The 56,384-nt window shown below is 71.3% G+C and carries 53 protein-coding genes (2 of these 53 only partly in view); 24 read left to right on the top strand and 29 right to left on the bottom strand.

Translation table 11 applies throughout. From position 1 onward, the window contains the following. Window positions 1-215, top strand: the 3' end of a protein-coding gene (locus ABD346_RS11825; protein WP_344374287.1) for a S26 family signal peptidase. Its footprint begins 271 nt before the window's first position; only the last 215 of its 486 coding nucleotides appear in the window; the start codon falls outside the window, past its left edge; it ends in the stop codon at window positions 213-215. Window position 216: 1 nt separating this feature from the next. Here ABD346_RS11825 and ABD346_RS11820 read toward each other — a convergent pair whose 3' ends face one another. Both ABD346_RS11820 and ABD346_RS11815 read right to left on the bottom strand, forming a co-directional pair. After that, entirely contained in the window at window positions 217-705 is a 489-nt protein-coding gene (locus tag ABD346_RS11820) for an SRPBCC family protein (protein WP_344374285.1), read from the bottom strand. A gap of 2 nt (window positions 706-707) precedes the next feature. Further along, window positions 708-1,592, bottom strand: a complete 885-nt coding sequence (locus tag ABD346_RS11815) for an RNA polymerase sigma-70 factor (RefSeq protein WP_344374284.1) — start codon at window positions 1,590-1,592, stop codon at window positions 708-710. Between the two features lie 250 nt (window positions 1,593-1,842). Between ABD346_RS11815 and ABD346_RS11810 the strand changes: the two genes are divergently transcribed. From ABD346_RS11810 to ABD346_RS11800, 3 genes are all read left to right on the top strand, one after another. Further along, window positions 1,843-2,223: a helix-turn-helix transcriptional regulator gene (locus tag ABD346_RS11810; protein ID WP_344374283.1), complete on the top strand. Its 381-nt coding sequence runs from the start codon at window positions 1,843-1,845 to the stop codon at window positions 2,221-2,223. A gap of 156 nt (window positions 2,224-2,379) precedes the next feature. After that, window positions 2,380-4,467, top strand: a complete 2,088-nt coding sequence (locus tag ABD346_RS11805) for a SpoIIE family protein phosphatase (RefSeq protein WP_344374282.1) — start codon at window positions 2,380-2,382, stop codon at window positions 4,465-4,467. An 85-nt stretch (window positions 4,468-4,552) separates the two neighbouring features. After that, window positions 4,553-4,870, top strand: coding sequence for a hypothetical protein (locus ABD346_RS11800; protein ID WP_344374281.1), 318 nt, complete (start codon window positions 4,553-4,555; stop codon window positions 4,868-4,870). A 74-nt stretch (window positions 4,871-4,944) separates the two neighbouring features. On the opposite strand, the gene ABD346_RS11795 is transcribed toward ABD346_RS11800, so the two are convergent. Continuing rightward, the gene (locus ABD346_RS11795; RefSeq protein WP_344374279.1) at window positions 4,945-5,550 is read right to left on the bottom strand and encodes a VanZ family protein; all 606 of its coding nucleotides are present in this window, start codon (window positions 5,548-5,550) and stop codon (window positions 4,945-4,947) included. 205 nt (window positions 5,551-5,755) lie between these two features. Here ABD346_RS11795 and ABD346_RS11790 point away from each other — a divergent pair, with 205 nt between their 5' ends. Next, window positions 5,756-6,595 carry a polysaccharide lyase family 7 protein gene (locus ABD346_RS11790; protein ID WP_344374278.1) on the top strand — a complete coding sequence of 280 codons (840 nt, stop codon included), beginning with the start codon at window positions 5,756-5,758 and terminating at the stop codon, window positions 6,593-6,595. 78 nt (window positions 6,596-6,673) lie between these two features. Here ABD346_RS11790 and ABD346_RS11785 read toward each other — a convergent pair whose 3' ends face one another. Further along, the gene (locus tag ABD346_RS11785) at window positions 6,674-7,144 is read right to left on the bottom strand and encodes a Dps family protein (protein ID WP_344374277.1); all 471 of its coding nucleotides are present in this window, start codon (window positions 7,142-7,144) and stop codon (window positions 6,674-6,676) included. Between the two features lie 458 nt (window positions 7,145-7,602). On the opposite strand from ABD346_RS11785, the gene ABD346_RS11780 reads away from it, so the two are divergent. Together ABD346_RS11780 and ABD346_RS11775 are read left to right on the top strand one after the other, a co-directional pair. Beyond that, complete coding sequence (locus tag ABD346_RS11780) at window positions 7,603-7,872, top strand: GlsB/YeaQ/YmgE family stress response membrane protein (RefSeq protein WP_344374275.1); 270 nt, start codon at window positions 7,603-7,605, stop codon at window positions 7,870-7,872. Between the two features lie 147 nt (window positions 7,873-8,019). Further along, the gene (locus tag ABD346_RS11775) at window positions 8,020-8,976 is read left to right on the top strand and encodes an SMP-30/gluconolactonase/LRE family protein (RefSeq protein ID WP_344374274.1); all 957 of its coding nucleotides are present in this window, start codon (window positions 8,020-8,022) and stop codon (window positions 8,974-8,976) included. Between the two features lie 42 nt (window positions 8,977-9,018). On the opposite strand, the gene ABD346_RS11770 is transcribed toward ABD346_RS11775, so the two are convergent. Continuing rightward, the gene (locus ABD346_RS11770; protein WP_344374273.1) at window positions 9,019-10,266 is read right to left on the bottom strand and encodes a serine hydrolase domain-containing protein; all 1,248 of its coding nucleotides are present in this window, start codon (window positions 10,264-10,266) and stop codon (window positions 9,019-9,021) included. A gap of 262 nt (window positions 10,267-10,528) precedes the next feature. Between ABD346_RS11770 and ABD346_RS11765 the strand changes: the two genes are divergently transcribed. Beyond that, complete coding sequence (locus tag ABD346_RS11765) at window positions 10,529-11,548, top strand: SDR family NAD(P)-dependent oxidoreductase (protein ID WP_344374271.1); 1,020 nt, start codon at window positions 10,529-10,531, stop codon at window positions 11,546-11,548. 24 nt (window positions 11,549-11,572) lie between these two features. Further along, a complete protein-coding gene (locus ABD346_RS11760) occupies window positions 11,573-11,737 on the top strand; it encodes a hypothetical protein (protein ID WP_344374270.1) in 165 nt (54 codons plus the stop codon). Between the two features lie 11 nt (window positions 11,738-11,748). Here the strand turns inward: ABD346_RS11760 and ABD346_RS11755 are convergent, their stop codons facing one another. Further along, entirely contained in the window at window positions 11,749-14,142 is a 2,394-nt protein-coding gene (locus ABD346_RS11755) for an ATP-binding cassette domain-containing protein (protein ID WP_381228943.1), read from the bottom strand. A gap of 198 nt (window positions 14,143-14,340) precedes the next feature. Beyond that, on the bottom strand, window positions 14,341-14,703 hold the full coding sequence (locus ABD346_RS11750) for a VOC family protein (RefSeq protein WP_344374267.1): 363 nt from the start codon (window positions 14,701-14,703) through the stop codon (window positions 14,341-14,343). Between the two features lie 184 nt (window positions 14,704-14,887). Between ABD346_RS11750 and ABD346_RS11745 the strand changes: the two genes are divergently transcribed. Next, window positions 14,888-15,202 carry a hypothetical protein gene (locus ABD346_RS11745; RefSeq protein WP_344374266.1) on the top strand — a complete coding sequence of 105 codons (315 nt, stop codon included), beginning with the start codon at window positions 14,888-14,890 and terminating at the stop codon, window positions 15,200-15,202. Window positions 15,203-15,248: 46 nt separating this feature from the next. On the opposite strand, the gene ABD346_RS11740 is transcribed toward ABD346_RS11745, so the two are convergent. Beyond that, window positions 15,249-16,826 (bottom strand): MFS transporter, encoded by a 1,578-nt coding sequence (locus ABD346_RS11740; protein ID WP_344374265.1) that lies wholly within the window; start codon window positions 16,824-16,826, stop codon window positions 15,249-15,251. 152 nt (window positions 16,827-16,978) lie between these two features. Between ABD346_RS11740 and ABD346_RS11735 the strand changes: the two genes are divergently transcribed. Further along, complete coding sequence (locus ABD346_RS11735; RefSeq protein WP_344374264.1) at window positions 16,979-17,998, top strand: Lrp/AsnC family transcriptional regulator; 1,020 nt, start codon at window positions 16,979-16,981, stop codon at window positions 17,996-17,998. Window positions 17,999-18,008: 10 nt separating this feature from the next. On the opposite strand, the gene ABD346_RS11730 is transcribed toward ABD346_RS11735, so the two are convergent. Then, window positions 18,009-18,257, bottom strand: a complete 249-nt coding sequence (locus ABD346_RS11730; RefSeq protein WP_344374262.1) for a DUF5133 domain-containing protein — start codon at window positions 18,255-18,257, stop codon at window positions 18,009-18,011. Window positions 18,258-18,513: 256 nt separating this feature from the next. On the opposite strand from ABD346_RS11730, the gene ABD346_RS11725 reads away from it, so the two are divergent. Beyond that, window positions 18,514-18,864 carry a PRC-barrel domain-containing protein gene (locus ABD346_RS11725; RefSeq protein ID WP_344374480.1) on the top strand — a complete coding sequence of 117 codons (351 nt, stop codon included), beginning with the start codon at window positions 18,514-18,516 and terminating at the stop codon, window positions 18,862-18,864. Window positions 18,865-19,041: 177 nt separating this feature from the next. Continuing rightward, window positions 19,042-20,364: an aldehyde dehydrogenase family protein gene (locus ABD346_RS11720; RefSeq protein ID WP_344374261.1), complete on the top strand. Its 1,323-nt coding sequence runs from the start codon at window positions 19,042-19,044 to the stop codon at window positions 20,362-20,364. Between the two features lie 82 nt (window positions 20,365-20,446). On the opposite strand, the gene ABD346_RS11715 is transcribed toward ABD346_RS11720, so the two are convergent. From ABD346_RS11715 to leuA, 3 genes are all read right to left on the bottom strand, one after another. After that, window positions 20,447-21,343, bottom strand: coding sequence for an aminoglycoside phosphotransferase family protein (locus ABD346_RS11715; RefSeq protein WP_344374260.1), 897 nt, complete (start codon window positions 21,341-21,343; stop codon window positions 20,447-20,449). 99 nt (window positions 21,344-21,442) lie between these two features. Further along, window positions 21,443-22,252, bottom strand: coding sequence for an ABC transporter ATP-binding protein (locus ABD346_RS11710; protein WP_344374258.1), 810 nt, complete (start codon window positions 22,250-22,252; stop codon window positions 21,443-21,445). A gap of 2 nt (window positions 22,253-22,254) precedes the next feature. Continuing rightward, complete coding sequence (gene leuA / locus ABD346_RS11705; protein WP_381228798.1) at window positions 22,255-24,057, bottom strand: 2-isopropylmalate synthase; 1,803 nt, start codon at window positions 24,055-24,057, stop codon at window positions 22,255-22,257. A 182-nt stretch (window positions 24,058-24,239) separates the two neighbouring features. Here leuA and ABD346_RS11700 point away from each other — a divergent pair, with 182 nt between their 5' ends. After that, window positions 24,240-24,929 (top strand): FadR/GntR family transcriptional regulator, encoded by a 690-nt coding sequence (locus ABD346_RS11700; protein ID WP_344374257.1) that lies wholly within the window; start codon window positions 24,240-24,242, stop codon window positions 24,927-24,929. Window positions 24,930-24,997: 68 nt separating this feature from the next. On the opposite strand, the gene ABD346_RS11695 is transcribed toward ABD346_RS11700, so the two are convergent. Together ABD346_RS11695 and ABD346_RS11690 are read right to left on the bottom strand one after the other, a co-directional pair. Further along, complete coding sequence (locus ABD346_RS11695; RefSeq protein ID WP_344374256.1) at window positions 24,998-25,996, bottom strand: hypothetical protein; 999 nt, start codon at window positions 25,994-25,996, stop codon at window positions 24,998-25,000. A 65-nt stretch (window positions 25,997-26,061) separates the two neighbouring features. Next, complete coding sequence (locus ABD346_RS11690) at window positions 26,062-26,205, bottom strand: hypothetical protein (protein ID WP_344374255.1); 144 nt, start codon at window positions 26,203-26,205, stop codon at window positions 26,062-26,064. A 72-nt stretch (window positions 26,206-26,277) separates the two neighbouring features. On the opposite strand from ABD346_RS11690, the gene ABD346_RS11685 reads away from it, so the two are divergent. The 3 genes from ABD346_RS11685 to proP all read left to right on the top strand — a co-directional run bounded on the left by ABD346_RS11685 (window position 26,278) and on the right by proP (window position 28,617). Next, window positions 26,278-26,535: a hypothetical protein gene (locus ABD346_RS11685; protein ID WP_344374254.1), complete on the top strand. Its 258-nt coding sequence runs from the start codon at window positions 26,278-26,280 to the stop codon at window positions 26,533-26,535. An 80-nt stretch (window positions 26,536-26,615) separates the two neighbouring features. Continuing rightward, a complete protein-coding gene (locus ABD346_RS11680) occupies window positions 26,616-26,789 on the top strand; it encodes a CsbD family protein (RefSeq protein WP_344374252.1) in 174 nt (57 codons plus the stop codon). A 376-nt stretch (window positions 26,790-27,165) separates the two neighbouring features. Next, window positions 27,166-28,617 carry a glycine betaine/L-proline transporter ProP gene (proP, locus tag ABD346_RS11675; RefSeq protein ID WP_344374251.1) on the top strand — a complete coding sequence of 484 codons (1,452 nt, stop codon included), beginning with the start codon at window positions 27,166-27,168 and terminating at the stop codon, window positions 28,615-28,617. A 67-nt stretch (window positions 28,618-28,684) separates the two neighbouring features. Here proP and ABD346_RS11670 read toward each other — a convergent pair whose 3' ends face one another. The 3 genes from ABD346_RS11670 to ABD346_RS11660 form a co-directional block, all read right to left on the bottom strand. Beyond that, entirely contained in the window at window positions 28,685-29,476 is a 792-nt protein-coding gene (locus ABD346_RS11670; RefSeq protein ID WP_344374250.1) for a maleylpyruvate isomerase family mycothiol-dependent enzyme, read from the bottom strand. Between the two features lie 55 nt (window positions 29,477-29,531). After that, on the bottom strand, window positions 29,532-30,431 hold the full coding sequence (locus ABD346_RS11665; protein WP_344374248.1) for a bifunctional helix-turn-helix transcriptional regulator/GNAT family N-acetyltransferase: 900 nt from the start codon (window positions 30,429-30,431) through the stop codon (window positions 29,532-29,534). Window positions 30,432-30,698: 267 nt separating this feature from the next. Beyond that, window positions 30,699-32,099: a cytochrome P450 gene (locus ABD346_RS11660; protein ID WP_344374247.1), complete on the bottom strand. Its 1,401-nt coding sequence runs from the start codon at window positions 32,097-32,099 to the stop codon at window positions 30,699-30,701. Between the two features lie 255 nt (window positions 32,100-32,354). Here ABD346_RS11660 and ABD346_RS11655 point away from each other — a divergent pair, with 255 nt between their 5' ends. Both ABD346_RS11655 and ABD346_RS11650 read left to right on the top strand, forming a co-directional pair. Then, the gene (locus ABD346_RS11655) at window positions 32,355-33,272 is read left to right on the top strand and encodes a glutaminase (protein WP_425582994.1); all 918 of its coding nucleotides are present in this window, start codon (window positions 32,355-32,357) and stop codon (window positions 33,270-33,272) included. Between the two features lie 135 nt (window positions 33,273-33,407). After that, entirely contained in the window at window positions 33,408-33,821 is a 414-nt protein-coding gene (locus ABD346_RS11650) for a tautomerase family protein (protein ID WP_344374244.1), read from the top strand. Here ABD346_RS11650 and ABD346_RS11645 read toward each other — a convergent pair. Beyond that, entirely contained in the window at window positions 33,811-34,656 is an 846-nt protein-coding gene (locus ABD346_RS11645) for a PhzF family phenazine biosynthesis protein (RefSeq protein WP_344374243.1), read from the bottom strand. The genes ABD346_RS11650 and ABD346_RS11645 overlap by 11 nt on opposite strands. A 180-nt stretch (window positions 34,657-34,836) precedes the next feature. On the opposite strand from ABD346_RS11645, the gene ABD346_RS11640 reads away from it, so the two are divergent. Further along, entirely contained in the window at window positions 34,837-35,667 is an 831-nt protein-coding gene (locus ABD346_RS11640; RefSeq protein ID WP_344374242.1) for an alpha/beta fold hydrolase, read from the top strand. A gap of 23 nt (window positions 35,668-35,690) precedes the next feature. Here the strand turns inward: ABD346_RS11640 and ABD346_RS11635 are convergent, their stop codons facing one another. Beyond that, window positions 35,691-36,947, bottom strand: coding sequence for an MFS transporter (locus ABD346_RS11635; protein WP_344374240.1), 1,257 nt, complete (start codon window positions 36,945-36,947; stop codon window positions 35,691-35,693). Window positions 36,948-37,085: 138 nt separating this feature from the next. Between ABD346_RS11635 and ABD346_RS11630 the strand changes: the two genes are divergently transcribed. From ABD346_RS11630 to ABD346_RS11620, 3 genes are all read left to right on the top strand, one after another. Further along, window positions 37,086-38,009: a LysR family transcriptional regulator gene (locus ABD346_RS11630; protein ID WP_344374239.1), complete on the top strand. Its 924-nt coding sequence runs from the start codon at window positions 37,086-37,088 to the stop codon at window positions 38,007-38,009. Between the two features lie 85 nt (window positions 38,010-38,094). Beyond that, on the top strand, window positions 38,095-39,477 hold the full coding sequence (locus ABD346_RS11625) for an amidase (protein WP_344374237.1): 1,383 nt from the start codon (window positions 38,095-38,097) through the stop codon (window positions 39,475-39,477). 130 nt (window positions 39,478-39,607) lie between these two features. Further along, complete coding sequence (locus ABD346_RS11620; protein ID WP_344374236.1) at window positions 39,608-41,038, top strand: hypothetical protein; 1,431 nt, start codon at window positions 39,608-39,610, stop codon at window positions 41,036-41,038. 81 nt (window positions 41,039-41,119) lie between these two features. On the opposite strand, the gene ABD346_RS11615 is transcribed toward ABD346_RS11620, so the two are convergent. After that, window positions 41,120-42,049, bottom strand: a complete 930-nt coding sequence (locus ABD346_RS11615) for a class I SAM-dependent methyltransferase (protein ID WP_344374235.1) — start codon at window positions 42,047-42,049, stop codon at window positions 41,120-41,122. 179 nt (window positions 42,050-42,228) lie between these two features. Between ABD346_RS11615 and ABD346_RS11610 the strand changes: the two genes are divergently transcribed. Beyond that, complete coding sequence (locus ABD346_RS11610; protein WP_344374233.1) at window positions 42,229-43,653, top strand: pyridoxal-phosphate dependent enzyme; 1,425 nt, start codon at window positions 42,229-42,231, stop codon at window positions 43,651-43,653. On the opposite strand, the gene ABD346_RS11605 is transcribed toward ABD346_RS11610, so the two are convergent. The 9 genes from ABD346_RS11605 to ABD346_RS11565 form a co-directional block, all read right to left on the bottom strand. Beyond that, complete coding sequence (locus tag ABD346_RS11605; RefSeq protein WP_344374232.1) at window positions 43,607-43,939, bottom strand: YkvA family protein; 333 nt, start codon at window positions 43,937-43,939, stop codon at window positions 43,607-43,609. The two genes, ABD346_RS11610 and ABD346_RS11605, sit on opposite strands and share 47 nt — an antisense overlap. A 155-nt stretch (window positions 43,940-44,094) precedes the next feature. Beyond that, entirely contained in the window at window positions 44,095-45,738 is a 1,644-nt protein-coding gene (locus ABD346_RS11600; RefSeq protein ID WP_344374231.1) for an ABC transporter substrate-binding protein, read from the bottom strand. Between the two features lie 55 nt (window positions 45,739-45,793). Beyond that, window positions 45,794-47,788: a hypothetical protein gene (locus tag ABD346_RS11595; protein ID WP_344374229.1), complete on the bottom strand. Its 1,995-nt coding sequence runs from the start codon at window positions 47,786-47,788 to the stop codon at window positions 45,794-45,796. 336 nt (window positions 47,789-48,124) lie between these two features. Continuing rightward, window positions 48,125-49,729: an APC family permease gene (locus tag ABD346_RS11590; protein ID WP_344374477.1), complete on the bottom strand. Its 1,605-nt coding sequence runs from the start codon at window positions 49,727-49,729 to the stop codon at window positions 48,125-48,127. Window positions 49,730-49,868: 139 nt separating this feature from the next. Next, entirely contained in the window at window positions 49,869-50,783 is a 915-nt protein-coding gene (locus tag ABD346_RS11585; protein ID WP_344374228.1) for a glycoside hydrolase family 25 protein, read from the bottom strand. Window positions 50,784-50,950: 167 nt separating this feature from the next. Then, window positions 50,951-52,849 carry a phospholipase C gene (locus tag ABD346_RS11580; RefSeq protein ID WP_344374226.1) on the bottom strand — a complete coding sequence of 633 codons (1,899 nt, stop codon included), beginning with the start codon at window positions 52,847-52,849 and terminating at the stop codon, window positions 50,951-50,953. 186 nt (window positions 52,850-53,035) lie between these two features. After that, window positions 53,036-54,268 carry an iron uptake transporter deferrochelatase/peroxidase subunit gene (gene efeB / locus ABD346_RS11575; protein ID WP_344374225.1) on the bottom strand — a complete coding sequence of 411 codons (1,233 nt, stop codon included), beginning with the start codon at window positions 54,266-54,268 and terminating at the stop codon, window positions 53,036-53,038. Continuing rightward, window positions 54,265-55,536 carry an imelysin family protein gene (locus ABD346_RS11570; RefSeq protein WP_344374223.1) on the bottom strand — a complete coding sequence of 424 codons (1,272 nt, stop codon included), beginning with the start codon at window positions 55,534-55,536 and terminating at the stop codon, window positions 54,265-54,267. Before ABD346_RS11570 ends, efeB begins: the two co-directional genes overlap by 4 nt. Window positions 55,537-55,873: 337 nt before the next feature. Continuing rightward, window positions 55,874-56,384, bottom strand: the 3' portion of a protein-coding gene (locus ABD346_RS11565; protein WP_344374476.1) for an NADP-dependent oxidoreductase. The gene runs 422 nt beyond the window's last position; the window shows 511 of its 933 coding nt (coding positions 423-933); its start codon lies beyond the right edge, outside the window — the gene reads right to left on this strand; the stop codon is at window positions 55,874-55,876.

Below are 56,384 nucleotides of genomic sequence, written 5' to 3'. Positions count from 1 at the left end.
ACCCCGTGCCGCCCGAGGTCCGCGCCGTCGTCGGTGCCCCGGACGGCTCACTGGTGCCGTCCGGGTCGCTGGTCGTCCGGGGCGACGCGGCCCGCACCCAGGATTCCCGTCACTTCGGCTACGTGCCCCGCTCCGCCCTGCTCGGCGTGGTGGTCACCCGACCGGCCGGCCGTGAGCGGAGGCCCGTCCGGCCGCATCTGGATCCGGCGCGCTGAATCACGCGGGCCGCTGATGCCTCGTCATGTTCCGCTTGGCGTCAGGCTGCCGGGTCAGTGCGGCGTCGGCCGCGTCGAGGATGCTGGCGAAGGAGCGGGTGATCATCGGCCGCACCATGAGCCGGGTCAGGACGGGGCCGAGCACCGGCAGGGCCATCTCGGCGCGCGTGGTCCATACGACCCGGGTGCCGCCGTCGACCTCGCTGAACGTCATGCTGCCGAACTCGTGCCGCGACGGCGGCACGCTCCGCTCGACGACGTACTCGGTGGTGTACGGCGCCTCGTAGCGGGTGATGCGCTCCCTGAGCCAGCCGATGGCCCAGAGGTGGCTGCGCACCGCGCCCACGCCGTAGGGCGCGGACTCGCCCCGCCGGGTCAGCCGGCAGCGCAGCACCACGGGTGAGCGCTCGTAGTTGGTGGTCGTCGTGAGCCAGGCGAAGACATCGTCGATGGGGGCGTCGATGACGCGCTCGACCGTCATGGTTTCCACAGTCAGTGCACTCCTCTGTCGAGTAGGCGCACCGCGTCGTCACGGTGCAGCTTGTCGGGGTTGCGGATGGCGTAGAGGCCCGTGATCCGTCCGTCGTGGATCTCGAAGGCGACCAGCCAGTCGAGCTCGCCGTCCGTGAGGAACCGGGCCGCCGGCATGCCGTTGTAGGTGGCGTGCTCGATCCGGGTGTCGGGCGTGACGCTGGTGCGGGTCACGCCGAGGACGAACCGCGCGACCTCCTCGCTGCCGGTGATCGGGCGGCGCGCGGCGGTCACCTTCCCGCCGCCGTCGGCGATTTGGACGACGTCGGGGGCCATGAGATCCATCAGCGCCTGGATCTCACCGGTCGACGTCGCGAGCAGGAACCGCTGGACGATCTCGCGCGTCGCTTCGGAGTCGGGCTCGAAGCGGCGGCGCCGCGCGTGGACGTGCTGCCGTGCGCGGTGCGCGATTTGACGGACCGTCACCTCTGTCTTGCCGACCGAGGCGGCGATCTCGCCGTGGCTGTAGCCGAACACGTCGTGCAGCACGAACACCGCGCGCTCGGTCGGGTTCAGGGTCTCCAGGACGAGCATCAGGGCCATTGACACCGATTCGGCGAGGATCGCGTCCTCGCTCACCGCGGGTCCGGTACGGATCGGCTCGGGCAGCCAGGTGCCGACGTACTCCTCGCGCCGCGCCTTGACCGCGCGCAGATGATTGAGGGACTGCCGGGTCACGATGCGCACCAGGTAGGCCCGCGGGTGCTCGACCTCGGCCCGGTCCACCGCGCTCCACCGCAGATAGCTCTCCTGGAGCACGTCCTCGGCATCCGCGGCGCTGCCCAGCATCTCGTAGGCGATGGTGAAAAGCAGCGGGCGGTGTTCGCTGAAGGCGCCCTCAGTCACGGCCCGCCTCCCCCGCCGACACGCACACGTACCCCGGCATCCCACCAGACCCCTCTCGACTGTTCATGCCTGTCCACCTGTCCACGCATGACCATCGAGACACTCCGACCCGGCGGAACGTGACACCCCGCCGATGTGATCCGCTTCACAGTGACGGGCCCCGCCGGCGCCGGGCGGAGATGTGACAGTCGCTTCGTGAAATGTGTTTCGCCTGATTGTTTGCGCGAATGCCTCGCCCTACCCTGAGGGGATGGGTGCCGTACCTGAACCGCATGCAGGCTGGACGTTCCTCACCAACCACGCCCGCGTGCTGGCCGCGATCGCCGACGACCCCTCGACCCGCATACGCGACATCGCCGCGCACTGCCGGCTCACCGAGCGGGCCGTCCAGCGGATCATCGCCGACCTGGAGGAAGCCGGATACCTCTCGCACACCCGGCACGGGCGCTCCAACACGTACCGCATCGAACCGGCCACGCCGCTGAGACACCCCGCCGAGGCGGGACTGACGGTGGCCACTCTCCTCGCGGTCCTGGCCCAGCACGACGAGCAGCGCGGAAAGCCTCGTCCACAGGAGTTGCGGACGGTGCCCGAGCGGGACCGGGAGGCGCAGCCCGGACGGTCGCGCTGACCGTCCGCCCGGGCGGCCGCGGCACCCGAGGTCACTCAGCGTGTGCGACCTGGCCCTTTTCCGGTATCTGCTCTGCCGATCTCCGTGTGCCGGGGGAAGATGGTGAAGGCGCTGAGACAGGAGTGGGGCGCCGGGCGGGCGGACGAAGGGCCGACGATGAACGCATCCGAGGTAACCGGGGACCGGCTCGGTCCCCTGCGCGTCGCCGCCTCCGAGCCGGGCGGCCTTCTCGACGTGCTGGGGGTTGCCGCCATCGTCCTGGACGAGACCGGCCGGATCGCCCTGTGGAGCCCGCAGGCCCACGAGCTGTTCGGCTGGGACGCACAGGAGGCCCTCGGCCATTCCGCGGCGAAGCTCCTGGTCTCCGAGGAGCACCGCCCGCAGGTCCTCGAACTGTTCGCCCGGGTGATGAGCGGCGGCGGGGCATGGGCGGGCGTCTTCCCGGTCCGGCACAAGGACGGCCGCACGCGGATGGTGGAGTTCCGCAACATGCGGCTCCAGGACGAGCACGGCGGCCTGTACGCCCTGGGGATCGCCACCGACGAGCCGACGCTGCGCGCCGTCGAGCGCGACCTGGCCCTTTCGGTACGCCTCGTGTCGCAGTCGCCGATCGGCCTCGCGGTGCTGGACACCGAGCTGCGCTACGTCCTGGTCAACCCGGCGCTGGCACGCATCAACGGCGTCACGTCCGCCGAGCACATGGGGCACACGGTCCATGACGCCCTGCCGTTCCTGGACACCGCGCACATCGAGTCCGCGATGCGCCGGGTCCTGGAGACGGGCGTGCCGCTGCTCGACCAGACGGCCATCGGCCGGACCCTCGCAGACTCGGCAGAGCACGCCTGGAACGTGTCGTACTACCGCCTGGAGGACCCGGCCGGCCGGGTCCTCGGCGTCGCGACCTCCGTCGTGGATGTCAGCGACCAGTACCGCGCGGCGAACGAGGCCGCCGAGGCCCGCAGGCGCCTCGACCTCATCGCGCGCGCGTCGGTGCGCGTGGGCACCACCCTCGACCTGAACCGCACCGCCCATGAGCTGGCCGACCTCGTGGTGACCGACCTCGCCGACATAGCGGCCGTCGACCTCCTCGACTCCGTCCTGGAGAGCCACGCCGCCGCCAAGGATCCTCCGACGGGGCCCGTGTCCATCCGCGCCCTGGCCGTCGCGGCCGCCTATCCCACCGACGCCCTGCGGGCCGCCGATCCGCCGGGCAACATCGCGAAATACAACGCGGAACGCCTGGTCACCCGGTGCGTCACGACGGCCAGACCGGTGCTGATCAGCCATGTCGGGCCGGGGGATCTGGCGAACATCGCCCGTGACGACGAGGCCGCCGCGCTGCTCGACCGCGCGGGCTTGCACTCCTATCTCGCGGTCCCGCTGATCGCGCGCGGTGAGGTGCTCGGCGCCCTCGACCTCAAGCGGGCCCGCAACCCGCAGCCGTTCACCCACGACGACGCCGTGCTCGCCCTCGAACTCGCCACCCGGGCCGCCGTCTCCATCGACAACGCGCGCTGGTACCAGCAGCAGCGCCACGCCGCCCTCTCGCTCCAGCGGCACCTCCTGCCGCGCCAGCCGCCCCAGCCCACTGGGCTCGACGTCGCCTACCGCTACCAGCCCGCGGCGGCCCTCGGCGAGGCCGGTGGCGACTGGTTCGACGCCATCCCCGTGGCCGGCGACAAGACCGCGCTCGTCGTCGGCGACGTGATGGGCCACGGCATCAACGCGGCTGCCACGATGGGCCAGTTGCGCACCGCCACCCGCACCCTGGCCGGCCTCGACCTCGACCCCGCCGATGTCCTGCACCACCTCGACCGCATCACCGCCGAGCTGGACGAGACGACCGCCACCTGCGTGTACGCCGTCTACGACCCACACAGCACGCGCTGCCGCATCGCCCTGGCGGGCCACCTGCCGCCCATCTGGGACCGGCCGGGCAGCGCCCCCCGCTTTCTGCGCCTTCCCACCGGCGCGCCGCTCGGCGTCGGCGGCGTCCCCTTCAAGGCCACCACGGTGGACTGCGCGCCCGGCGACCGGCTCGTCCTGTACACCGACGGCCTCGTCGAAACCCGCGACCAGCCCATCGACGACCGGCTGCGCGCCCTGCTCGATGCGCTCACCCACCACCGCCTGCCCCTGGAGGCGACCTGCGACCGCCTCCTGGCCGCGCTGCCTCCGCCGCAGGGCCACGACGACATCGCCCTGCTCATCGCCCAGGTCACCCCGTCCCGCCGACCGGCCTGAGGGCGGCCCCCTCATCGCAGTGCCGCACCCCGTTCGCTGTACGCCGGGGTGTACGAAGGGAGCCCGCGGGGCACCCCGTAGCTCTATGACCACCTATGTCGTAACGATCCCCGGAACCCTTCTCGCGGAGCGCACCGAGGCGACCACCGAGACCCTCGAACGCGCCCTGCGCCCCGCCGACCCGCGCGGCACCCGCGCCGGACAGGCGGAACACCTGGAGATGCTCACCTTCTACAGCGGATCGTCGGCCTTCAGCATCCGCCTCGAAGTGGAGGCCGACGACACCGGAGCCGCCGAGCGGGAGGCCCGCAGGACGGTCACCGCCGCACTGCGCACGGCCGGCTACGCGGAGGACGAGGCCCCGCTGGGCGACGCGGTCATCACCGGAATCACCACGGAGTGAGGGGTACGGGGTGAGCGCCGGCCGCCGATGGGAGACGCCCGGAAACCCGTACGACCGCACAGCCGGTCCGGCGCTCACCGGACCGGCTTCCGCATCGCCCGCAGAATCGCGGGCAGGCCCGGCTTCGGACCGCCGGGGCCGGGAGGGCTGTCGGCCCGGGCGCCGGAGTCGGAGTCGGCCGGGCGGCGTTGCCACCAATGGTGGCGCCGGGGGTGCAGGGCGCGGCCGAGCCGGCGGCCCAGGATCAGGTAACCGGCAAAGGAACCGAGCGAGTTGAGGATGACGTCGTCGATGTCGAAGGCCCGGCCCGTGACCAGCAGACCCTGGGCCGCCTCGACGGTGAGCATCACGAACGCGGTCATCAGCACCACGCGTACGAGACCGCGCGTCCGGGGAAACAGCACCGGCAGCAGCACCCCGAAGGGCATGCCGAGCAGCACGTTTCCGCCGACCTGCTTCACCGCGTCCCGCCAGTGGGGCTGCGCGAGATAGGCGCGTATCGAGTCACCCGGGTGCAGGTTGGTGTGCGTCAGCCGCACGGACGCGGGTGACGGGACGAGGGTGGCCCGGGCCAGTACCACCGCGAAGGCCACCATGCAGACGAACCCCACGATCAGCACGGCCGCACGGGCCACCGCCGCTCGCCAAGTACGCCGCTGGAGCCGGGGGCCTGATGCCATGTCACCCCGGGTACCCCGTCCGCCGTTCACCGAACAGCGGCCTCCCGGATCGATTGGCGCGCCTCTATTGACGCGCCCACGTCAGGGCTCTACGGTTTCCCCGTTCACATCCGGGCATGGCGTTCATTATACGGAACAGCACATGGAGAGGCCGCGCGGCCGTCGGCCGTCGAGTCACCAACACCCCCCACAAGAAGGTCCTTTGATGCGCATACGCCCCCTGCTCCTGCCCCTCGCCACCGCCACCCTCGGCACCCTGGCCTTCGTGGCCCCAGCATCCTCAACACCGATTTCCCTCAAGGGAGTTGACGCCCAGAGCGGCAGCAGTGTTTCCACCATCGACACCGGCGCTCTCACCAACGCGTCGGTCGCACCCGGCGGCACCTTCGACCTGTCGGTGTGGGAACTCCAGGAGCCGGTGGGCTCGCCCGGTTCGCCGACCACCATCCCGTCGTCCCGGCTCCAGGGCACCAACGGCTTCCAGGACGCGTACTTCTACAGCGACGCGCGCGACGGCGCGATGACGTTCTGGGCGCCGGAAAAGGGTGTCACCACACCGAACTCCCACTACGCCCGCTCCGAGCTGCGCGAGACGAACCGCGACGGCAGCCCTGCGAACTGGTCGCTCGGCGGAACCCACCGGCTGAACGCGACGCTGCGCGTGGTGTCGGTGACGTCCAACGTCTGCGTCGGACAGATCCACCTCGGCAAGGGCGGCCCCTCCACGAAACCGCTGGTGGAGCTCTACTACCGCGCCAACGGTGACATCGTCCTGGGGACGGAGAACTCGCCTTCGGGCGGGCAGACGACACACGCCGTGGGCCATGTACCGGTCGGCAAGACCTGGAGTTACACGATCGGCGTCTCCGGGGGCCACACCATCGACCTGACGGTCGACGGAAGCACCACCCACTACGCGATCCCGTCCGCCTTCAACAGCTACCAGCAGTACTTCAAGGCGGGCTCGTACAACCAGTCGTCCTCCAGCAGCACGACCAAGGGCGCCCGCGTCGCCTTCTACAGGCTCACCGTCGCGCACAGCTGAGTACGCGGGTGCCGGTCCACCCATGTGAACGCGGGCTGTGCGAACACGGGTGGGTCGGCGCCGAGGCGTGCGGGACCGTCAGTTGTCCTCCGCCTGGAACATCCACGCGTGCTTCTCCAGCTCGCCCGTCAGCGTGATGAGCATGTCCTGGGTCACCGGGTCGGGTTCGTCCGTCGCCCGGATCCGGTCGCGCATCCGCTCGATGATCCGGCCGAGGGCGACAACCATCACCTGGACGGCCTCGGAGTCCTTGATCCAGCCTTCCGGCACGGTGCCGATCGCACCGGCCCCGGCAACGGTGGCGGCCCGGCCGTCGGGGTTCACACCGAGCGCCGAGGCGCGCTCGGCGACCGTGTCGGAGTGCCGGCGTGCCGTGGTCACCACCTCGTCGAGTTGCAGATGGACGGAGCGGAAGCGCGGGCCGACCACGTTCCAGTGCACCTGCTTGGACACCAAGGCCAGATCGACCAGATCGACCAGCGCACCCTGCAACGCCGTGCCGACCACCTTCAGGTCCGCGTCGGACAAGGAACCCTTCACCACAGACACCGTTTCTCCCTTCGCGATTCCCTCCTGTGATCACCAGAGGGCTTGTGACCACCAGAGGGCTTGTGATTGCCAGAGGCGTGGGCCGCCGCAGCGACACATCGGCCTCACCGGTGCGCCTTCCTCGCAAGGCGCACGTCAAACACCGCGACGCCGTGTCCGGCCGTCCGCTGGCGGACGAATCCGTCGCTCGGACGCTGGTCGGCCCTGGTCGGCGGGAGGAACCGGCACGGGCAGCAGCCGGGTGCCGGATGCGGGCGCACTGGCCGGAGCGGCGCCGCTCGGCGGGCGCGACTGCTCCCCACGCACTCCCGACGGACCCCCAATGGCCGATACACCGGGCATAGCGATTCCCGGCCTGGGCACTCTTCCAGACAAGGCCCTCGGCCACCCGGAACAGCCCATCTCCCGCACCGCGCCCGCGTCGGCGCGGTCACCCCGACCTTGGGACGGAACTCACCATGAGCATCATCGCCTGGATCCTCATCGGCCTTCTCGCGGGCGCCATCGCCAAGGCCATCATGCCCGGCAGGGACCCGGGCGGCTGCCTCGTCACCATGGTCATCGGCATCGTGGGCGGGCTCCTCGGGGGGTGGCTCGGTAAGGTCATCTTCCACGTCCACTCCATCAACGGCTTCTTCCACCTCTCGACATGGATCGCCGCCATCGTCGGCTCCGTCATCGTGCTCATCGTCTACCGCCTCCTCATCGGCAACCGAAGCCGCCGCTGAGGCTCCCTCCTCGGCCACACTTCGGCAGCCCCTCAACCCCATCGTCGGAACTCCCCCACCCTGCACCCTGTTGACGCACACTCTTACAGTGCCGGAAGATCCCGGAGCCGAAGTGTTGCCCAACAGCCCGTGCAGGAAAGGGACTTGATGAGGTCTTCGACCACGCCCCGCACCGCGATACGAGCGCCGCGCGCCCTGCTCGCGGTCGCGCTGGCCGCAGCAGCGGCTCTGCTGTCACCGGCCCCCGCCCATGCGGCGCCCGCGTGCGAGGCCACCGCGGCCGCGCCCCCGGTCCAGGTCGCGCACGTGCCCGACTGGGCCGAGTCGATCATCGTCGACCAGCGGGGCCGCATGTTCGCCACCGCCTACTTCACGGGCCGCGTCTACCGCATCGACGCACCGGGCAGCACCCCCGTGGCCCTCACCGGGAACATCGGTGCCAACGGCGGCATCGTCGTCCGCGACGACGGCCAGCTCCTCGTCGGCACGGGGAACGACCTCGGCCACTCGCTCACCGGCGACCTCTTCCCGGTCTCCAAGCTCCTCCTGGTGGACCCGGACTCCGGCAAGGTCAGCACGTACGCCTCGGGACTCGGCGGCATCGACGGTGTCGCCCTGGCACCCGACGGCACCGTCTACACCACCACCGTGGGCGGCCGGAACATCGGCCGCGTCACCCCCGACGGCCGGGTCGACCCGGCGTGGGCCCACGTCCTGATGCCGAACGGCATCGCCGTCTCCCCCCAGGGCAACGAGGTGTACGTCATCCAGACGACCCCCTCCCCGGCGCTGTACCGCATCCCCGCCGACGACCCGGCGCACCCCGAGCGCTGGATCCCCGCCGGCCTGTCCGACACCCTCGGCCTCCCCGACGGCCTCACCCTCGACAGCCGGGGCCGCCCCCTGATCGCCACTCACGCGGCCGGCCAGATCTGGCGGGCCGAACAGGGAACGCTGTGCTCCGTGCAGTCGGGCCTCTACCTCTCCACCCAGATCACCTACGGACACGGCGACCACGGGTTTTCCGCGGGCAAGCTCTACCGGTCCGGCGTCGACGGAAAGATCTACGAGGTTCCCGCGGGAGCCGAGCCGGGGGTCCGGTAGACGGACAAGGTGGGCGCGCGTCTCGGATCCGCGCGCCCTCCCTCAGATCCGCGTGTCCTCCACAGCCGGGATCGTGTAGGCGTCGCCGGGATTGCCGACGCGTGAGTGGCGCGGACCAGCGGTCGGCGGCTTGCCGCAGAAAGCGGGTTCAAGGGCGTCCATCAACCCCTCCGTCACGGCACCGTTGTTGGAGGCATTGGCGAAGACGACGACCGTACGCTCCCCGCCCGGCAGCGCGAACGCCTGCGACTGGTAGCCCTGGACGATGCCGCCGTGGCCCAGCACTGTGCCGCAGGACAGGGAGATCTGCCGGATTCCGAGCCCGTAGGCGATCGTCGGGGTGCCCGTGGGCAGCACCGTGGTCATCTGCCGCAGCGAGTCGTCCGAGACAAGTCCCCCGGCGCTCCCGGCGAGCAGCGCGGTCAGGAAGCGGTCGAGGTCGCGGGCGGAGGAGACGATCCCGCCCGCGCTCCAGATCCAGGACGCGGTCTGCTCGGTCGCGTCGAGGAGCGGCGCGCGGCGGTCGTCGTGGGTCAGGTAGCCCGAGATGTGCCGCCCCTCGATTCCCATCCCCGGCACGGTGAAGGATGTCGTGCTCAGCCGGAGCGGCTCGAAGATCTGCCGGCGCAACAACTCGGCGTAGGGGTGCCCGGTGAGGTGTTCGGCGGCCAGCGCCAGCAGGACGAAGCCGGTGTTCGAGTACGCGTAGGCCGTCCCCGGCGTGTACTGCAGCCCGTGCTTCACCGAGAGGGCCACAAGATCCCGGGGCTCGTACAGGGTGTTGCGGATGCGCTGCTCGAAGGCGGCGGTGGTCTCCTCGCCGCTCCGCTCCAGAAGGTCGTTGATGTGGTCGTACACTCCGGCGCGGTGCTCCAGGACCTGGCGTGCGGTGATCGGCCAGCTCTCCGGCAGCGTCCCGGCCGGCAGGTAGTCGCGCAGCGGCTTGTCGAGGTCGATGAGGCCCTGCTCGGCGAGGCGCATCACGATGACCGCGGTGAACATCTTGGTGTTGCTGCCGACCCGGAAGCGGGCGTCGCCACTCATGGGTGTGCCGGCCAAGTCGGCGTCGCCGATGGACAGGGACCGGTCGACCCCTGGGGCACGGTGATCCCGGATCACGGCGAACGCGCCCGGCGCACCCGCCTCCGTCACACGTAGCAGCGCGGCACGCACCCCGGTCATGTCCGGCTCGGTCCACTTCTGTTCGCCGGCGGCACCGGCCGCGCTCCCGGCCATCAGCGCGACAGAGGCCGCGAGTGTGGTCGCCGAACGGGCGAGCCTTCGTCTCATCACTGAGCGTTCCTTCCGCATCCCGCTGCATCGCGGCGGCTCGTGCAGGGGCCCGGACTCGCGACACCCTGTGCGGCCGAGATCGTATAGGTATGCCGGGTTTCTCCCCTGCGAGCGCGGGCTGTTCGGCGTTTCGGCGCGCCCCGGGCGTCGCTGCGTATAGGCGAGCTGTCGGTGAGATGTCGGCCGGGAACGTGAGTCTGGGGGCTGCGGCTGCGGGGAAGCACCCCCGCGTCCGACCACCCAGGCTCAAGGAGCGTCCATGAGGCCCACCGCACCCCCGTCCCGGCCATGGGACGTGCGCCGACCGCCGCGCGCCGAGGGCAGGAACTTCCTGGTGACAGGGGGAAACGCCGGCATCGGATATTTCGTGGCGGAGCAGCTCGCCACAACCGGTGCCACCGTCGTGCTGGGCAGCCGGAACCCGGCGAAGGCCGAGGCCGCTGCGGTCTCGATCCGGTCCCGCGTTCCTGGTGCGCTCATCCGCCACGTACGCCTGGATCTGGCCGAGTTGACGTCCTTGCGATCCTCCGTGGAGGCGCTGGAGCTGGAGCGTCTCGACGCGGTGGTCCACAACGCGGGGGTGGCGCTCGACGATCCGCCGCGTCGCGAGACCCGGGACGGCCACGAGCTCATGTTCGCCACCAACCACCTCGGGCACCTCGCGCTGACCCAATGGCTCGCACCCCTGCTGTCGGCCGCGCCGGCCGCCCGCATCGTGACGGTGGGCAGCTTCGCGGCGAAGTCCGAACGGCTCGACCTGGACGACCTGCAATCCACCCGGGACTACCGGCCCAAGCGCACCTACGGACGGTCGAAGCTGGCCCAGATGCACTTCGGCCTCGAACTCGACCGCCGTCTGCGTGCGTCCGGCAGTCCCGTGACCAGTGTGGTGGTCCACCCCGGTGGCGCGCTGGACTCACTCACCCCCTCGCGGCCGCCCCTGCATGTGCGAACTACCGGCGAGCGGCTGCGTGGGCTGCCCGCCGGCCTCGTCCTCCAGGGCAAACACGCCGGGGCATGGCCCGCGGTGAGGGCCGTACTCGATCCGCAGGTTGCCGGCGGCCAGTTGTGGGGGCCGCGGGTCTTCGCCCTGCGCGGCACACCGCGACGCGAGCGACTGTGGAGCCACCTCACCGACACGGCCGCCGCGGCTCAACTATGGGAGGTCAGTTGCGAGTTGGCGGACGTCGACCCGAGCCTCGGAATCGTCGTACGGGAAGCATCGGGAACACAGGGGGCATGCTCCGGCGAGTCGGGGGCAGGCGCACCCTACAGGTGAGGGTGCGAAGGGGAGGTTGCTGCGATGTCGGTGCTTGGGCGTTTTCCTGCCGGTGGCCCGCGCGGCTCATGGCCGGCCGAGGAGTATGCGGCTCAGCTCAGGAGGCGTGGCCGCGCGGCCACGGTCGTGATGGACCTCGACAGTGACACCTTCCTGGTGGTCGAGCACCACCAGGACGAAACGGCGTAACCGGCTTCGGCTCACCCACCCACATACGCCGCCAGATGCTCCCCCGTCAGCGTCGAGCGGTCGGCGATCAGATCGGCCGGGGTGCCTTCGAAGACGATCCGGCCGCCGTCGTGGCCGGCGCCGGGGCCGAGGTCGATGATCCAGTCGGCGTGGGCCATGACCGCCTGGTGGTGCTCGACCACGATGACGGACTTGCCGGAGTCCACCAACCGGTCCAGCAGGCCGAGGAGTTGCTCGACGTCGGCGAGGTGTAGGCCGGTCGTCGGTTCGTCCAGGACGTACACACCTGCCTTGTCGCCCATGTGGGTCGCCAGCTTGAGCCGCTGCCGCTCGCCGCCGGACAGGGTGGTCAGCGGCTGGCCGATGGTGAGGTAGCCGAGCCCGACGTCCACGAGCCGTTCGAGGATGCGGTGCGCGGCCGGGGTGTGTGCCTCGCCCGCGCCGAAGAACTCCTCGGCCTCGGTCACCGACATCGCGAGGACCTCGCTGATGTCACGGCCGCCTAGGTGGTAGTCGAGCACGGAGGCGTCGAACCGCTTGCCCTCGCAGTCCTCGCACGTGGTGGCAGTGCCCGCCATCATGCCGAGGTCGGTGTAGATGACTCCGGCGCCGTTGCAGGTGGGGCAGGCGCCCTCGGAGTTGGCGCTGAACAGCGCCGGCTTCACGCCGTTGACCTTGGCGAACGCCTTGCGGATCGGGTCGAGCAGCCCGGTGTACGTTGCCGGGTTGCTGCGCCGCGAGCCCTTGATCGGGCTCTGGTCGACCGAGATCACGCCCTCGTCGGCCGGGATCGAACCGTGCACGAGCGAGCTCTTGCCGGAGCCCGCGACACCGGTGACGACCGTCAGCACACCGAGCGGGATGTCGATGTCGACGTCGCGCAGGTTGTTCGCCGTCGCACCGCGGATCTTCAGCGCCCGGCCGGACTCGCGCACCGTCTCCTTGACGGTGGTCCGGTCGTCCAGGTGCCGCCCGGTGATGGTGTCGCCTGCTCGCAACGCCTCCACGGTGCCTTCGAAGCAGACCGCGCCGCCCGCCGTACCGGCGCCGGGCCCGAGGTCCACGACATGGTCGGCGATGGCGATCATCTCGGGCTTGTGCTCCACGACCAGCACCGTGTTGCCCTTGTCCCGCAGGCGGAGCAGCAGCTCGTTCATCCGCTGGATGTCGTGCGGGTGCAGGCCCGCGGTGGGCTCGTCGAAGACGTAGGTGACATCGGTGAGCGAGGACCCGAGGTGGCGGATCATCTTGACGCGCTGCGCCTCACCGCCGGACAGGGTGCCGGCGGGCCGGTCGAGCGCTAGGTAGCCGAGGCCGATCTCGACGAACGAGTCGAGGGTCTGCTGGAGCGCGGTGAGCAGCGGCGCGACCGAAGGCTCCTTGAGGCCGCGTACCCACTCCGCCAGGTCGCGGATCTCCATCGCGCAGGCGTCCGCGATGCTGATCCGCTTGATCTTCGACGACCTGGCGCCCTCGCTGAGCCGGGTGCCGTCGCACTCGGGGCAGGTGGTGAAGGTGACGGCGCGCTCGACGAAGGCCCGGATGTGCGGCTGCAGCGCCTCCTTGTCCTTGGCCAGGAACGACTTCTGGATCTTGGGGATGAGGCCTTCGTAGGTGAGGTTCACCCCGTTGACCTTCACCTTGACCGGCTCCCCGTACAGGAAGTCCCGCAGCTCCTTCTTGGTGTACTCGCGGATCGGCTTGTCGGGGTCCACGAAGCCGGACTGGGCGTAGACCTGCACGGTCCACTGGCTGTCCGACTTCCAGCCGGGGATGGTGAACGCGCCCTCGGCGAGCGACTTCGAGTCGTCGTACAGCTGGGTGAGGTCGATGTCGGAGACCGCGCCCCGGCCCTCGCAGCGGACGCACATGCCGCCGGTGCGGCTGAAGGTCGCCTTCTGCGCCTTGGTCTTGTTGCCGCGCTCGACGGTGATCGCACCGCTCGCCTTCACCGACGCGGTGTTGAAGGAGTACGCGCTGGGCGGGCCGATGTGCGGCTTGCCGAGCCGGCTGAAGAGGATGCGCAGCATCGCGTTGGCGTCGGTGGCGGTGCCGACCGTGGAGCGCGGGTCGGCGCCCATCCGCTGCTGGTCGACGGTGATCACGGTGGTCAGGCCGTCGAGTACGTCGACCTCGGGCCGTGCCAGGCTCGGCATGAAGCCCTGCACGAAGGCGCTGTACGTCTCGTTGATCAGCCGTTGCGACTCGGCGGCGATCGTGTTGAACACCAGCGAGCTCTTGCCCGATCCGGAGACGCCCGTGAACACCGTGAGGCGGCGCTTGGGGATCTGGATGCTGACGTCCTTGAGGTTGTTCTCGCGCGCGCCGTGCACGCGGATCAGGTCGTGGCTGTCGGCAGCGTGCGGCGCGGGCGACTGCGGATCCGTCCTCTTGGCCATGCTTATCGTGTTCTCCATCTGTGGGACGGGCCGCCTGCGCGGTCCCCGCCGGTGTCGCCCGACTCGGTCCGTCCGGCGCTGCGAGCAGCTGCGGGCGGTACGTACGGTTCTACTTCGTCGCCGCGGCCGCGGCAATGGTCCGAGGTGATCCGCGGGACCGGCCGGTGCGGCGCGATGCCCCTCCGGCCGGCGTGCGGTCCGCGCTCATCGGTCCTGGATCACCCCGAGGACATTGCCGTCGGGGTCGGTGAAGGTGGCCACCAGGCGGCCGCCGCCCACGTCGCGCGGGGAGTCCTTCACCTTGGCGCCCGCGGCGGTGACCTCGGCGAGCTTGGCCTCGATGTCCGGCACGTGCCAGTACGCCACCGGCCCGGTCATGCCCTGCTCCGCGCCGCCCGGGACCAGCCCGATCTGCTGGCCCTCGGCCTCGTAGCCGACGTAGTACGGCTCGTCGCTCTGCGGCGCGACACCGAGCAGGGCGGTGTACACCGCCTTGGCCGCCGCCAGGTCGGTGACGGGGTGCAGCACGGTCTTGATGCCCTGAGTGGAAGAGCCGGTGGTGGTCATGATCGCTCCTGAATTCGTGGGTCACACCGCCCCGGTGTGCCTCATGACGACCACGCTAATTGCGGCCCGGTGGCCGCGCTTCTCCATTCCTGATCGGTNCCCGGGCCCCCGGGAGCCCCCGGCCGAGATCGGCCGGGGGCTCCGGGACACACTGTGCGGGCGGGCGACGCGCGATGATGACCCCATGAGCCTTCCCGACGCCATCACCTCCACCCTCGCCGCCCGCGACAAGGTCGACTTCGAGCAGGACTTCGCACGCATCCGTCAGATCATGACGTTCGTCCATACGACGGACAGCGCCGAGGCCGTCGAACTCGCCATGTTCGAGGGCCTGTTGCCGGTACCGGCCGTCGGGCAGACCGTCACCCTGTGGCGCACCGGCCATCCCCTCGTGGTCGAACGCGTGGAGACCCATTACGGTCTCGGCGGCGCGGACACCCACCCGAAGCGGGAGCAGGTCGCCTCCGTCATCGTGTTCGTCAGGCCTCGAACTCCCTGATGGTCAGGGCTTGTTGAACGACAGGCAACGACAAGGCCGGGACCGTTCACACCCCCGTCGACACCGAGTCCTGCCGGGGGCGGGGCGCCGACGCCGCCGAGGGGGCGGTCACCCCTGTGGTCGTTCGGCTCGGCGGTCGTACGAGCGCCAGGACGATCAGCCCGCCGAGGGCCGCCGCGATGGCCGACAGCAGGAAGACCCGGTCGAGGCCGGTGGCGAAGGCCTGGTGCACGAGGTGCTGTGCCGTGTCGTGGTGCGCCGCGGGCGCCGCGTCGACAAGGTGCTGGGCCTGGCCCGCGGCCAGTGCGGCCGCGCCCTTGGCGGCGTCCGGCACGGCGCCGGAGGTGTGGAGCAGGGTGGCCGCACGGCTGGTGAAGACCGCGCCGAGGACGGCGATGGCCAGCGTCATGCCCAGCTGGCGGAACGTGTTGACCGCGCCGCCCGCCATGCCCGCCCGCTGGGGCGGCACGGTCGAGGTGGCGGCCGAGACGAGTACAGGGGTGGCCAGACCCACGCCGACCCCGGTGGCCACGAGGCCCCACAGGAGCGAGGCCTGCCCCGCGTCGGCGGTCATCCCGGCCCTCAGCAGCAGCATGCCCGCCGCGACAAGAAGCAGCCCCGCACCGATCGGCACACGTGGGGCAAGGCGCTGGATGTGGCGCCCGGCGAAGACGGCGACGACGAAGGACGCAGCGGCGAGCGGGGTGAGCGCAAGACCGGCCGCGACCGGGCTGAGGCCCAGTACGGACTGCAGCCAGAGCGAGACCAAAACCAGGCAGCCGAACGCGCTGCCCTGGAGCAGCAGCGCGCCGCTCATCAGACCCGCGAAGGACGGGCGGCGCATCAGTGCCAGATCCAGCATCGGGGCGCCGCCACGTCGCGACGTACGGTGCTCGATCACCACGAACGCGACGAGCGCCAGCGCGGTGACGGCGAACGTCCCCAGGGTCTCGACCCCGGTCCAGCCCGCCTCCCCGCCACGGATGAGTCCATAGGTGAGGCTGCCCGCGGCAACGGTGAAGGCGGTCGCACCAGGGATGTCGATTCGGGTCTTCGTGGATGCCGTACGAGGCTGGTCGGGCCGGACCACGCGCAGGGTCATGGCGATGGCCGCGGCCGCGATGGGCAGGTTGACCCAGAAGATCGTCGGCCAGCTGATGTGCTCGGTGAGCAGGCCGCCGAGCAGCGGGCCCGCCGCGGCGGCGGCGCCGTTGGCCGCGCCCCACACCCCGAAGGCCGTACCCCGGTCCCTGCCCTGGTACGAGGTGAGCAGGAGGGCGGGGGCCGTGGCGAACATGGCGGCGCCGCCGATGCCCTGCACCACGCGGGCGGCGATCAGCACGTCCACGCCGGTCGCGAGGCCGCACACCAGGGAGGCTGCGGCGAACAGTGCCAGGCCGTAGACGTAGGACCGCCGGTGGCCGAATCGGTCCGCCAGGGAGCCGGAGGCCAGGAGAAGGGCGGCGAGGGCCAGGGCGTATCCGTCGATCACCCATTGCAGCGAGGTGAAGGAGGCGTCGAGGTCGTCAGCCATGCTGGGCAGTGCCACGTTCACGATGGTCACGTCCACCAGCAGGATGAAGGCGCCGAGGCAGACCGCCGTCAGGGGCCACCACTTGCGCATGTCAGGTTTCTCCGATCGGTCGAGCAGGTTTCGGGGGGGGCCGGAACGGCGGCCTCGACGGCGGCGTGGCCCCGTGGGCGAGTCTTGGACACGTCAGGCGATTCCCATGATCCAGGGCGATGAATTTGCGCGGATCCGACATCATGGGGCCCATGAAGACGTATCTCGACATCCTGAGCCGTGCGGACCGGGAACTGTCGGAGGAGGACCTGGCGCTAGCGCATGCCCTTCAGATCAACGGCCGGGCCTCGTTCCGGGAGATCGCCGACGCTCTCGGGGTGTCCGACCAGACGGCCGCCCGCCGCTGGTCGCGACTGCGCTCCGCGGGCAAGCTCCGGGTTCTGGGTCTGACCGACCCGCAGCGGCTCGGCGACTCGCCCTGGGTCGTGCGCGTACGGTGCACACCCGATGCGGCGGCTTCGATCGGCGAGGCGATGGCCCGGCGTACGGACACGACATGGGTCAACCTCAGCTCGGGCGGCACCGAGATCTCCTGCTCGGTGCGGACGCGCGGTCCCGGGACGGAGGAGTCTCCGCTCCTGCAGAAGCTGCCGCGCACACCTCAGGTGGTGGATGTCTCGGCGCACTGCCTGTTGCACGTCTTCTTCGGCCAGGACCTCGGCACCATCAACAAGAGCGGACCTCTGACGGCCGAGCAGGTCGCGCAGCTCACGCCTTCCGTCGCCCCGGCACAGGCCACGGCCGACACACCCCCGGTCATGCTGGACGCCGGCGACCGGCAGCTGCTCGATCTGCTGGCGCGGGACGGCCGGGCGGCGCCCGGTGAACTGGCCGCCGCGACCGGTCTGTCCCTCTCGACGGTGCGCCGCCGCATCACGGAACTCAGAGCGGCCGGGGTCCTCTACTTCGACGTCGAGTACCACCCGGACGTCCTGCAGCGGAACTTCCGGGCGGCCCTGTGGCTGGAGATCGACCCGTCCCGCCTGGCGGAGGCGGGTGAGGCGCTCGCCACGCACCCGGAGGTGTCCTTCGCCGCCGCAGTGACCGGCACGGCCAATCTGTACGCCAGCATCGATGTCGCGACGGCACAGCTCTTCTACCGCTACCTCACCGAGTCGGTGGCCGCCCTGCCGGGCCTGCGCCACACAGCGACCGTCCCCATCCACCGCACTCTGAAGGGCCCCGGCCCCTATCTCCCGACGAGGGCATGACCCGCCCGCGTCAGAGAGCCTGGTCCGGCGCCAGAGCGACGTTCGGCAGCACCACAGCGCGGCTGCGGGCGAGGTGGCGCTCGGCCGCTTCCACGGCGGCGGTCCTGGTCCGTTCCCCCATCAGGACGCACAGGGTGTACGCCGCGTCGTTCCGCGCCTGGAGGGCTCGGGCGTCCCACGGCGACTGGGCGGCCCTGCGTTCCCGGCTGCGCAGCAGAGCCAGGAGTTCATGGACGACGTACCAATGGGGCGACAGCATCATGTGCTCCGGGATCGGACGAAGGACGAGGGAGGTGTGGCGGCGTCGACGCCCCTCCGGGCGCCGGTGTCACCGTCGGACGGGACCGGCCCTGGAGCGCCTCCCATCGTGACCCCACATCCGCATGGTTCGCACCCCGGAGCGTCACACCGAGTAACCGGGCGGGAAGCGTGCCGAGGTGGCACCACTCGCGCCACCGACGTACCTTCACGGCAGTCGGCGACGGCCCGACCACCCGCACCGGAGAGGCACGATGGTGAGCGACGAGATCTGGAAGTTTCAGCCGACTGCTGGGTACCGTGCGGGAGTTGACCTCGTCGGCTACCGGGTGGAAGCCACCGACGGACACATCGGGAAGATCGACAAGCACTCCGAGTCGGCCGACGCCGCGCACCTCGTGGTCGACACCGGCGTGTGGATCTTCGGCAAACACGTACTCCTGCCCGTCGGGACCATCGAGCGCATCGATGCCACCACGGAGACGGTCTATGTGAACCGCACCAAGGAGCAGATCAAGCGTGCTCCCGAGTACGACGCGGCCAAGCACGCCGGCGAGCCCTCCTACCTGGAGCAGTTCGCGCGGTACTACGACCGGCCCCACATGTAGCCCCGCCGGCATGCGAGGAACCGCCCCGCACCCGGGCAGTCACGCAAAGTATTTCCCGCCGATGTCCATCGATCCGGAATTTATTGGCGAACCTCAATGGTTGTCATATGCATCGAACCAATCGGATCGACCTCATCGCCCTCCGGCGGTCAGGTCGGCACTGATCAGCGAGGCATCGTGAACGACCAGACCCCCGAGCAGCCCGCCGAGACCGTCGCCCGGCTGCGCGCCGCCTTCCGCTCCGGCCGCACCAAGCCCGTGGAGTGGCGCACCAGCCAGCTGCGCCGGCTCCGCGAGATGCTCACGACCCACGGTGCCGAGCTCGCCGAAGCCCTCCACGCCGACCTGGGCAAGAGCTCGACCGAAGCCTTCCGGACCGAGATCGACTTCACCCTTCGCGAGATCGACCACACCCTGGAGCACCTCACCGAGTGGCTGCGGCCGGAGTCCGCCCCGGTTCCGGCGCACCTCGGTGCGGACGCGACGGCCTGGACGCAGTACGACCCGCTGGGTGTGGTCCTCGTCATCGCTCCCTGGAACTATCCGGTCCAGCTGCTCCTGACGCCGATGCTCGGCGCGCTGGCGTCGGGCAACGCGGTCGTCGTCAAGCCCAGCGAGCTGGCCCCCGCCGCCTCCGCGGCCATCGCCCGTCTGCTGCCGCAGTACCTCGACACCACCGCGGTCGCCGTCGTCGAAGGCGCCGTGCCCGAGACCACCGCGCTGCTCGCCGAGCGCTTCGACCACATCTTCTACACCGGCAACGGCGTGGTCGGGCGCATCGTGATGCGAGCCGCCGCCGAGCACCTCACCCCGGTCACCCTCGAACTGGGCGGCAAGTCCCCGGCGTTCGTCGACCGCGGCGCCGACCTGTCCGTGGTCGCCGACCGGCTGGCCCGGGGCAAGTTCCTCAACGCCGGCCAGACCTGCGTCGCGCCCGACTACGTCCTGACCGACCCGGAGACCGCACGGGCTCTTGAGCCCCTGTTCGCCCGCGCCGTCGAGGCACTCTTCGGCGCCGATCCGCAGAGTTCGAAGGAGTACGGCCGGATCGTCAACGAGCGGCACTTCGACCGGCTCAGCTCGCTGCTCGACTCCGGCCGTGCCGTGACCGGCGGTGCCACCGACCGGGCCACCCAGTACATCGCGCCCACCGTCCTGGCCGACGTCGACCCCAAGTCACCGGTGATGCAGGAGGAGATCTTCGGACCGATCCTGCCGGTCGTCACCGTGCCGGGCCTCGACGAGGCCATCGAGTTCATCAACGACCGAGACAAGCCGCTGGCCCTGTACGCCTTCACCGACTCGGACACCACGCGCGAGCGCCTGGCCGCCGAGACGTCGTCCGGAGGGCTCGGGTTCGGCCTGCCGCTCGCCCATCTGACCGTCTCCGACCTGCCGTTCGGCGGGGTCGGCGAGAGCGGCATGGGCAGCTACCACGGCCGCTACTCGATCGAGACGTTCAGCCACCGCAAGTCCGTACTGGAGAAGCCGCTCGGCTGAGCAGCCGTGCCGTGCCCTGGACAGGTCGTCGACCGCCCAGGGCACGTCCGTATGCGTTCAACTCCCGTACAGGCACTGCGAGTTACCCACCCATCACCTCGCGAATCACATAACGGGCGTTGTGGGCCATCGCCGGGTTCGTCGTGCGGTAGTAGGGCAGTGCGATCAGCGCCTGGGAGAGGGTCCGCGCCCGGCCGCGGTTCCAGGTCGCGTCATCCACGTCGACGGCCGCGCGGAAGACGTCCCTCGCATCGGCCGGGAGCAGGTTCCACGCGGGGAACAGATCGCAGGCCGGGTCGCCCATCCCCAGGCACCCGAAGTCGATCACCGCGGTGAGCCTTCCCGCGTCCACCAGGAGGTTGCCCGGCATGAGATCGGCGTGCAGCCACACCGGCGGGCCGTCCCAGTCCGGGGCCCGCAGGGCGTCCTCCCATACGGCCGTCACGGCATCGCAGTCGATGCCCTCCTCCGGGACGGCACGCAGTCGCTGGATCGCGGCGCGGGTTTCGGTGTCGAGCGTGCCAAGTGGGCCTCCACGATGGGCAGTTGGGGCTCCCGGCAGATCGATGCTCCGCATCGCGGTCACGAACCCGGCGAGATCCTCGGCAAGGAGCGAGGGCTCGGCGAGCGCTCCGGCCTGGGGGATCATCCCATCGAGCCACCGATACACCGACCACGGCCACGGATACCCCTCGGCGGGCCGTCCGAAGCCGGCCACCTCGGGAATGGAGGTGGGCAGCAGGGGCGCGAGACGGGGCAGCCACTCCTGCTCCAGCGACACGTCCGAGGCCCCGCCCTCGACCAGCGGCAGCCGTACGACCATGTCGTCGCCCAGGCGATACATGGCGTTGACGGTCCCGCCGGACGGAACCCGCTCCACCGCGAGCCCGGCCCACCGCGGCAACTGCCCGGCGATCAGCGCCCGTACGAGATCGTCGTCCAGGGGGTGCTGGCCCGGGTGCATCTGCTCTGCGCTCATGGGTCGCCATCCCACCGTCGGACGCCGCCGCCCGTCAAACCGTTTTGCGACCGTGGCCCGCCGGTCCGGGCGGCTCCGGGCGCCCCTCGGCCGGCCCCGTCAACCCACCCGTTCCCGAGCCGCGCGCCCCGCCCGCACATTCCAGCGGCCGTCCGTGCGGGTGAGGTGGATCGGGTGGGCGAAGCACGTGCTCACCCGGTCGCTGGTCAGGACGTCCTCCGCCGGGCCGGAGGCCAGTGCGCGGCCCTCGCGCAGGAGCAGCACATGGGTCGTGCCCGGCGGGAGCTCCTCCAGGTGGTGGGTGACCAGGACCGACGACAGCTGCTGGTCCACGAGTTGGAGCGCGTCGATGCGCTCGATGAGCTGCTCCCGTCCGGCGACGTCGAGACCGGTCGCCGGTTCGTCGAGCAGGAGCAGCCGGGGCCCGGGCATGAGGGCTCGGGCGATCAGCGCCCGGCCCCTTTCCCCCTGGGACAGGGTCGGCCACCGCGCCTCGCGGCGTTCGCCGAGGCCGAGCAGGGCGATGAGTTCCTCGGCCCGCTCGGCCTGCTCCGCCGTGGGCGTCCAGCGCGGCACCCACTCACTCGTATTCGTCAGCCCGGTCAGCACGACGTCTCGGACCCTGAGCGGAGTGCGCAGCGCATGCCGTGGGTCGACATGGCCGATGTACGTGCGCAGGTGGCGCATGTCGACCCGGCCCAGTGCGTGCCCCAGGACCTCGACCGTGCCCCGGGTGGGATGCACGAGCGCCCCCAGCAGGCTGAGCAGTGTGCTCTTGCCCGCGCCGTTGGCGCCGAGCAGCGCCCAGCGTTCTCCTGGCCGCACGGTCAGCGACACGTCGCGCAGGATGGGATTGCCGTCGCGGACGATGTCGACGTTCCGTACCCGGATCACCGGAGTCGTGTCCATGATCAGCCCCGGCCGGCACGGTTCACGGCGGCCATGACCGCGTGGACCGACGCGGAGAGGATGGAGGTGTCCCAGCCCGCGCCCCAGCAGATCTCGTCGCCCACCCGGCATTCGGCATAGGTGACCGCGGGGCTGCCCGGTCCGGTGCCTGTGGAGTGCTCGGCGTAGGTGAGGATGTCGACCGTGATTCCGGCCGTCGCGAGGGCGTCGGTGAAGGCCGACAACGGCCCGTTGCCGGTGCCGTGCAGCGTGCGCTCCTCATCGCCCGTACGGAGGCGGCAGGTGAACTCGTGCCCGCCCGGGCGCACTTCGCCCGTCTCCCAGGACGCCAGGGTGAGGCGGCCGTCGACACCGGGTGTGATGTAGGTGGAACGGAACAGTTCCCACAGGTCCTCGTGGGAGAGTTCCCGGCCGCTGGCGTCGGTGGCCCTCTGCACGGTGCGCGAGAAGTCCGGACGCATGGCCTTGGGCAGGTCGAGGCCGTGGTGGGTGTGCAGCAGGTGGGCGATACCGCCCTTGCCCGACTGGGAGTTGATGCGGATGACTTCCTCGTACGTACGCCCGATGTCACTTGGGTCGATGGGCAGGTACGGGACCTCCCAGGGTGCCTCCTGCGCCGGCACGCCCAGCTCCGCCGCCCGCTTCGTGTGGTGGGCCATGCCCTTGGAGATGGCGTCCTGGTGTGTGCCGGAGAAGGCGGTGTGCACGAGGTCGCCGGCATAGGGATGGCGCGGGTGGACCGGCAGCCGGTTGCAGTGCTCGACCACCTCGCGCACCGCGTCGATGTCGGAGAAGTCGATCATCGGGTTCACACCCTGCGCGTACAGGTTGAGGGCCAGCGTGACCAGGTCCACGTTCCCGGTCCGCTCGCCGTTGCCGAAGAGGCAGCCCTCCACCCGCTGAGCCCCGGCCAGGACCGCGAGTTCGGCGCAGGCGACACCGGTCCCCCGGTCGTTGTGGGGGTGCACGGACAGGATGACCGAGTCGCGCCGGGCCAGGTGACGGTGCATGTACTCGATCTGGTCCGCATACACATTGGGCGTGGCGATCTCGACCGTGGCCGGCAGATTGTGCACCACGGGGCGGTCCGGGCTCGCCTCCCACAGCTCGGTCATGCTGTCGCAGACCTCCAGGACGAAGTCCGGCTCCGTGAGGTTGAAGACCTCGGGGGAGAACTCGAACCGGACGTCCGTGCCGCGCAGTTGCCCGGCGCGCCGCATCAGATGGGTCCCGGCGTCGAGGATGAGCTGGTGCACCTCCGTGCGGGAGCGCCCCAGAACCACATCCCGCCACACCGGCGCGGTGGCGGTGTAGAGGTGGACCAAGGTGCGCGGCAGCCCCTCGATGGAGTCGACGGTACGGTCGATGAGATCGCGGCGGGCCGGGGTGAAGACGGAGATGGTCACGTCCTCCGGCACGGCGCCGCTCGTCGCCAGATGGCGTACGAAATCGAAGTCGGTCCGGCTCGCCGAGGGGTAGCCGACCTCGATCTCCTTGAATCCCATGGAGACCAGGAGGTCGAACATCCGGCGCTTGCGCTCGGTGTCCATGGGTTCGGCGAGCGCCTGGTTGCCGTCGCGCAGGTCGACCGGCACCCACAGCGGGGCCCGCTTCAGCTGCCGCGACGGCCAGGTCCGGTCGGTCGGCGCAAGCGCGACCCGCTCGTGCGCGGGCCGGTACCGGTGGTGGGGCATCGCGCTCGGGCGCTGCGGATTCCAGGCGGGAGCGTCCTGCGGTACGGCGGCGGACGGGCGCGGAGCGCGGGAAACATCCTCGTGCCGGACGAAGCCGTGGTACGGAGTCATGAGACGGAGCTTCTTTCAGTCGGCCAGGCGGTGACCGGCGCAGCCCGACACCCGCTGCGGGGTGCCGGTCGTGTCAGACCCCGCAGCGGCGGCCGAGGAGAAGCTCGCGCAGCAACATGCCGGTACAGTAACCACAGTTGAACTCCTCAGACAACCTGAGAACTGAAAGAAGGTGACCCCGGATGCCGTTGAGTGCTCTGCGGCCAACTCCCCTGGTCGAGCAGGCGACCGACCGGCTGCGCGAACAGATCGTCGGGGAGGAGTGGCCCGTCGGGACGAAGCTCCCCGGTGAGACCTCCCTCGCGCAGATGCTCGGCGTGGGACGCTCGACGGTGCGCGAAGCCCTGCGCGCACTGGCCGGGGCAGGGTTCGTACAGGCGCGCCAAGGCTCCGGCGTCTTCGTCATCGCCACCAAGCCCAAGGAGGACTGGTCCACCCAGCTCCGCCGGGCGGCCGTGGCCGATGTCTACGAGGTCCGTATGGTCATGGAGGTCGAGGCGGCCCAACTGGCCGCCCTGCGCCGTACCGAAGAAGACCTCACCGCCATGAAGTCGGCGCTTGCCGGGCGCAGCAGCGCCCTGAGTGGCAGCAACGCGGAGTTCGTCGACGCCGACATCGCCCTGCACGCCGCCGTGGTCGCCGCAGCGCACAATCCCGTCCTCACCGCCCTGTTCACCGAATTCGTCCCCGCGCTGCGCCAGGGCCTGATCGACCTGGTGGAGCTCCTCGACCTGCGGACCAAAGAGCCGGACCACTCGGAGGCCGAGCATGCCGCCCTGGTGGACACCATCGCCGAGGGCGACGCCGAGGCGGCGGGACGCACCCTGCGCGAGGAACTGCGCCGGACGCTGGCCCAGCTCCAGGCGGTCTGATCGATGGACCGAGGGGCTCGACCAGCCCGCTTTTGCTGGGCGTTGGATGAGCGAACACGGTGGACCGGCTACCGGTGCCGACCAGGGCGAGCGCGGTCGATGACGGGACGCAGGCCCCCTTCGAGGTGGGCCCGGACCCGGGAGCGCAGGGGTGGTGGACGCCGGCCCGACGCGGCCAGCCCCACGAAGTGGGGCTCGCCCCCGGTCCCGTACCAGATCGCCCCCTTGAACACCGTCTCCTGGACGGGTTCGCCGGTGCGCTCCGGCGGCCAGTCGGGGAGTTCGAGGTACGGGGTGCCGTCCGGCCGCCCGGGCATCGCCGCACGGGCCCGGTCGCGAAACGTGTCGTACTCGCCCGGACCCATCGGCACCAGGACGACGAGACGTTCCGGCGGCAGCTTGCGGGCGGCCTCGCCGATCTCCCACAGGACCCCCGCGGTCAGCCCGGCCGTGAGCACCACGAGCCGGGCTCTGCCCATGAGTTGGCTGACGGTGCCCTGCCAGTCGTCCAGCGGCAGATAGAACCGGCGTGCCCCCGCCAGCGGGAGGCGTTCGCCCGGTTCACCGACGGCGACGACCGGGGCGACCGGCGCCAGCACCCGGGTCAGCTGCTCCTCCTCGGTCAGCCCGGAGACGTACAGGAACGAGAAGACGCTGCCGATGCCCCGCACGCGGGACTCCTCGAGTCCGGCCCGGCGCCGGTCGTCCTCGAAGGAACGCAGGTAGAGGACGAACGACCCCGCGGCCAGTTCAGCAGCGCGCACGGGAGCCGCGCGCCGGCGTCGGCCCTGCACCCCCGCCTGCTGGCCGAGCAGGAAGAGCAGGCCACCGCCGGCCAGGAGGAGCGGGAAGAGCACGTACGTCTGCCACCAGGCGGGATGCTCGACATAGGGGCCGGTCCGGAAAGCGGACTTCCAGCGGGCGAATCCGACGACCGCGCAGCCGAACCCCACCACGCGCAGCACCCAGCCACCGACCGTGAGCAGCGCGGCCGACAGTACGGATCGCCCCGCCCGGCCCGTATCGCGCACCACGGCCATCCCCTCCCCCGCCCTCACCACCAGCATGCGCCGCACCGGCCGCCTGCGACAGCGGTGCGATCCGGCCGAAGTGGCAGGCGGCGAGCGGCAGTTCAGGATCGGGGCGAGGAACGCCGGAGGCCCACGAGCTCGAACTCGGCGAAGACCGCGACGACCGCCGCTCCGATCACCATGAACCCGCGGCCCAGGCCGGTGAGCGGCACGACGTCCGTGAACGCCAGGAGGACGAGTGCCACACAGGACAAGGTGTTGCCCACAACGACGGTCGCGGCGAGGCGGAAGGGGATCTCCGGACGCTGTACGAGGAGGTGAGCGGCTACCCGGCGCTCCCGGGCGAGGACACGGCCGAGCCCCGGGAGCCGGAAGCGCGGCCGGGCCCGATCCAGGTGCCGCTGCGGGTCCGCACCCCGTTCGGCGAGCTGTCCCTGTTCGGCACCATGGCCACGTTCGGGGCCCCGGCCGACGTGACGCTGTCGGAACTGGCCATCGAGCTGTTCTATCCCCTCGACGACTTCACCACCCAGGCCCTGCGGGCCCTGGCCGAGACGCCGCCATCTTTTGTGTAGTCCGCCTGTTTAAGATCCGCCGGAACGGCGATGCGTACCTATGTCGGATTACGCGATCGACCGCATGTGGAGGTATTTCCATGTCGCGCGACGAGAAGGCCAAGGCAAAGGCCGAGCAGGCCAAGGGCAAGGCGAAGGAAGCGCTCGGGCGCATGGTCGGCAATGAGCGCCGGACCGCGGAAGGGCGTATCGACCAGGCCAAGGGTGATGCCCGCCAGGCCAAGGAGAAGGCCAAGGACGTCTTGAAGGACTGAGGCGTCGGCCGAGAGCCGAGTGTGGCGAGCGTGGCGCGGATGTGTCGCGTCACGCTCGTCTTTGTGTGCAGCGCGACTCGGGTTGTGCGTGGCCGGAAATACGTGCCCTCATTCGCAGGGCCGGACGTCGGGATATCCAGTGCCGGGAGTCGAGAACTCCACTGGAATTCCGCGGAGTTCGGCCCGCGTCCCACCCTTCGGCACCCCGGCTCCGGAAGTCCCCTTTTGCTGCGATTGGGGACCCCGGCCCCGGGACCGCCCCGGGGCTTTGGTCCGGCGAGTGGGGACTTTCGCCGCGCAACCGCGTCGCACCGAGGTAGTTCCATGTAGGGCGCACCCTTCTGTCGCCGAAACCACCGAATGAGAGAGACGCCGCGTGCTGAGCACCGAGGATCATCCGCCCGAGGCAGTAGCCAGGCACCGTTCGCTGTTCCGGGCGGTCCACCGCAGACGCAATCCGGTACTGCGCCGCTCGGACATCACCGTCACGGACGAGGCCGCCGTCAAGCGCGCGGTCAAGGCCACGGCGCTGGGCAACGCCATGGAGTGGTTCGACTTCGGGGTGTACTCCTACCTCGCCGTGATCATCGGCAAGGTCTTCTTCTCCGGCGCCGGCGACACCATGCAGGTCATCGCGTCACTGGCGACGTTCGCCGCGGCGTTCCTGGTGAGGCCGCTGGGCGGCATGTTCTTCGGGCCGCTCGGCGACCGGGTCGGCCGGAAGAAGATCCTGGCCCTCACCATGATCATGATGGCGGCGGCGACGCTGTCCATCGGCCTGATCCCGAGCTACGCGACCATCGGCGTCTGGGCGCCCGTCCTGCTGATCCTCTGCCGCATGGTGCAGGGTTTCTCGACCGGCGGCGAGTACGGCGGGGCCGCAACCTTCATCGCGGAGTACGCGCCGGACAAGCGCCGCGGGTTCTGGGGCTCGTTCCTGGAGTTCGGCACGCTGATCGGCTACACCGTGGCCGCCTCCCTCGTGACCGCTCTCACCCTGCTGCTCAGCGACGACGCGATGCAGCAGTGGGGCTGGCGGATCCCGTTCCTGGTGGCGGGTCCTCTCGGGATCGTCGGCCTCTACCTGCGTCTGAAGCTCGACGAGTCACCCGCGTTCAAGAAGCTGGAGGAGGCGGGCTCCCCCGCCGCCGAGCACGAGAAGGTGCCGTTCAAGCGCATCGTCTTCGGCAACGGGCGGGCGATGCTGCTGTGCCTGGCGCTGGTCGCCGCGTTCAACATCACCGACTACATGCTCCTGTCGTACATGCCGACGTACCTCTCGACGCTCGGCTTCGACGAGACCGGCGGGCTGATGTCCATCGTGATCGTGATGATCGTCCTGATGGCGCTCATCAACTCCGTCGGCCGGCTCTCCGACCGGGTGGGCCGCAGGCCGGTCCTCATCGGCGGCTCGCTGGGCTTCATCGTGCTCGCGGTGCCCAGCTTCCTGCTGATCAAGCAGGGCGGTACGGCCGCGGTCTTCGCCGGCCTCCTCGCCCTCGGCCTCGCCCTGGTCTGCTACCTGGGCACCATGTCCTCGGCGCTGCCCGCGCTCTTCCCGACGGCGATCCGTTACGGCTCCCTGTCCATCGGGTTCAACATCTCGGTGTCGCTGTTCGGCGGCACGACGCCGCTGGTGGTCCAGGGTCTGATCGGAGCCACCGGCAACGACCTGATGCCCGCGTTCTACACGATGCTGGCCGGTCTGGTCGGCCTGGTGGCCGCGCTCGCCATGAAGGAGACGGCCCGCAAGCCGCTGGAGGGCTCCCCGCCCTCGGTGGCCACGGACGAGGAGGCGGCGGAACTGGTCGCGGCGCAGCGCGGCTGAGGGCCCGGCCGTTCGGCCACGCGGCGACGCCGATGCCTCCAGCCCGTATCGGCGTCCGCCACCCGGCTTACCCGAAGCTGACGCGCTCCAGCCAGAAGTCGAGCAGCTTCGCATCGCCCAGCACATCGAGGCGCTCTCCAGGGACGGGGCGTCGCCTGTAGACGGCCAGGAGCAGCTCGGTCAGCGGGCCGCGCACCGTGACGGCGGCTTTCTCGTGCGCCCGACGCCAGCTGATGGTCTCGCCCGTGAGATCTACCAGCCATGCCGATCCGTTCTCCAACTGGCCGTCGCTTGCGATGAGTTGGATGGTCCGGCCCTCACCGAGCAGCTCGCGCATCCAGGGGTGCACCTCGAAGTGGAAGGGCAGGGAGCCGAGTTCCATCCACTCGTCCATGGCATCGGCGGCGACCGCCTCGTCGAGGGTGTACTCGGCGCCCAGGGCCAGCGTCGCGTCGGCGCGGTGGACGGCCGTTTCATGCGTGAAGCGGCGGGCGTAGAACGCGGGAGTGCCGTCGGGCACCGGCGTCCACAGCGGTGCGTCGGGCCCGGCCTCGCGCAGCGTCCGCGCCAGCCGTTCGGCGCCTTCGACGAGCCAGGGCCCGACCACGGCGGGGTCCTCGTGGGTGTAGGCGGACAGGTCACGGAAGTGCGCGTCCGGTACGGGCCCCGCCGCGCGGGTCCGCACCACCTCCTCGGCCCACCGCTGGGCACCCCCGAGATGCCGCAGCAACTGGCCGACGTTCCAACCGGGGCAGGACGGTACGTCCACCGTCAGGTCCGCCCCCTCGATGCGGGACCTCAACAGCTCGGTCTGTTCCACGATCGCGGCGCAGTACTGCTCATGACGGAAGCGACTCACGTCTCACACTCCAGGGCGTTCGATGGAACAGGGGCAGGACCGGCCCGGCGCGACCTCAGCGAGACGAGGGCCCGGGGATGTGCTTCTCGAACCAATGGTGGGCGTAGGGCTCGTCGTTGAAGGCGGGAACCTCCTCGAAGCCGCACGAGTGGTACAGGCCGATCGCCGCACTGAGCGCCTTGTTGGTGTCCAGGCGCAGTACGTCGCGGCCGTGCTCGACGGCCCGGGCCTCCAGCTCGGCCAGGAAGCGGCGGCCGAGGCCGAGGCCCCGGGCGGCGGGCGCCACCCACATGCGCTTGATCTCGGCCGGGGCGGCGGCCGGCAGCTTCAGACCGGCGCACCCGATGGGCTCGCCGTGCATCCGGGCCACGAGGAACAGGCCGTGCGGAGGCCGGAGTTCACCGGCGTCGGGCAGCAGGCTCATCGCCGGGTCGAAACCCGTGTCGAAGCGCTCCTGCAACTCGGTGAAGTACGCGCGCAGACAGTCCTTGGCGTCGGGACCGTCCGGGTCGACGGCGTCCACCATGACCGTCGCCGCGGTCAGCAACCGGTCGACCTCGGCCATGGCGGCGACCAGCCGGGCACGCTGGGCGGTGTTGAGCGGCTCGATGAGGGAGCCCGCCAGCTCGTCGCTGCGCCGGTCGAGCACGGCGCGCTCCGCGCGGCCCGCGTCGGTGAGTCTGACGGTGCGCACCCGCCGGTCCCGGGGCTGCGGCTCGACCGTCACGAGCCCGTCGCTCTCCAGGGAGCGCAGCAGCCGGCTGACGTACCCGGAGTCGAGCCCGAGGCGCTCGCGCAGCCCCCGTACGTCCTGCCCCTGCTCGCCGATCTCCCAGAGAAGCCGGGCCTCGCCGATGGGGCGGTCGCGGCCGAGGTAGCGGTCGTGGAGCACCCCCACGCGTTCGGTGACGGTGCGGTTGAAGCGGCGCACCTGCTCGATCTGCCCTGCGTCCATTGTCTGACCATAGTCAGAGAATGATGGGAGTGCCAGCGGTGCAAGGCACATCAGGGGCCCTCGGTCCACGCAGCACGAAGCCCCCGCCGCTGGTGAGCGAGGGGGCCGAGTTCGTGTCCAGAGATCAGGGCGGCGTGCGGTGTGCGGGGTTCGAACCCGGACGCCCGGAGGCGCTCAACCAAAGAAGTAACCGCTGCCTGCGCACCTGGACGGGATCACCCTAGCCGGGACGGGTCCGGTCCGGCATCCGAAATACGGTTCGCCGGGTCAACCGGATTGATCTGCTTGCCAGTTGACACCTCGCAGGGTCGCGTGGAGGGGGGTGGCGGGTTGCAGGAGCAGGCCCGCGCGCGGGGGTACCTCCGTGCCGGGCAGGTCGAGGTGGAAGCGCTGGGCGAGCGTGGCGAGCACCAGGGCCGCCTCGACCTGGGCGAAGCGGGCGCCGAGACAGGTGCGCGGGCCGCCGCCGAACGGGTACCAGGTGTGGTCGGGCACCACGTCGGGGGCGTCGGCGTCCCAGCGTTCCGGGCGGAACCGGTCGGGCTCCGGAAACCAGCGGGGGTCCCTGTGCGTGGTCCACGTGCTGCACCAGACGATGGTTCCGGCCGGGATGCGGGTGCCGCCCAGCGTGGCGCCTTCGCGGGCGACAGCGGGGATGAGCCACACCGGCGGGTAGAGCCGCATCGCCTCCTTGATGATCTGCTGGGTCCAGGTGAGGCGCTCGTAGTCGTCGATGGCGGGCGGGCGCCCGGCCAGCACCTCCCGGAGCTCGGCATCGAGGCGGGCGCGGGCCTCGGGCGCACGGGCGAGCAGGTGGAATGCCCAGGTCAGCGCCGTGGAGGTCGTTTCGTGTCCGGCGGCCCAGAGAGTGACGGCCTCGTTGCGCACCTCCTTGGGCGAGAGCGGGCGGCCCTCTTCGTCGCGGGCCGCGAGGAGCCGGGTGAGCAGGTCGTCGCGCTTTTCGGCGGCCCGAGCCTGGTCCCCTCCGGCGCCGGTCCGGTCTCGTCGCTCACTGATGAGCCGGTGCACTTCGCCGTCGATGGCGGCCACCGCCGCGAGCAGGCGCCGCCGGGACGGGGTGCGTACCCAGCCGGGCAGGAAGAGGCCGATGCCGCGCAGCTCGGCGCCCACCGCCTGCTCGGCTACGTCCATGGCACCGCCCAGGGCCTCGCTCTGCTGCCCGAGATCGCTGCCGAACAGGGTGCGCAGGACGATCCTCTGGGTGATCAGCGCCATCTCCTGGCGGACGTCGATCCGCGCGCCGTCACGCCATCCGTCGGCCGCCGTTCCGGCGCACTCGACCATGGCCCCGGCGTACGAACGGACCTGGCGCGGCCGGACGGTCGGCTGGACCAGATTGCGCTTGCGCCGCCAGTCGTCGCCCTTGCTGAGAAGGACGCTCTGCCCGGTGATCTGCCGGAACGCCCAGCCGATTTCGAGGATCTCGTACGTGTCCTCACGCGCCGCGAGCAGCTCACGGATGTGCCCGGGGTGCGAGATGAACAGGCTGCGCCTCGGCCCGAGGGACCATGTCACGGCATCCCCGAAGTCGTCGCGCAGCCGGGTCAGGAAACCCAGGGGATCCTTCCCGAAGGCGAGGAGATTGCCCAGCGGCGGAAGGCCGCGCGGGCCGCGGACGGGGTTGAGCGGCAGCGTGGATACGGGCATCGGAACTCCCCGGGTATGGCTGTTGGGCCCCAACGTAACGACTTCCTACCCGCCGCTCGCCCGCGACAGGCGACCGGGCCCGGACCGGGTATGCGGACGCTCGGGGCGCCCGGGGTTGTGCGGGTCCCTCTCCGCGATCCCCTGCGAGGCCGGGCCCCCGGCGGACGCCGCCCCGCCACCTGCGCACCGCCGCACGACCCCTGTCGTAGGGTGTTGCAGTCGTGCAGCGCCGCAGGAATCCGGAGCAAGTTGAGCGTGTCCTCGTCCTTCCAGTCGGTCCTGGACCGCATCGCCACCGAGATCGCGGCCACGCCGGGCCGCGGCCGCCCGGCCGACTACATCCCGGTCCTCGCCTCGGCCGACCCGCAGCGCTTCGGCATGGCCGTCGCCGAGGTCGACGGCACGGTGTACGGGGTGGGCGACTGGCAGCACCCCTTCTCCACGCAGTCCATCACCAAGGTCTTCACCCTCGCGCTGTGCCTCTCCCGCGAGGGTGAGGAGCTGTGGGAGCACGTCGGCCGCGAGCCCTCCGGCAACCCGTTCAACTCCCTGGTGCAGCTGGAGTACGAGGCCGGCATCCCGCGCAACCCGTTCATCAACGCGGGCGCCCTGGTCGTCACCGACCGCCTCCAGGCCCTGACCGGCACCGCGGCCGACACGCTGCGCACCTTCCTTCGTGCCGAGTCCGGCAACGCCGGCCTCGACTTCAACGAGCAGGTCGCCACGTCCGAGGCCTCCCACAGCGACCGCAACGCCGCCCTCGCCCACTTCATGGCGTCGTACGGCAACATCAGGACCCCGGTCCCGCTCCTCCTCGACCAGTACATCCGCCAGTGTTCCCTGGACGCGTCCTGCGCCGACCTGGCACGGGCCGCCGGGTTCCTGGCCCGGCACGGGATACTGGCCGACGGCTCGTCCCTGCTCACCCGCAGCCAGGCCAAGCAGATCAACGCGGTCATGCTGACCTGCGGCACCTACGACGCGGCCGGCGACTTCGCCCACCGTGTGGGCCTGCCCGGCAAGAGCGGCGTCGGCGGCGGCATCATCGCCGTCGTCCCCGGACGCTGCACGATCTGCGTCTGGAGCCCGGGCCTCGACGAACGCGGCAACTCGGTGGCGGGAGTCGCCGCCCTGGACCGCTTCACGACCCTGACGGGCCTCTCGGTCTTCTGACACTCCATCAGGGGCCTTGCCGCCGGGCGAGGCCCCCTTTCGATACCCGAGCTGTACCTACTAGTATGTACAGTCGATGTCGCCATCACGACGACACCCGGATCCAGGCCTCAATTTCCCAAGGGGGAGCCCGACATGCCGTTCGTCCGCATCGACGCGCTGGGGACCGACAGCGGTCGTCTCGACGCGCTCGGCCGTGCCGTGCACGACGCCCTGGTCGAGACGATCGGCATCCCGCCCGACGACCGGTTCCAGGTCCTGACCGGGCACGACGGGACCCGCAGCACCCTGCGCTACGACAACTACCTCGGCGTCCCCCGCGACCACGGCATCGTGTACGTCGCGATCACCCTGCGCGCCGGGCGGACGCCCGACCGGAAGCGGGCGCTCTACCGACGGATCGCCGAGCTGGCCCACGCGTACGCGGGCACCGAGCCCCGCAACGTATTCGTCACCCTCTGCGAGAACGAGTCGGTCGACTGGTCCCTCGGCAACGGCGCCGCGCAGTACGCCCCCTCCCCCGCGACTGACGACCCGCCTACCCCATGACCAACGGAGGGGTGTGCAAGGTGCCGTCGAGGACCGTGACCGCCTCGCCCGTGAGGTGGACGCGGTCGCCGTGCAGCGCGGTGCGGACGAGGCCCGTGCGGGCCGAGGCCTGCAGGCCGGTGAGGCGGTCGCGGCCGAGCCGCGCCGACCAGTACGGGGCGAGCACGGTGTGGGCGCTGCCCGTGACCGGGTCCTCGTCGATGCCCCTGGCCGGCGCGAAGAAGCGGGAGACGAAGTCGTACCCGAGTCCGGGCCCGGCCGCGGGGGCGGTGACGATGACGGCGCGCAGATCCTCGCGGCGCGTCAGTGCGGCCACAGCCTCCAGGTCGGGATTCACCGTGCGCACCACGTCCTCGGAGGGCAGCACCGTCAGCAGATCGCCGAGCGCGGCGCAATGGAACGTCGCCTCGGGCCCGACCCCCAAGGCCTCCAACAGGCCTGTGGGGACGGGCACTTGACTGCTCGGAGCGGCCGGGAAGTCCAGGGTGATGCCGCCTTGCGCGTCGGCGTGCGTGACGAGGGTCCCATACCGCAGGCTGCGGAACCGGACGGCGCCGAGCAGCCCCCGTTCCGTACGCAGCACGTGCGCCGTGGCCAGGGTGGCGTGGCCGCACAGCTTGGATTCGACGAGCGGGGTGAACCAGCGGATGGCCCAGTCGGCCTCGTCGGAGCCGGGCAGCGGCAGGGCGAACGCGGTCTCCGAGTGATTCATCTCGGCCGCGACGCGCTGCATCCACGCCTCGGGCGGCCACGGTCCGGCGGGCAGGAGACACACACCGGCGGGGTTCCCGGAGAACGGACGGTCGGTGAAGGCGTCGACCACGTGAAAGCGCATGCCGAGAACCTAGTGACAGCGGGCGGCGTCCCACCAAGGCCACCTCACGTTGAGTGGACTGGCAGCGGCTCGGCGAAAGCCATTACCCCGCACGTAATCGCGCACGGCCCCCACCCCGGGCCACAGTAGGAACACGCCGCACCGCAGCGGCCGGTCACATCACACGACGGGGAGATGCACATGCCGTACTTCACCACCGCCACCGACAACACCAAGCTCCACTTCATCGACTACGGACCGGCCGACGGACCCACCCTCGTCTTCGTCAACAGCGCCTATTTCGGTACCGAGATGTGGGAGTTCCAGATGCTCCCGCTCGCCGCCGAGGGCTACCGCTGCATAGGCCTCGACCGGCGCGGGCACGGCAAGTCGGAGGACGTCTGGGGCGGGTTCGACCTCGACACGCTCGCGGACGACCTCGGCTCGCTCCTGGACCACCTCGGCCTGCGCGACGTCACCCTGATCGGGCACTCGCTCGGCGCGACCGAGGCGGTGCGGTATCTGACCCGGCACGGCAGCGGGCGGGTGGCGCGGCTCGTTCTGGTGGCCGGCATGGCGCCGGGCATCGTGCGCGGCGACGACAACCCGGAGGGGCTGCCCGCCGAGGCGATCGCCGCGGCCAACGAGACGTTCCGCAGGGACCGCGCCGAGTTCTTCGCGACCGGCGGCGACGCCTACTTCGCCCTCGGCCTGCCCGGCAACGACGTCTCGGCCGCGTACGTCCAGAAGGTGATCCAGGACTGTCACGGCGCCACCGCCCGGGGCGCGACCGCCCTCGTGGCCAACCTGGAGACACTGGAGATGGCTCCCGAGGTCCGGAAGCTCGACGTCCCCACGCTGGTGATCCACGGCGACCAGGACGCCTCCGCCCCCATCGACCTCACCGGCCGCCGCGCCGCCGCCCTCATCCCCGGCAGCACCTTCAAGCTGTACGAGAACGGGGGCCACGGCCTGTACGTGACGCATGCCGAGCGACTCAACGCGGATCTGCGGGAGTTCAGCGGTCGCTGATGCCGACCGACGCGGGAGGGAGGTCAGGCGCCGCTCGGTGCGGGCTCCCCCTCCCGCATCGCCGTGCGGGCCCGGCGGGGAAGCAGGAGCGGGGTCGCGAGCATGAGGACACCTGCGGCGGCGATCGCGGTGCGCGGTCCGGTCAGGCCGGCCAGCACGCCCCACAGGGCGGTCATGGCGGCGATGGTGACCTTGGTGGTGACGGACCAGGCGGACAGGGTGCGGGCCACCCGGTCCGTCCCGGTCTGTTCGAGGCGGTACGTGGCGAGCAGCGGGTTGAAGATCCCGCAGCACGTGATCAGCCCGAGCTCGACGAGAACGACGAGCACGAGGCCGGCGGCGCCGGGGCCGACGAACGCGAGCCACAGCACCCAGCACGCGCGCAACGCCCCGGACGCGAACATGACCTTGTGCTGCCCGAACCGCGCGACGAGCCGGCGCACGAGCCGGGAGCCGATGAGCCCGCCGATGCACGGGACGCCGAACGCGAGCCCGTACTGCCAGGGCGCGAACCCGAGGGGGCCGAGCATCAGCGTGGCCATCAGCGGCGCGGTCGCCATGATCAGGCCGTTGTTCAGGGCCGCGTTGAAGAACAGCGGGCGCAGCGCCGGGTGCGCCAGGATGAACCGCCACCCTTCGAGCAGCTCGCCCCGCCCCGGCCCGCGCATCGACGATGCGGCGGCGCGCTGCGGCGGAGGCTCCTCCTTCCCGCCGATCGCCCGGATTCCCAGGGCCGAGAGCAGATAGCTCACCGCGTCGGCCGTCACCGTGGTGACCGGCCCGAACAGTCCGATCGCGGCCGTGCCGAGCGGCGGGCCGATCATGGTGGCGGTCCAGCTGGTGGACTCGAACCGGCCGTTCGCGACGAGCAGGTCCTCAGGCGGTACGAGCGCTTTGAGGCAGGCGCCGCTCGCCGCCCTGGAGGTGAGGTCGGCAGCGCCGACGACGACCGACACGACCACGAGCTGGACGAAACCGAGCAGGCCGAGCGCGAACGCGGCGGGGATGCTCAGCAGGGTCGCGAACCGGATCAGGTCCGTCGCGATCATCACGGGCCGCTTGCGGCGGAACTCCACCCACGGGCCGAGCGGCACCGCGAGCGCGGCCCCCACCGCGAGCCCGGTGGCGGCAAGCGCCGACACGGCGGCCGGCCCGGCGTGCAGCACGAGGATCGCGATGATCGGCAGCGCGTCGAACGCCAGCATCGTGCCGACCGTACTCACCCCGTACGCGGCCCACAGCCACCCGAACTGCCGCCCAAGGGACCGTCTGCCCGCCATGCCCCGCACACCCTTCGCCGCCCCTGCCGAACAACCTCGCGTTGACCAGCGAGATCAAAGCGGCCGGCCCGTGCACCGGTCAAACAACCATCCGGACGCCGAGCCACAACCAGAAATTGTGCACTAGGGTCGCCCACCGTGGATCTCAACGCCGTACGCACCTGTGTCGCCGTCGCGGACGCGGGCCAGTTCCAGCAGGCCGCCGCCGACCTCGCCATCACCCAGCAGGCCGTCTCCAAGCGCATCGCCTCGCTGGAGAAGGAGCTCGGTGTGCGGCTGTTCACACGTACCCCGCGCGGGGCCCGTCCCACCATGGACGGGCAGGCGTTCCTGCCCCACGCCCGGGCCCTGCTGCGGGCCGAGGAGCGGGCGGCCGCCTCGGTCCGGCCCGGCCGCCGCGCGCTGCGCGTCGACGTGATCGGGCGTCGTCTCGCGCCCGCCGACCTGCTGCGCGACTTCCACCGCGCGCGCCCCGGGACCGAGCTCGACGTGGTGACCCTCTTCGACGCGGACGCCGCCTTCGCCGCGGTCCTTTCCGGCACGATCGACGCATCCTTCCGCGCGGTCACCCTGCCCGAGCGGCAGCTGCCCGAGGGGATCGGGACCGCCCGGGTCCACGACGAGCCCGTACAGCTCCTGACCGGACCGGGCCACGCGTTCGCCACCGCCCGCTCGGTCACACCCGCCGAGCTCGCCGGACACCGGATCTGGATGCCCGGCCTGGTCTCCGGTACGGAGTGGGCGGCGTACTACGAAGACCTCGCCACCGCGTTCGGGCTCACCATCGAGGCGACCGGCCCCGACTTCGGCACCGAGCCGCTGCTCGACACGATCGCCGACTCCCCGGCCCTTGCGACCCTCGTCGGCGAACAGACCCGGTTCGCCTGGCCCGCCGATCAGGGCCTGCGGCGCATTCCGCTCGTCGACCCGACGCCGGTCTACCCGCACTCCCTGATCTGGCACCGCGACAACCCCCACCCCGCGCTCATGGCCCTGCGCGGCCATTTCGCACAGCGCCACCAAGCCAACCCCCTTTTCTGGACGCCCAGTTGGGCTGACTGAAGATCGCGGTATCGACAGAACCCGCACGGGACATACACAGTGACCTCCTCAGCCTTCGTGACCAAGCCAGCAGCGAGGAGCCACCGTGACCCAGTGGGCAGGCCGGACCGCCGTCGACATGGCCGAGGCGGTACGCCGCAAGGAGGCCACGCCCCGCGAGGTGGTCGCCGGCCATCTGGCCCGGATCGCCGCGGTGGACGGCCGCGTCGGCGCGTTCCGCGTGGTGCGTGCGGCCGCCGCCCTGGAGGAGGCGGACGCGGTCGGCGCGCGGGCGGATCTCGACCGACTGCCGCTCGCGGGCGTGCCCGTGGCCGTCAAGGACAATCTGCCGGTACGCGGCGAGAGCACCCGCAACGGTTCCGCGGCCACGCCTGCGACACCCGCCGCCGAGGACCATGTCACCGTCGCCCGGCTCCGCGCGGCGGGCGCGGTGGTGGTCGGCCTCACCCATGTACCGGAACTGTGCGTCTTCGGCACCACGGACGGGGTGCACGGCATCGCCCGCAACCCCTGGGACCCCTCCCGCACGGCGGGCGGCTCGTCCGGGGGCAGCGCGGCCGCGGTGGCGGCGGGCCTCGTGCCGATCGCGCTCGGCAACGACGGCATGGGCTCGCTGCGCATTCCCGCCGCGCACTGCGGCCTCATCGGTCTCAAGCCGGGCACCGGGCGGGTGCCCCTGGACCTCGGTGGCGGCTGGTTCGGCATGTCGGAGAACGGCCCGCTCGCGACGACGGCGGCGGACGCGCGGCTGATGTTCTCGGTGCTGGCGGGCGAACCGGCCAGGGACGTCGGCGAGGGCGCACCGACCGGGGAGAGCCCCGGCCTCGACATCGCCTTCTCAACCCGCAGCCCCATAGCGGGAGTCCGGGTCGGCGCGGACTACGCACGGCTCGCCCGCCAGGCCGCGCGGGCCCTCGCCGGGGCCGGCCACCGCCTGGCGACCGCCCACCCGCCCTACCCCCTCTCCTTCGGGACCACCATCCTGGCCCGCTGGACCGCCGGCACCGCGCAGGACGCCCGGGGGCTCGATGTGCGGCTGCTCGCGCCCCGCACCCGGCGCCACGCGGCGATCGGACGCCTCGCCGGACGGCTCGGCATGCTCGGCACCGACCACCGGGCAGCGCTGAATCAGCGGCTGGACCCGTTCTTCGAGAAGTACGACGTGCTGGTCACGCCCGCGCTCGCCCGACGCGGCCCGGCGGCCGATGCCTGGCACGAGCGCGGCTGGCTGGCCAACATGCTGGTGAACACCGCCTGCTCGCCGATGACCCCGCCGTGGAACCTCTCCGGCCGGCCCGCCCTCGCCGTGCCGTTCGGCTCGCTTCCCTCGGGCCTGCCGGGTTCCGTCCAGCTCGTCGGACGACCCGGTGCCGAGCATCAACTGCTCGACCTGGCCGCCCAGTTGGAGGAGCTCCACCCCTGGCGGCGTACCGCGCCCCTGGAGGCGTCCGGCGCCGCTCGTAGGTGAAGCTTCAACGTACCTGCCCAGCAGGCGAGTTGGCGGGCTCGAAGATGACCACAGCCGTGCACACATGGCATGATCACCTTCACGTTACCTGTCGGTAACGGCCACCCCCCAACCTGAAGGTCACACCTACGTGCGCATGCTCACCAGACGCCTCCTGCTCCCCGGCCTGACCGCCCTCGCGCTGGCCGGTACGGGCTGCTCCTCGCCCGGCCACGGCGCGGCGGCCGGGCCGGGAAGCGCCGCGACTCCCGCGGCGACGTCCGACGGCACCCAGCAGCTCGACGTGAACGCCGCCCCGCAGGGCTCGGCCGCGCCGACGCCGCTGGCCCGCACCCGTACCGGCAACGGCCAGCCCGAGAAGTCCTCACTGAAGGTCGCCTCGTACGACAAGGCGAGCGGGCGCGCCGTCATAGCCACGGCCCCGGCGGCTCCCACCGCGAAGCCGGGCCACTCCCCCACCCCCGGCAGGACAGCCGGCAAACCCACCGACAAGCCGGTCGACAAGCCGGTCGCCGTGGGCGACATCATCGCCAGCGCGCCGGCCCCCGGCGCCCCCAACGGCCTGCTCGCCAAGGTCACCGAGGTCGTCGGCAAGAACGACCGCGGAACCGAGGTGAAGACCGCCTCCACGACGCTCGCCTCGGTCCTCAAGGACGACAAGGCCGACGGCAAGGTCCCGGTCGACCCGGCCTCCGTCTCGGTCGTACCCCTGATGAAGGGCGTCACCTTCTCCTACGCCAAGAGCCAGGGCGTACGGTTCGGCCCGCAGGGCGCCAAGCTGCCCCTCGGCAACCTGCGCCTCGACGTGAACGCCGCGGTCGACACCGCCAAGGACGCCCCCGCCTCGGCCGCGGCATCGGTCTCCGGCTTCGTACAGCTCGCCCCCCAGGTGGAGTTCTCGTACGACGGCAGCAAGGACGGCGGGCTCGGGCTGAGCTCCGCGTTCCTCGGCATGAGCGGTGACTGGTCCTCGCAGTGGGCGCTCAAGGGCCGCGCCGCCGCCGGCACCGGCGCGCCGAAGCGCATCCCGTTCGCCAAGCTGCACAGCGCGCCGGTCATCCAGGTGGGCCCGGTGCCCGTCGTCGTCAACCTCGACCTGACCTGTTACGTACAGGTGGAGGCCGACGGCCACGTCACCCTCGACGTCCAGCAGGACGTCAAGGGCGACTTCCGGGTCGGTGGCAGCTATGCGGCGGGCAAGGGCTGGTCCCCGGTCAGCACGTCGGCCGTGCACAGCACCCCGGTGAACGCGAGCGTCACCGCCGCCGGGCAGGTCAAGGGCGCACTCGGCGCCGAAGCCTCCGTCGGCCTGTACGGGGCAGTCGGCGTCACCGCCGACTTCGCGCCCTATCTGCGCGGCGAGGTCGACGCCAAGGCGAACGCGTCGAGCGACGGCAAGGCATCGGCGTCCGCGTCCTGGGCGGTGTACGGCGGCTTCGACCTCAGCGGCCGGCTCAACCTCCAGCTCTCCCTGTTCGGCACGCCGGTCATCGAGCACCACATCCCGCTGGGCACGCTCCACCGCGAGTGGTCGCTGGCGAAGGGTCACGCCGAGCGGTAACCACCGCTGGTCGGCTCGACCGGTCAGCTCCTGGGGTGCGGCGGCCAGTTGACGATCCGGCCGCCGCGCCCACTACCGCCGTCAAGCGGGGCGTACGCCCGTATGGACCGTGGTGGCGGCAAGGAGGAACGCGTCGGGGCGGCGCAGGATGCCCTCCGGCGCGTCCGCATCGAGCAGCACGTCCAGGGTCTTGCGGTCCTCCGCGTCCAGGGACTCGCTCATCGTCTCCCGCAGCCGCGACAACTGGGCGTGCAGGAACGTGCGGGCCTGTTCGCCCAGGGGTGCCGGCAGGTCGAGCAGGAGCGTGAAGCTGCCGGCCCGGGTGAGCCCGGCGCGGCGGAGCATCGCCGGCCAGTCCTCGACCAGGGTGGTGCTGCCGGGCAGCTCGGCGCGCATGATCTCGAACCAGTGCTCCTGGGCGGCATCCAGCCGGGCCAGGAGACCCGGCCTGCCGATCCCGATGTCGCGCGGCAGGCAACGCAGGGGCAGACCGCCCTCCGCGACCGCGAGCAGGCCGCCGGGGTTCAGGGCACCGGCGAGTGCGTCCAACGCACCCTGCTGATCGCCGAGGTGGTGCACCGCCTTGCTGCTCCACACCAGATCCGCCGCGCCGAGGCCGCCGCCCTCCAGGCCCTCGGGCAACTCCGCGTGCCGGACGGCGACCCTCTCGCCCACGCCGAGCCGCTCGGCGCGGGCCAGGGTGTGGTCGAGGAGCGCGGGCGCGCCGTCGACGGCGACCACCTCGGCGTCCGCGAAGGTCTCGGCGAGCACGCAGGTCATCACGCCCGGCCCACTTCCGACGTCGAGCACCCGCCGGACCTCCTGCTCCGGGGCGAGCAGCTCGCTCAGGCGGGCCGCCGTCCGGCGCAGGACGGGAAGCTGGAGCTCACCGCTGTTCACCAGGACCGCAGCCATGGCCTCCCAGTCGACATCACCGCGGTCATGGCCGTTGCCGTGCGCATGCCCGTGTCCCTGTGCGTGTACGTGTGCGGAATCGCTGTGTGGGCTCATGCGCAGGAGCGTGCGCCCGTCGAGCGGCTGCGGCAACTTTCGTTGCCGATTCCGGGACGGCGATTCCGGCACGCAGGCATGGTCCGCGGGACGGCGTGCGCGCCCGTTCCCCTTCGTACGCTCCAACTCGCCGACCCAGCACGGAGTTTGGGCACATGCACATTGGCTAAGGTGCCGTAATGGACGCAATGGATGCATATGAGTCGGCGCTCGGTCTCGTCGGCGGCACCCCGCTGGTACGGCTCCGCACCGGAAGTGCCGCCGCTGTGTACGCGAAACTGGAGTACCTGAGCATCGGGGGCAGCACCAAGGACCGGATCGGTCTGCGCATGATCGAGCAGGCGGAGAAGGACGGGCTGCTGCGGCCCGGCGGGACCATCGTCGAGGCCACCTCAGGCAACACGGGTATCGGGCTCGCGCTGGTGGCGGCCGAGAAGGGGTACCGGATCGTGGTGGTCGTCTCCGACCGGGTCAGCGACGAGAAGGTCGACACCCTGCGGGCGTTCGGCGCCGAGGTGGTGGTCAAGCCGGCCGGGCTGCCGCGCCAGCACCCCGACCACCCGATGAGCTTCGCCGCCCACCTCGCCCGGGCGACGCCGGGGGGCTGGCTGGCCAACCAGTACGACAACCCGGCCAACCCCGAGGCGCACTACCTGACCACCGGGCCGGAGATCTGGCGCCAGACCCGGGGGCGTGTCACCCATCTGGTGTCCTGCATCGGGACCGGCGGCACGATCAGCGGCGCCGGGCGCTACCTCAAGGAGGTCAGCGAGCACAGCGTCGAGGTGATCGGGGCGGACCCTGCCTCGTCGGTCTACTCCGGGGGCGACGGCCGCCCGTACTTCATCGAGGCGGCCGGACACTTCCTGCATCCGGACACCGCCGAGGACGTCTGGCCCACGTCCTACCACCCCGAGGTCGTCGACCGGATCGTGCCCGTCGCCGACCGTGAGGCCCTCGACACCCTGCGCCGGCTCGCCCGCGAACAAGGGCTGTTGGTGGGTGGTTCCTCCGGTACGGCGCTGACCGCGGCGCATCGGGTCGCCGCGGATGCCGGGCCCGAAGCCGTCGTGGTGGTGATCCTGCCGGACTCGGGACGGCAGTACCTGTCCAAGTACTTCAACGACTCCTGGATGCTCCGCCTGGGCTTCCTCGACGGCGACGAGAGCGCCCCCAGGGTCGCCGACGCCGCACCCCTGGCCGACGACACCTCACCGCTGCCCTACCTCAACAGCCGCACCTCTGTCGGTGACGCGCTGGAGGTGCTCCGAGCCAGGAAGCAGGGCGGCGCGAACCCCGTCCTGCCGGCCGGCCCCTGCCCGGCGGGCCCCGACCGCCGGCCCACCGCGCCCGAGCTCACGGGATCGGTCACCCTGGCGGCACTCGAAGCGGCCCTCCGCAACGGCACGGCGGGCCCGGCCGGTCCGCTGTCGGACCATCTCGAACCGCCGCTCCCCCACTTCGGCTACGGCGAACCCGCCGCGGCGGCCCTCGTCACACTGACCGGGCACGCCCAGGACACCGCGGTCGTCCTGCGCGACGGCTGCGCCCGGGCCCTCATCCGGTCGGGCGATCTCCGTGCGCTCCTCCCCACCCCTCGGTGAGCCTGCCCGGGCCGCCCGACGCGGTGGCCGCCATGTGCAGGGTTCGCAGGGCCAGGAGGAGGACGCCGATGTCGTCCAGGTAGATCGGGTCCGGCAGGAGGTCGACGGGGCTGATGACATAGAGCAGTGCGCCCCAGAAGGCGGCCTTGTGGGTCAGCGGGATACCGGCGTCCTGGAGCACCTTGCGGGCGCGGATCAGACGTACCGTCAGGACGACCGCAAGCACGGCGGTCGCGAGGACGGCGAGGGCCACGAGGACCAGGGCCACTTTCACTTCGGTGCTCATCGCGCTGCCTTCCGTCGCACTGTGGCGGCGATGCTACTGAAGCCGGCTCCCGCGGACCCGTGGCGCGCTCATGCGGTGCCACCTCCTCGCAGCGGGCCCCGGCGGCCGCCTCGTCGCTCCGCGAGTACCGTGCCCCGGGCGGTTTCATGCGAGGTTCAGCAGCCGGGTGCCCCCTTGCCGCCGCGCTGCGGGAGGCTGAGGTTGGGGGTGCCGTCGGGCCAGGTCAGGGCGATCGTCCTGGTCGAGCCGTCGGAGCCGAGCTGGACCACCGGGGTGGGCTTGCCCGCCGGGGTGCCGTCCGTGCGGAACGACAGCCAGCCGCTCGCCCCCGGCAGCATCTGGGCGCAGTAGAACTGGTGCAGGATGCCGGTCTCCAGGCCCGGGTTCTTCAGCCCCACGGCGTCGCGCCGGCCCGCGCTGATCGCCGCCACCGCCGCGTCGTGCGTGAGCATCGCCTGCCCGCTCCCCAGGTCGGCGGGGTCGAAGGTGAGGGTCGCCACCTCCTTGTCGGCGGTCAGCGGCTGGCCGGTGCAGGGGTCGGGACGGCCGGTGAACGCGGCCCAGAACTGGTCGTAGTTGTGCTTGGCGTCGGAGCCGGGGCAGTCCTTGCCCCACTCGTCGGGGCTGGCAAGCGCGGTGTAGGCGACGGTGACCCGGCCGGATGCGATGCCGTTGAGGACGCCCTTGTCGCGGATGGACTCCGATGCGTCGTCACCGGCGAGGATGTGCAGCTGGGGAATCCCGCAGGGCGCGCCCTGCACCCAGTTCTCCACGAACGCCCCCAGGTCGCGGCCCCGGCCCGCGAAGTAGACGACGGACGGGGCGGCCTGGCACAGGTTGGCGTGCATGAGGTTGAACTGCTGGACCAGGTAGTCCTGGCGGCCCGATCCGGCGGGCAGATCGCTGGGCGAGGTGTACGGGAGTACGGTCACGGTGCGGTTCGGCGCCTTGAACTTGATCTTGGCCGCATCGGCGAGCGTCTGCGTGTAGTCGTCGCCCGTGACACTGTCCGCGACGACGGCGAGGGAGGTCACGGCCGGCTTCAGGGTGGACACGTACTGATTCGCTGCGATCACCGAGTCCGCGTTGGTCGGAGAGACCCGGAACATGTCGACGATCTGCTTCTTGCCGGTGGGGTCGGACGGGTCGAGGTTCATCGAATCGCCCGTCACCGTCGATCCGATGACGGGGATGTGCAGCTGTGTGGAGATCGCCGCGGCGGCGCGCCGGGTCTGCTCGGTGGACTGGCCGAGTCCGACGACCGCCGAGATGCGTTCGGCGCTCATCTGCTCCTTCAGCTCGGCCACGGTGTGGTCCCACGAGGCGTACTGGCTGCCCATGTTGGCGAGGTACAGCTTGATGGCGGGCGTACTGCCGTAGGCGGCGGTGTTGTTGGCCCGCCACACGGCGGTGAGCGCGCCCTCGATGTTGGGATAGAGCGAGTCGTAGGTGAGGGTGTCCACATCGGACACGGGCGAGAGGTCCAGCATCAGGACGATGCTGGTGTACGGGCCCTTCACCGCGTCGTTGGCCGACTTGACCATGTGCTCCAGCTCCCGCATCCGGGCGGGTTCGTGGTCGGTGAACGGCCCGCTGTCGATGTTCACGCCCGCGCAGGCGAGCGGGGTTCCGGTCGCGGTCATGCCGGTGCCGCAGGTCAGCGAGGGCGGGAAGAGCCTGTCGTAGCCCCAGCGGCCGCCGAACACGAGGCCGGTGAGGATCACGAGCGCCGCGAGGAGCGAGAGGACCGGGTGACGGCGCAGCCGGCCGAAGCGGGGGTTGCCTACAGCGGGTGGCATGGACACTCCTTGCGGTGCGGTCGGCGGGCGCGGGGGTGCCGCGTTGGTCGCGGGGCTAGGCGAAGGCGGCCGCCGCCTGCTGCAGGGGACTGACGTCCAGCAGACGGGAGTTGTGCGCGAGGCGGGTGAAGCATTCCTGTATCTCGCCGTCCCAGCGCCGGGTGTGCTCGGTCAGCGGGTCGCTGTACAGCCAGAGCAGGGCGAGCAGTTTGGCGGTGGCCACCGCGAGGACGGTCTGCCCGCCGTCCTCGACCCCGTCGAGCAGCAGCCCGTACGCCTCCTGGGGCGCGTGCTCGTACAGCAGTCGGCAGGGCGCCGAGGAGAGGTAGTCGAGCAGCCGGATCCAGGCGCGATGGTCCTCGTCGAAGCGGTCCGCGAGGGCCGCGGCGACCGGTGCGAAACGGCCGAGTGCCAGGTCGTGGAAGAGCCCTCGCTCGACGGCCGCGGCGTCCCCGCCGTGCACCGGCAGGGCGGCCAGGGCGACGGACTGCGCGGCGAACAGCTCGTGCCAGGGGGGTGTCCCGTCGGGTCGCACGGGCCGGGCGGTGTTCAGCGCGGTGAGTGCGGAGCGGGCCAGCCAGGGGTGGAGCGTGGCGGGCCCGTCGGAGTCGCCCCAGCCGATCTGGCGGATGCGCGAGGGGCGGTGGGTGAAGGTGCTCACCCACAGGTGCCGGCGCAGGAGTTCCAGGCTGCGCGGAAGCTCCGTCGAGGCGGCGGGAAGGCGCGGGTCCTGCGCGGTGCGGACGTCGGCGAGGTAGCCGGCCGCGAGGACGATCGCGGGGGCGGTGCTCCAGGTGGTGCCGGGGACGGGCAGCCCTTCGGGGAGGCTGGTCTCCAGGGCGTGGGACCACAGCGGTGTGCCGTCCTCGTCGGCCGGGGCGAGCAGCGACACGGCGGGTCCGTGCGGGCCGGGGTGCGCGCCGAAGGGGTCGTCGAGTACGGCGGAGACGGCGCCCCGGTGGCCGCCGGTGAGCCGGTGGACGACGGATGCGGGCAGCGGCCGGGCGGGCGACGGGTCGGAGCGGTCCATCGCGTAGCCGACCTGTTCCTCGGTCATCGGGTCGAGCCACACGGGGTACCACCAGGCGGCCGCGGGCCCGCGCTCGACAGCGACGGCCGCGTCGTTCTCGCGCGCCCACAGCGTCCGGGTGGCCCGGGAGAGGAGCGGGACGCGGCGCTGGGGCGTGGCGGCCAGCGGCGTCGAGCGCCAGGGCTCGCACCACCAGGACGTCCACTCGGACTGCCACTGCTCGCAGGCGGCCAGGACGAGCAGCGGGTCCGCCGCGCCCGAACCGTCCATGTCGGCCGCCTGGTTGCGGGACCGGGCGCCGGCGAGTTCGGTGAGGAAGCGGCGCCCGGACGGCGTCTGCGCGCCGTCGGCCAGGAGCACCCAGGCATGGTCGTGCCGGTCGCGGCGGGCGCCGTGGGCGGGCAGTGCGCAGGAGCAGGCGGAGCGCAGCGGCGGATGGCGTTCGGCCTGGTCCTTGACGTCGGCGAGGAAGGCGGCCATCAGGGGGCCGACCGCGGCGGAGCGCGAGGTGGAGCTCAGCCTGATGAGCGCGTCGATGGAGCGTGCCGACTCGGCCTCGGGAACGCTGATGTGCCATCTGAGCGCGTCCCGTACGCCCCACCGTGCGGCGCTCTGCAACAGGGATCCGATGACGGGCTTGGCCCGGTCGCGGACGGCGGAGACCACCTCCCGCGCGGGCCCCGAGACCAGGGGGCTCAACGCTCCCTGGGCGACGACGTCCATGGTGGCCGCCGCGGCGTGTTCCACCCCGGCGGCGAACCTGCCCGTCCGGCTGTTGCGCGTGTACTGCTGTATGAGCTCACGTATCTGGTCGGCGGCCCTGGCCCGGTCCGCGTCCAGGTTCTCGTTCAGGGCGAGCAGCCCGAGCCCGAAGCGGTGGAACACCGGGCCGCGGCGCAGGTTGTCCCAGCCGCGCATCATCTGGAACGCGACGAGCGCGGCCGCCGACACCGGGTCGACGGGGTTCTCCTCGAAGTCGAGCGCCGCGTGCACCACGGTCCCGCCGCACGCCCGCGACACGGCCCGCAGCAGATCGGTCTTACCGGACCCCCGAGGCCCCAACAGCGCGACGAACGGCTGCCGTTGCCCCGGATACCGCCACAACATGTGCCGCAGGAACGCATCGGCGCCCCCTGCCGCGTCAAGATCCCCCACCGCACTCACCGCCCCCGGAACCGACGCGCACAAGGCGCACCTTCCGCATCGATTGACACGGAAGGTAACACCGGGGGGACAGGCCGCGACGGGTGTTCCACCACATCCGGCGGTCGGAACGGCCCTCGTGCGGCAGTTGCGGGGATTTGGGAACGGGATGCACCAACCCGCTGATGGCTGTGGTGGGTCGACGCGCCGGCGTCAGGTGGTCGGCAACGCCGTGACCGGGGCCGTTCTGAGGTGGGCCGTGCCGGAGCGGACCGCCCAGGCGAAGACGGCGAGCGACACCGCTCCCACCACGACGGAGTCGTACGGCGCCGGCAGGTGGCCCGAGCCGCCAAAGGTGCCGAGCCACGACAGCAGGGTCAGCGCGGCCAGGTGGAAGACGATCCAGGCGCCGTGCCGCAGTTCCTGAAGCGTGGAGCGCCCCTGCTCGTCGCGGCGCAGCAGCAGGAACAGGGGGACGCCGGCGAGGACCAGGGGCAGGGCCAACCGCAGATGGTGCCAGCCCGACCAGAAGACGAACTCGCTGGCCACCAGGAAGCTGATGGGCGCGATCCAGTGCACACCGGGCACCTGGCCGTCGGCCGGCGGGAGTCCCCGGTCCTTGTCGTGGGCGCGGAACGCGGCGGCGGCGACCGCCGAGGCCGCGTACACGAGCAGGTACATGTCGCCCATCACGCTGACGATGTCCTGCCAGCCGCCGAACGGCAGCATGAAGACGATGATGACGAGCAGGTTCAGCACCAGGGCACGGCGGGCCGTCCCCGAGCGGGGGTCGATCCGCATGAAGAAGCGGGGCAGCAGGCCGTTCTTGGCCAGCGCGTAGGTGTGCCGGGCGTCGATCGCGACCCCGACGTAGGCCGAGCCGCCGGGCGACACCACCGCGTCCGCGTACAGCAGGGTGGCCAGCCAGTGCAGGTTGAGGACGAGGGCGAGCTGGCCGAAGGGCGAGTCGAAGTTCACGCCCTGCCAGCCGTGGCCGAGGAGGGAGTCGGGGACCGTGAAGAGGAAGGCCAGTTGCAGGCCGAGGTAGACGAGCACGGCGAGGCCGATGCCGGTGAGCACCGCGAGCGGCACGGTGCGGCGCGGGTTGCGGGCCTCGCCGGAGAAGTCGAGGGGCGCCTGGAACCCGTTGACGGAGTACACGATCCCGCCGCCTGCCAGCGCGGTCAGACAGGCCGCGTAGCCGTACGGTGCGAAGCCGCCGTGGTCGGTGAGGCGGCCGGAGTGCGTGCCGGAGAGGAACAGCGCGACCACCGTGAGGACGGGGATGAGCACCTTGAACAGCGAGACCAGGTTGTTGAGCTTCGCGAAGGTCCGCACCGCGAACCAGTTGAGCGCCGTCAGGAGCACGCTGAGCCCGGTGGCCACGGCGAGGCCGGAGCCGGTGAGGCGGCCGTTGTCGTAGAGGCCCGGCAGATAGTGCGCGGCGTACTGCATGATCGCGCTGATCTCCGCCGCCGTGCCGCCGACCGAGAGCAGCACGGACCAGCCGACCACGGTGCCGACGAGGCGGCCGCTCGCGTACAGCGGCCACCGCACGGTGCCGCCGCCTTCCGGGCGGGTGGCCCCGAGTTCCACCATGACCAGGGCCACCAGGGCGCACAGCACGCCCGCCCCGACCCAGGAGAGCAGGGCGGCGGGCCCCGCGGTCTGGGCGGCGAACATGGCGGCGAACAGCCACCCCGAGCCGAGGATGTTGGAGAACCCGATCGCGGTCAGGCTCCAGAATCCGAGTTCCTTGTGGAGCCGCCGCTCCTCGCCCAGTACGGTCAGGACCGAAGGGGTCTCCCCCGGCTGGATCGGCCGCACGCGCACCCGCCTCCTCGCATGACTCACGACACAGGAGTGCCCAGCGTGTCACGCCGTGGGCCGTGCGTCGCCGAGGAAGGCGGCCGAGTCCTGCCGGGTTCGACCGAGCCCTGACCGGTTTCGGCCGGGACTACCAGGTTTCGACCGCGAAGCTGACGCCCGCCGTGTCCGTCTGGAGGCTCAGCTTCACATCGCCGCTGGTGATGTCGACATCGACCGAGCCTCCCTCGGCCGCGAGCTGCACGGCCCGGACGCCGTGCCACACGTTGCCGTCGTGCAGGGCGACACGGACCGAGCCGGTCGCCGGGGTGTCGGTGATCTGGTCCATGCCGAGGTGCAGTCTTCGGTTGTAGGTGTCCCACGCGCTGCCGTGCGGCAGCAGGACGACGGTGGGCTGGGCGCCCGGGTCGACGCGGCCGATGATCCATTGGGGCATGTCGGTCTCCTCAGGCGGTGAGTGCTGGAACGAGAGCGTCCAGTCGCGCAGTTCATTCGTGCTGGCGAGGCGGCAGTAGTCGAGGTCGAGGCCGTTGGACTCGCCGTACTGGTGGAACATCCAGCTCGCCTGGATCCCGGGGTTCCCGGCGGCGCGGCCCGCCGTGGCGATCCACAGGAAGTCGGCGTAGAACCCGTTCTGGTCGACGTTCCACCAGTAGTCGAGGTTGGCGTACATGCCGACAGGATTGTGCGGCAGACGGCTCTTGACATATCTCAGCCAGGCGTCTTTATAGGCGCGCTGGGTCGACTTGGGGACGCCGGAGTTCGCCGGGTCGTAGCCCTCCCAGTCGAGGATCACCACGTCGCCGGGCCGCCAGTTGACCCGGTCGATGAAGTAGTCGGCCTCGGCCTGGGCACTGTTGCCCATGTGGGGGTAGTGGTACGCGCCCCACACCAGGCCGTTGGCCTTGGCGTGGTCGCGCTGGGTCACCCAGCGGGGGTTGATGTACGAGAGTCCTTCGGTGACCTTGACGAAGGCGAAGGACAGGCCACTCGTGTTCGGTGTCGACGACTGGTACGACGCCCAGTCCTGCCCGTAGATACCCATCAGCATTCCTCCGCGAGCGAGCCGGCCGGAACCACCCCTCCCCTCCTATTGCTTGCCCGCTGACGGGCGGGCCGACTCACCCCCGGCGTGTCCTGTGGCACGCGACGCGAAGGGGCGCCGACACATGTCGGCGGCCCTTCGGTCAACTGTCGTGCCCGCAGCGGGAGTTACTGAGCGGTGCCGGTGCGGTTCCTGCGGCGGTGCAGGGCGAAGGCGATGCCCGCGCCGCCCACCGCGAGCGCGCCCGCGGTGATCCCGGCCGGGACGAGCGCCGAGGAGGACCCGGTCTCGGCGAGGGTCTCGCCGGCCGTCTGGGTCGTCGGGTTGTTGCCCGAGCCGCCCGTGCCGGACGTGCTGCCCCCGGTCGAGGAGGCGGGCGGGGCCGGGTGCTTGGGGATGTCGGTGACCGACTTGACCGAACCGTCGGCGTTGAGCAGAACCTGCTTGTTGTTGGGGTGCTTGAAGTCGAACGCCGAGGTCAGCGCGTTCGCGCGGGCGTCGAAGGAGGCATCGCCGATCCGTCCGGTGTGCCAGTTGTCCTCGATGAAGCGGGTGATCGACGCCTGCTCGGTGCGGGTGTGGTCGACCGAGTTGACCTTGCTGTACGGCGAGATGACGAGCAGCGGCTGGCGCGTGCCGGGGCCGCAGCGGTCGGAGTAGCCGCCGGCCGCGGCCGGTCCCGCCTGGCAGGCGGGGCTGTCCGGGGCCCTGCCGTCGGAGCCGGGCTTGGTGTCCTTGGAGCCGTTCTGCGGCTTGGCGTAGGCGTGGTCGTACCAGCCGTCGGAGTCGTCGTAGGCGATGACGACCGCGGTGTCCTTCCACTGCGGCGACTGCTGGATCTTGTTGATCTGCGCGACGAGGTAGTGCTGCTCGTCGATCGGGTCGGAGTAGGCGGCGTGGCCGTCCTGGTACTCCGGAGCCTTGAGGAAGCTCACCGCGGGGAGGTTGCCCGACGTGAGGGCGGCGTCGAAGTCGGTGAGGTCGTAGTTGTGGTTGGCCTGGCCGTTGTGGCCGATCTCGGCGGTGTTCTTCGGCGGCAGGTGGTGCGGGTTGGCCGTCGACTTGTAGTACTGGAACGGCGAGTGGTGCGGGCTGTAGTCGATGGCCGCGGCGCCGCCCACGTTGGCGTGGGTGGTGCCGGAGCACTTCGCATAGGAACCCTGCTTGCCGTCCCAGGCGGTGCTCGGCCGGAAGCCGCCCTGGAACCAGCCCCAGGTCACCTTCCGCTCGTTGAGCAGGTCACCGATGTTGCGGCCCTGCATCGCGGCGAGCGGGCTGGTGCTGGTGTGGTCCTTGCCCGAGCAGTCGTCGTACGCCGGGTCGGGGTCGTTGACCAGCGTGCCGACGCCCTTGGCGTCGGGAGACACGACGGCGTACGGGTCGGGCTTTGCGGTCTGCTTGGGGTGCTCGGTGCCCGAGGTCGGGTCGGTGGAGATCACCCCGTGGGTCTGCGCGGAGACGAGGTTGAGCGCGCCGGGCGTCGAGGGACCGTAGGTGGTGCTGAACGAGTTGTCGCCGAGCGAGTAGTGCTGGGCGTAGTTCCACATCGCGGTCACGGTGTTGCCGTCGTAGTAGTCCATGACCAGGCCGGGCTCGCCGAACAGGTTGCCGGAGCACTTGCCGGAGTCCGTGTTCTGGACGTACAGGTCGGCCTTGCCGCCGTTGGCGGCGTACTGCTCGGGCCCGTAGCCGTGGTTCTGGTCGCAGGTCATGGCCTGCTCGGGGGTGAGCCGCTTGGGCAGGTACTGGTTCGGGTTCTTCGTCAGGAGCCCGGCGTTGCGCAGGGTGTTGATGTCCTTCGGGGTTCGCTTGTCGGCGGTGAACTTCGTGCCGTCGGTGTTCGCCGCCACCGGGTACGCCCCGAAGTAGTGGTCGAAGGACACGTTCTCCTGGAAGAGCACCACCAGGTGCTTGACCGGCGTGGCGGTCTGGCCGCCGTGCTGGTCCGCCGAGTCCGCCGCGGCCGGGACCGTACCGCTCAGGAGGCCGAGTGCCGCCGCTCCGGCGAACGCTCCCCACCGTCTGGCCCAGCGCCCCGGACCTGCCGCGCTGCCTTTGCTGCCCATGCTCCGCGTGCCTCCACTGGCGTCCGGCGACCGGCCGCCGTCTTGATGTCGTTGACGAGACGCGATGTTTCGCGCGGACCACTACACCGCGACAGCGACATCGTGTCCTCCTGGTGAACAGCCAGTCAGGAATATCAGGCCAAAACTTGACCCTCTGTTGGTGAAGTCCGGCCGGGCGGGCGACCGTCAGGAGAGCAGGGCCCGCCCGAACCAGTCGGTCCGGTCCCGCACCCCCGGCAGGGCGAAGAAGTAGCCGCCGCCGAATGGCTTGATGTAGTCCACCAGAGGCTCGCCCTTCAGCCGTTTCTGGACACTCTCGAACTGCCGGGCCAGGTCCTGCTGGTAGCAGCAGAACACGAGCCCCATGTCGAGGTCGCCGTTGGCGTCCATGCCGCGGTCGTAGTTGTAGCCGCGGCGCAGGATCCGCTGGTTCTCACTCGGCTGTCCGGAGCGCGGGTTGGCGAGCCGGATGTGGCTGTCGAGGGGGATCACATCGCCCTTGGGGTCCTCCGCGTACTTCGGGGTGTCGAATTCGGCGGAGCCGTCGAGCGGGGCGCCGGTGTCGCGGCTGCGGCCGAACATCCGCTCCTGCTCACTGATCGAGACCCGGTCCCAGAACTCCACCAGCATCCGGATCAGCCGCACGACCTGGTAACTGCCGCCGGCCGTCCAGGCCGGCTCGCCGCCCCCGGCACCCACCCACACCAGCCGGTCCATCGCGGCCGCGTCGGCGGTGTCGGGGTTGGCGGTGCCGTCCTTGAAACCCATGTGGTTGCGGGGAGTTCCGCTGGGCCTGGGCGGGCTGGTGTAGCCGTCCATGCGCCAGCGCACCTGCATCCCGCCGCGGGTGTGCCGGGTTATGTCGCGCAGGGCGTGCAGAACGACGTCCGGGCTGTCCGCGCACAGCTGCAAGCTGAGGTCGCCGTGGCACCAGGCCGCGTCGAGGTCGTCGTCGGGGAAGGCCGGCATCGCGGTGAGCCGGGCCGGCTTGCGGCTCTTCAGGCCGAATCGGTCGTCGAAGAGCGAGGCACCGACGCCCGTCGTCACCGTCACCCCGCCGGTGGGCCCCTGCGGGCCGAGCACACCCGAGTCGCTGGGCGGCCCGGTGATCCCCAACGGGGCCGGTGTGCCGCCGGTGGCCAGGAAGCGGGCCCGTTCCGTGAGCGTACGCAGCAGCTCGGTGAGCTCCCTGCGGTCCGCGGCGGTCACATCGAAGGACACCAACGCCGTTGACCGCTGCGGGAGTTGGAGGATTCCGGCCTGGTGCACGCCGTGGAAGTCCACGTGCGCGGAGGCCTTCCCCGCGTCGTCGGCCAGGGCCGGGCGGGGGATCGCGCCGCTCAGGGCGGCCCCCGTGACGGCGGTGCCGACCCCCGCGGCCGCGCCCCGCAGGAAACCGCGCCGTCGTACCTCGCTCATGCCGTCCTCCGCGCATCACAGATCGTCGCCACCGGGGCGAGGAGTTCCACCGCCTGGCCGATGTCGCTGTTGACCCGCTGCCGGTCCTGGCGGCCGAGCCGGTCGAGGGGCGTCCAGCGGCCGCCCGCGCCGAAGCCGTCCAGGGTGTGCTGGGTGCGGTCCAGCCAGGCGTCGAGGCGCGGCAGCTCCGGGTAGCGACTGGTGAGCAACGGGCGCAGCAGGCCGAGGAGTTCGCGGGTGCCGTCGAGGTTGGCGCGGGCGGTGGCCAGGCTGGTTCCGCTGCCGTAGTCGGTGCGGCCGGTGAGCTCCGACTGGGCCGTGGCCTCCAGGATCTCGTGGGCGCGCAGCCCCAGCTGGGCCGGGTCGAGCCGTTCCTGCGGCCAGCTGTCACGCAGGGCGTGCACGGCCTGGGACAGCCGGTCGGCAGGACCGCGCAGGGATGCGGCCGACTCGCCGTGCCACAGCCCGTACTCGACGCGGTGGAAGCCCTCGAAGTCCTTGGCCGACGCGGCGTCGGCGGGGGCGGGGCCGGCGCCGTTGATGGCTGCGTCCGCATCACCGAACGCGTCGTAAGCGGCGCCCATCCGCTCGTAGACCAGGTGCGCGGGCAGCCAGGCCTCGCGTGCTGCGGCGAGGTCGCCGTCGTCGACGGCGCGCTTCAACTCGTCGGCGCGGTCGGCGAGTTCAACGGTTTTCGCCGTGACCCACTGCTGGTAGGAAATGGCCACGGGGATGAGGTCGTGCTGGGTCACGGGGACCGCGGCGGGGCCGCTGCCCGTGCTCGCGCCCGCGATCTTCACGGTGGGTCCGGTGACCGCGTCGGCGTCGTCCGGCAGGCACTTGAAGGCGTACGAGCCGCCGCCGAGGACCACGCGCATCTCGCGGGTGGTGCCGGGGGCGAGGCCCTCGACCTCTCCGTAGACGGCGCCGGTCGCGGGGTCGGTGAGATCGACCTCGGCCGCCGAGGAGGACGTGTTGCTCAGCGCGAACACCTGGGGGCCCGGCGTCGCGCTGCTCCAGCCCTTGCCGCAGGCGCTGGACGACACCTCGACGGTGGTCGGGCCCTTCGCCGCCGCGGGCTTCGCGTCCGAGGAACCGCCGCCGGACGAGGCGAGGGCCCAGACGCCCGCGCCCACCGCCACGACGGCCACGGCGAGGGCCGCAGTGGTGCGCCGGCCGACGGGCGGACAGGCCTTGCGGGCCGCTGCGGCGGACCCCTCGTCGGGTTCGGCCGGTTCCTGACCAGAACCCGGATCGGGGTCGCGCATCACGCACTCCGTTCGTGTCAGCTGCGAGGGGACGACGCCGCTCATGCTAGGACCTGTCCGGCGGGTCCCGTCTGGGACGCGGGGGCTCACCAGCACCACAAGGCCGAGGCAACTCCATGGCGACCAGACCCGCCGGACAGATCCTAGGCACCCGGCCGGGCCCGAACGCTCATCCGGGTGGCCGGGTGTCCAGATTTACCCCTGAGTTCACCGACACGACACCGGGCCGGGCCACGAATGGCGGATTGCGCCGCCGCGTCGCCGACCGGATCTCGACCACGTCACGTGGATACCGACCGGCTCGGACTGCGCCGCGTCCTCACCGAGCGGATCCGGACTACGCCCCGTCCCCGCCGACCCGGATCACGATCTTGCCGTGGGCGTGGCCCGTCCGGCTGAGCTCGAACGCGTCCGCGAGCCGCTCCAGCGGGAACGACTCGGCGACCGGGACCTTGAGCTGCCCCGCGTCCGCGAGCGTGGCGAGGGCTTCGAGGCCGGGCCCGTCGGGCCGGACCCACATCCACTGGCCGCCCGCCTCCATGACGGACGGGTCGGCGATCGAGGCGTGCCGGCCCCCTTCGCGCAGCACCGCCAAGGTGGCGTCGAGCACCCCGCCGACGTAGTCGACGACGACGTCCACTCCCTCGGGGGCCAGCGCCCGGACGCGCTCGGCGACGCCGTCGCCGTACGTCACCGGCTCGGCCCCCAGCTCGCGCAGCCGGTCGTGGTTGCGCTCGGAGGCCGTGCCGATGACACGGGCGCCCATGGCCTTCGCGATCTGCACGCCGAACGTGCCCACGCCGCCCGCGGCCCCGTGCACGAGGACCGTGTCACCCCTGCCCGTGCCG

The sequence above is a fragment of the Streptomyces mauvecolor genome (assembly GCF_039532965.1).
Lineage (GTDB): Bacteria > Actinomycetota > Actinomycetes > Streptomycetales > Streptomycetaceae > Streptomyces > Streptomyces violascens.
The sequence above is the reverse complement of the archived record's forward strand: the minus strand, read 5'-3'. Positions and strand labels throughout refer to the sequence as shown.

Bases quoted from the DNA above. Each gene is read 5' to 3' on its own strand.
- ABD346_RS11610 (WP_344374233.1), top strand. From the start codon at position 42,229: ATGGACGCAATGGATGCATATGAGTCGGCGCTCGGTCTCGTCGGCGGC.
- ABD346_RS11585 (WP_344374228.1), bottom strand. From the start codon at position 50,783: ATGGGTATCTACGGGCAGGACTGGGCGTCGTACCAGTCGTCGACACCG.
- ABD346_RS11645 (WP_344374243.1), bottom strand. From the start codon at position 34,656: ATGCGCTTTCACGTGGTCGACGCCTTCACCGACCGTCCGTTCTCCGGG.
- ABD346_RS11765 (WP_344374271.1), top strand. From the start codon at position 10,529: ATGAGGCCCACCGCACCCCCGTCCCGGCCATGGGACGTGCGCCGACCG.
- ABD346_RS11800 (WP_344374281.1), top strand. From the start codon at position 4,553: ATGACCACCTATGTCGTAACGATCCCCGGAACCCTTCTCGCGGAGCGC.
- ABD346_RS11605 (WP_344374232.1), bottom strand. From the start codon at position 43,939: ATGAGCACCGAAGTGAAAGTGGCCCTGGTCCTCGTGGCCCTCGCCGTC.
- ABD346_RS11570 (WP_344374223.1), bottom strand. From the start codon at position 55,536: ATGCGCGACCCCGATCCGGGTTCTGGTCAGGAACCGGCCGAACCCGAC.
- ABD346_RS11710 (WP_344374258.1), bottom strand. From the start codon at position 22,252: ATGGACACGACTCCGGTGATCCGGGTACGGAACGTCGACATCGTCCGC.
- ABD346_RS11780 (WP_344374275.1), top strand. From the start codon at position 7,603: ATGAGCATCATCGCCTGGATCCTCATCGGCCTTCTCGCGGGCGCCATC.
- efeB (WP_344374225.1), bottom strand. From the start codon at position 54,268: ATGAGCGAGGTACGACGGCGCGGTTTCCTGCGGGGCGCGGCCGCGGGG.
- ABD346_RS11715 (WP_344374260.1), bottom strand. From the start codon at position 21,343: ATGAGCGCAGAGCAGATGCACCCGGGCCAGCACCCCCTGGACGACGAT.
- ABD346_RS11750 (WP_344374267.1), bottom strand. From the start codon at position 14,703: ATGACCACCACCGGCTCTTCCACTCAGGGCATCAAGACCGTGCTGCAC.
- ABD346_RS11615 (WP_344374235.1), bottom strand. From the start codon at position 42,049: ATGAGCCCACACAGCGATTCCGCACACGTACACGCACAGGGACACGGG.
- ABD346_RS11660 (WP_344374247.1), bottom strand. From the start codon at position 32,099: ATGCCCGTATCCACGCTGCCGCTCAACCCCGTCCGCGGCCCGCGCGGC.
- ABD346_RS11700 (WP_344374257.1), top strand. From the start codon at position 24,240: ATGCCGTTGAGTGCTCTGCGGCCAACTCCCCTGGTCGAGCAGGCGACC.
- leuA (WP_381228798.1), bottom strand. From the start codon at position 24,057: ATGACTCCGTACCACGGCTTCGTCCGGCACGAGGATGTTTCCCGCGCT.
- ABD346_RS11770 (WP_344374273.1), bottom strand. From the start codon at position 10,266: ATGAGACGAAGGCTCGCCCGTTCGGCGACCACACTCGCGGCCTCTGTC.
- ABD346_RS11580 (WP_344374226.1), bottom strand. From the start codon at position 52,849: ATGGGCAGCAAAGGCAGCGCGGCAGGTCCGGGGCGCTGGGCCAGACGG.
- ABD346_RS11740 (WP_344374265.1), bottom strand. From the start codon at position 16,826: ATGCGCAAGTGGTGGCCCCTGACGGCGGTCTGCCTCGGCGCCTTCATC.
- ABD346_RS11600 (WP_344374231.1), bottom strand. From the start codon at position 45,738: ATGCCACCCGCTGTAGGCAACCCCCGCTTCGGCCGGCTGCGCCGTCAC.
- ABD346_RS11735 (WP_344374264.1), top strand. From the start codon at position 16,979: ATGAAGACGTATCTCGACATCCTGAGCCGTGCGGACCGGGAACTGTCG.
- ABD346_RS11650 (WP_344374244.1), top strand. From the start codon at position 33,408: ATGCCGTTCGTCCGCATCGACGCGCTGGGGACCGACAGCGGTCGTCTC.
- ABD346_RS11805 (WP_344374282.1), top strand. From the start codon at position 2,380: ATGAACGCATCCGAGGTAACCGGGGACCGGCTCGGTCCCCTGCGCGTC.
- ABD346_RS11775 (WP_344374274.1), top strand. From the start codon at position 8,020: ATGAGGTCTTCGACCACGCCCCGCACCGCGATACGAGCGCCGCGCGCC.
- ABD346_RS11695 (WP_344374256.1), bottom strand. From the start codon at position 25,996: ATGCTGGTGGTGAGGGCGGGGGAGGGGATGGCCGTGGTGCGCGATACG.
- ABD346_RS11790 (WP_344374278.1), top strand. From the start codon at position 5,756: ATGCGCATACGCCCCCTGCTCCTGCCCCTCGCCACCGCCACCCTCGGC.
- ABD346_RS11810 (WP_344374283.1), top strand. From the start codon at position 1,843: ATGGGTGCCGTACCTGAACCGCATGCAGGCTGGACGTTCCTCACCAAC.
- ABD346_RS11795 (WP_344374279.1), bottom strand. From the start codon at position 5,550: ATGGCATCAGGCCCCCGGCTCCAGCGGCGTACTTGGCGAGCGGCGGTG.
- ABD346_RS11640 (WP_344374242.1), top strand. From the start codon at position 34,837: ATGCCGTACTTCACCACCGCCACCGACAACACCAAGCTCCACTTCATC.
- ABD346_RS11730 (WP_344374262.1), bottom strand. From the start codon at position 18,257: ATGCTGTCGCCCCATTGGTACGTCGTCCATGAACTCCTGGCTCTGCTG.
- ABD346_RS11665 (WP_344374248.1), bottom strand. From the start codon at position 30,431: ATGGACGCAGGGCAGATCGAGCAGGTGCGCCGCTTCAACCGCACCGTC.
- ABD346_RS11680 (WP_344374252.1), top strand. From the start codon at position 26,616: ATGTCGCGCGACGAGAAGGCCAAGGCAAAGGCCGAGCAGGCCAAGGGC.
- ABD346_RS11635 (WP_344374240.1), bottom strand. From the start codon at position 36,947: ATGGCGGGCAGACGGTCCCTTGGGCGGCAGTTCGGGTGGCTGTGGGCC.
- ABD346_RS11745 (WP_344374266.1), top strand. From the start codon at position 14,888: ATGAGCCTTCCCGACGCCATCACCTCCACCCTCGCCGCCCGCGACAAG.
- ABD346_RS11760 (WP_344374270.1), top strand. From the start codon at position 11,573: ATGTCGGTGCTTGGGCGTTTTCCTGCCGGTGGCCCGCGCGGCTCATGG.